The 56505-nt window shown below is 63.5% G+C and carries 55 protein-coding genes (1 of these 55 only partly in view); 28 read left to right on the top strand and 27 right to left on the bottom strand.

Annotated features, from left to right (window positions below):
• Positions 1-33: 33 nt before the first annotated feature.
• From trxA to CN311_RS11810, 12 genes are all read right to left on the bottom strand, one after another.
• Positions 34-357, bottom strand: coding sequence for a thioredoxin (gene trxA / locus CN311_RS11755; RefSeq protein ID WP_006325606.1), 324 nt, complete (start codon positions 355-357; stop codon positions 34-36).
• 73 nt (positions 358-430) lie between these two features.
• A complete protein-coding gene (gene addA / locus CN311_RS11760; RefSeq protein ID WP_097573880.1) occupies positions 431-3943 on the bottom strand; it encodes a double-strand break repair helicase AddA in 3513 nt (1170 codons plus the stop codon).
• The gene (addB, locus tag CN311_RS11765; RefSeq protein ID WP_097573882.1) at positions 3940-7062 is read right to left on the bottom strand and encodes a double-strand break repair protein AddB; all 3123 of its coding nucleotides are present in this window, start codon (positions 7060-7062) and stop codon (positions 3940-3942) included. The genes addA and addB overlap by 4 nt, the downstream gene beginning before the upstream one ends.
• Positions 7059-7784: a nucleotidyltransferase family protein gene (locus tag CN311_RS11770; protein ID WP_165779674.1), complete on the bottom strand. Its 726-nt coding sequence runs from the start codon at positions 7782-7784 to the stop codon at positions 7059-7061. The genes addB and CN311_RS11770 overlap by 4 nt, the downstream gene beginning before the upstream one ends.
• Positions 7785-7804: 20 nt before the next feature.
• The gene (gene tsaE, locus CN311_RS11775) at positions 7805-9316 is read right to left on the bottom strand and encodes a tRNA (adenosine(37)-N6)-threonylcarbamoyltransferase complex ATPase subunit type 1 TsaE (RefSeq protein ID WP_097573886.1); all 1512 of its coding nucleotides are present in this window, start codon (positions 9314-9316) and stop codon (positions 7805-7807) included.
• Positions 9317-9324: 8 nt separating this feature from the next.
• A complete protein-coding gene (locus CN311_RS11780) occupies positions 9325-11874 on the bottom strand; it encodes a sensor histidine kinase (RefSeq protein WP_097573888.1) in 2550 nt (849 codons plus the stop codon).
• A gap of 188 nt (positions 11875-12062) precedes the next feature.
• Complete coding sequence (gene ahcY, locus CN311_RS11785; protein ID WP_097573890.1) at positions 12063-13463, bottom strand: adenosylhomocysteinase; 1401 nt, start codon at positions 13461-13463, stop codon at positions 12063-12065.
• Positions 13464-13611: 148 nt separating this feature from the next.
• Positions 13612-13908: an HPr family phosphocarrier protein gene (locus tag CN311_RS11790; protein ID WP_097573892.1), complete on the bottom strand. Its 297-nt coding sequence runs from the start codon at positions 13906-13908 to the stop codon at positions 13612-13614.
• A complete protein-coding gene (locus CN311_RS11795; RefSeq protein WP_097573894.1) occupies positions 13905-14306 on the bottom strand; it encodes a PTS sugar transporter subunit IIA in 402 nt (133 codons plus the stop codon). Before CN311_RS11795 ends, CN311_RS11790 begins: the two co-directional genes overlap by 4 nt.
• Positions 14307-14470: 164 nt before the next feature.
• On the bottom strand, positions 14471-14932 hold the full coding sequence (locus tag CN311_RS11800; RefSeq protein ID WP_097573949.1) for an HPr kinase/phosphorylase: 462 nt from the start codon (positions 14930-14932) through the stop codon (positions 14471-14473).
• 41 nt (positions 14933-14973) lie between these two features.
• Positions 14974-16758: a sensor histidine kinase gene (locus CN311_RS11805; protein ID WP_097573896.1), complete on the bottom strand. Its 1785-nt coding sequence runs from the start codon at positions 16756-16758 to the stop codon at positions 14974-14976.
• A gap of 141 nt (positions 16759-16899) precedes the next feature.
• Positions 16900-17601 (bottom strand): response regulator transcription factor, encoded by a 702-nt coding sequence (locus CN311_RS11810; RefSeq protein WP_081609615.1) that lies wholly within the window; start codon positions 17599-17601, stop codon positions 16900-16902.
• 320 nt (positions 17602-17921) lie between these two features.
• On the opposite strand from CN311_RS11810, the gene CN311_RS11815 reads away from it, so the two are divergent.
• The 4 genes from CN311_RS11815 to CN311_RS11830 all read left to right on the top strand — a co-directional run bounded on the left by CN311_RS11815 (position 17922) and on the right by CN311_RS11830 (position 21399).
• Positions 17922-19532, top strand: a complete 1611-nt coding sequence (locus CN311_RS11815) for a phosphoenolpyruvate carboxykinase (protein ID WP_097573898.1) — start codon at positions 17922-17924, stop codon at positions 19530-19532.
• 131 nt (positions 19533-19663) lie between these two features.
• Positions 19664-20098 (top strand): alternative ribosome rescue aminoacyl-tRNA hydrolase ArfB, encoded by a 435-nt coding sequence (gene arfB, locus CN311_RS11820; RefSeq protein WP_097573900.1) that lies wholly within the window; start codon positions 19664-19666, stop codon positions 20096-20098.
• Positions 20099-20205: 107 nt separating this feature from the next.
• Positions 20206-20679 (top strand): peptidoglycan-binding protein LysM, encoded by a 474-nt coding sequence (gene lysM / locus CN311_RS11825; protein ID WP_097573901.1) that lies wholly within the window; start codon positions 20206-20208, stop codon positions 20677-20679.
• A gap of 102 nt (positions 20680-20781) precedes the next feature.
• The gene (locus CN311_RS11830; protein WP_097573950.1) at positions 20782-21399 is read left to right on the top strand and encodes an alpha-ketoglutarate-dependent dioxygenase AlkB family protein; all 618 of its coding nucleotides are present in this window, start codon (positions 20782-20784) and stop codon (positions 21397-21399) included.
• On the opposite strand, the gene CN311_RS11835 is transcribed toward CN311_RS11830, so the two are convergent.
• The 10 genes from CN311_RS11835 to hisB all read right to left on the bottom strand — a co-directional run bounded on the left by CN311_RS11835 (position 21396) and on the right by hisB (position 27699).
• The gene (locus CN311_RS11835; protein WP_165779675.1) at positions 21396-21833 is read right to left on the bottom strand and encodes a GtrA family protein; all 438 of its coding nucleotides are present in this window, start codon (positions 21831-21833) and stop codon (positions 21396-21398) included. The two genes, CN311_RS11830 and CN311_RS11835, sit on opposite strands and share 4 nt — an antisense overlap.
• A gap of 81 nt (positions 21834-21914) precedes the next feature.
• Positions 21915-22874, bottom strand: coding sequence for a type I pantothenate kinase (gene coaA, locus CN311_RS11840; RefSeq protein WP_097573903.1), 960 nt, complete (start codon positions 22872-22874; stop codon positions 21915-21917).
• A gap of 24 nt (positions 22875-22898) precedes the next feature.
• Positions 22899-23225: a phosphoribosyl-ATP diphosphatase gene (locus CN311_RS11845; protein WP_097573951.1), complete on the bottom strand. Its 327-nt coding sequence runs from the start codon at positions 23223-23225 to the stop codon at positions 22899-22901.
• Between the two features lie 71 nt (positions 23226-23296).
• Positions 23297-24091: an imidazole glycerol phosphate synthase subunit HisF gene (gene hisF / locus CN311_RS11850; protein WP_165779676.1), complete on the bottom strand. Its 795-nt coding sequence runs from the start codon at positions 24089-24091 to the stop codon at positions 23297-23299.
• Positions 24088-24924: an arginase family protein gene (locus CN311_RS11855; protein WP_097573905.1), complete on the bottom strand. Its 837-nt coding sequence runs from the start codon at positions 24922-24924 to the stop codon at positions 24088-24090. Before CN311_RS11855 ends, hisF begins: the two co-directional genes overlap by 4 nt.
• Positions 24921-25670 (bottom strand): 1-(5-phosphoribosyl)-5-[(5-phosphoribosylamino)methylideneamino]imidazole-4-carboxamide isomerase, encoded by a 750-nt coding sequence (hisA, locus tag CN311_RS11860; protein WP_097573906.1) that lies wholly within the window; start codon positions 25668-25670, stop codon positions 24921-24923. Before hisA ends, CN311_RS11855 begins: the two co-directional genes overlap by 4 nt.
• 2 nt (positions 25671-25672) lie before the next feature.
• Positions 25673-25963: a DUF1330 domain-containing protein gene (locus CN311_RS11865; protein WP_097573907.1), complete on the bottom strand. Its 291-nt coding sequence runs from the start codon at positions 25961-25963 to the stop codon at positions 25673-25675.
• 6 nt (positions 25964-25969) lie between these two features.
• Positions 25970-26620, bottom strand: a complete 651-nt coding sequence (gene hisH / locus CN311_RS11870) for an imidazole glycerol phosphate synthase subunit HisH (RefSeq protein WP_097573908.1) — start codon at positions 26618-26620, stop codon at positions 25970-25972.
• 1 nt (position 26621) lies between these two features.
• Positions 26622-27095 carry a DUF2628 domain-containing protein gene (locus CN311_RS11875; RefSeq protein WP_097573909.1) on the bottom strand — a complete coding sequence of 158 codons (474 nt, stop codon included), beginning with the start codon at positions 27093-27095 and terminating at the stop codon, positions 26622-26624.
• A gap of 4 nt (positions 27096-27099) precedes the next feature.
• The gene (hisB, locus tag CN311_RS11880) at positions 27100-27699 is read right to left on the bottom strand and encodes an imidazoleglycerol-phosphate dehydratase HisB (RefSeq protein WP_097573952.1); all 600 of its coding nucleotides are present in this window, start codon (positions 27697-27699) and stop codon (positions 27100-27102) included.
• A 223-nt stretch (positions 27700-27922) separates the two neighbouring features.
• Between hisB and hslV the strand changes: the two genes are divergently transcribed.
• The 6 genes from hslV (at position 27923) to CN311_RS11910 (ending at position 32917) form a co-directional block, all read left to right on the top strand.
• The gene (gene hslV, locus CN311_RS11885) at positions 27923-28474 is read left to right on the top strand and encodes an ATP-dependent protease subunit HslV (protein WP_097573910.1); all 552 of its coding nucleotides are present in this window, start codon (positions 27923-27925) and stop codon (positions 28472-28474) included.
• A complete protein-coding gene (locus tag CN311_RS11890) occupies positions 28464-29000 on the top strand; it encodes a GNAT family N-acetyltransferase (protein ID WP_097573911.1) in 537 nt (178 codons plus the stop codon). The genes hslV and CN311_RS11890 overlap by 11 nt, the downstream gene beginning before the upstream one ends.
• A 4-nt stretch (positions 29001-29004) precedes the next feature.
• Positions 29005-29604, top strand: coding sequence for a DUF2585 domain-containing protein (locus CN311_RS11895; protein WP_097573912.1), 600 nt, complete (start codon positions 29005-29007; stop codon positions 29602-29604).
• Between the two features lie 5 nt (positions 29605-29609).
• The gene (gene hslU, locus CN311_RS11900) at positions 29610-30923 is read left to right on the top strand and encodes an ATP-dependent protease ATPase subunit HslU (protein ID WP_097573913.1); all 1314 of its coding nucleotides are present in this window, start codon (positions 29610-29612) and stop codon (positions 30921-30923) included.
• 321 nt (positions 30924-31244) lie between these two features.
• On the top strand, positions 31245-32204 hold the full coding sequence (locus CN311_RS11905; protein ID WP_097573914.1) for a DUF1402 family protein: 960 nt from the start codon (positions 31245-31247) through the stop codon (positions 32202-32204).
• Positions 32205-32482: 278 nt separating this feature from the next.
• Positions 32483-32917, top strand: coding sequence for an FKBP-type peptidyl-prolyl cis-trans isomerase (locus CN311_RS11910; protein ID WP_097573915.1), 435 nt, complete (start codon positions 32483-32485; stop codon positions 32915-32917).
• A 42-nt stretch (positions 32918-32959) separates the two neighbouring features.
• Here the strand turns inward: CN311_RS11910 and CN311_RS11915 are convergent, their stop codons facing one another.
• The 3 genes from CN311_RS11915 to CN311_RS11925 are packed head-to-tail and all read right to left on the bottom strand — an operon-like array spanning position 32960 to position 35663.
• Positions 32960-34195, bottom strand: coding sequence for an NAD(P)/FAD-dependent oxidoreductase (locus tag CN311_RS11915; protein ID WP_165779670.1), 1236 nt, complete (start codon positions 34193-34195; stop codon positions 32960-32962).
• Positions 34195-34509 (bottom strand): Rieske (2Fe-2S) protein, encoded by a 315-nt coding sequence (locus tag CN311_RS11920; protein ID WP_097573916.1) that lies wholly within the window; start codon positions 34507-34509, stop codon positions 34195-34197. The genes CN311_RS11915 and CN311_RS11920 overlap by 1 nt, the downstream gene beginning before the upstream one ends.
• Before the next feature lie 50 nt (positions 34510-34559).
• Positions 34560-35663, bottom strand: coding sequence for a fatty acid desaturase family protein (locus tag CN311_RS11925; protein WP_097573917.1), 1104 nt, complete (start codon positions 35661-35663; stop codon positions 34560-34562).
• A 171-nt stretch (positions 35664-35834) separates the two neighbouring features.
• Here CN311_RS11925 and CN311_RS11930 point away from each other — a divergent pair, with 171 nt between their 5' ends.
• From CN311_RS11930 to CN311_RS11970, 9 genes are all read left to right on the top strand, one after another.
• On the top strand, positions 35835-36866 hold the full coding sequence (locus CN311_RS11930; RefSeq protein ID WP_097573918.1) for a LacI family DNA-binding transcriptional regulator: 1032 nt from the start codon (positions 35835-35837) through the stop codon (positions 36864-36866).
• Between the two features lie 359 nt (positions 36867-37225).
• Positions 37226-38167, top strand: a complete 942-nt coding sequence (locus CN311_RS11935; protein WP_097573919.1) for a sugar ABC transporter substrate-binding protein — start codon at positions 37226-37228, stop codon at positions 38165-38167.
• Positions 38168-38355: 188 nt separating this feature from the next.
• On the top strand, positions 38356-39432 hold the full coding sequence (locus tag CN311_RS11940) for an ABC transporter permease (RefSeq protein WP_097573920.1): 1077 nt from the start codon (positions 38356-38358) through the stop codon (positions 39430-39432).
• Positions 39433-39434: 2 nt separating this feature from the next.
• A complete protein-coding gene (locus tag CN311_RS11945; RefSeq protein ID WP_097573921.1) occupies positions 39435-40205 on the top strand; it encodes an ATP-binding cassette domain-containing protein in 771 nt (256 codons plus the stop codon).
• 109 nt (positions 40206-40314) lie between these two features.
• The gene (gene iolG / locus CN311_RS11950; protein WP_097573922.1) at positions 40315-41316 is read left to right on the top strand and encodes an inositol 2-dehydrogenase; all 1002 of its coding nucleotides are present in this window, start codon (positions 40315-40317) and stop codon (positions 41314-41316) included.
• 26 nt (positions 41317-41342) lie between these two features.
• Positions 41343-42137, top strand: a complete 795-nt coding sequence (locus tag CN311_RS11955) for an SDR family oxidoreductase (protein ID WP_097573923.1) — start codon at positions 41343-41345, stop codon at positions 42135-42137.
• Positions 42138-42268: 131 nt separating this feature from the next.
• Positions 42269-42553, top strand: a complete 285-nt coding sequence (locus tag CN311_RS11960; RefSeq protein WP_425351068.1) for a type II toxin-antitoxin system Phd/YefM family antitoxin — start codon at positions 42269-42271, stop codon at positions 42551-42553.
• Positions 42550-42972 carry a type II toxin-antitoxin system VapC family toxin gene (locus CN311_RS11965; protein ID WP_097573924.1) on the top strand — a complete coding sequence of 141 codons (423 nt, stop codon included), beginning with the start codon at positions 42550-42552 and terminating at the stop codon, positions 42970-42972. Before CN311_RS11960 ends, CN311_RS11965 begins: the two co-directional genes overlap by 4 nt.
• Before the next feature lie 378 nt (positions 42973-43350).
• Positions 43351-44442 (top strand): 3-deoxy-7-phosphoheptulonate synthase, encoded by a 1092-nt coding sequence (locus tag CN311_RS11970; protein ID WP_097573925.1) that lies wholly within the window; start codon positions 43351-43353, stop codon positions 44440-44442.
• A gap of 9 nt (positions 44443-44451) precedes the next feature.
• Here the strand turns inward: CN311_RS11970 and CN311_RS11975 are convergent, their stop codons facing one another.
• Positions 44452-45561, bottom strand: coding sequence for a Gfo/Idh/MocA family protein (locus CN311_RS11975; protein WP_097573955.1), 1110 nt, complete (start codon positions 45559-45561; stop codon positions 44452-44454).
• Positions 45562-45719: 158 nt separating this feature from the next.
• Here CN311_RS11975 and CN311_RS11980 point away from each other — a divergent pair, with 158 nt between their 5' ends.
• Positions 45720-46565 (top strand): MurR/RpiR family transcriptional regulator, encoded by an 846-nt coding sequence (locus CN311_RS11980; RefSeq protein ID WP_165779671.1) that lies wholly within the window; start codon positions 45720-45722, stop codon positions 46563-46565.
• Here CN311_RS11980 and CN311_RS11985 read toward each other — a convergent pair.
• Positions 46562-47452, bottom strand: a complete 891-nt coding sequence (locus CN311_RS11985; protein WP_097573956.1) for an AraC family transcriptional regulator — start codon at positions 47450-47452, stop codon at positions 46562-46564. The two genes, CN311_RS11980 and CN311_RS11985, sit on opposite strands and share 4 nt — an antisense overlap.
• A 138-nt stretch (positions 47453-47590) precedes the next feature.
• On the opposite strand from CN311_RS11985, the gene CN311_RS11990 reads away from it, so the two are divergent.
• From CN311_RS11990 to CN311_RS12025, 8 genes are all read left to right on the top strand, one after another.
• Entirely contained in the window at positions 47591-48319 is a 729-nt protein-coding gene (locus CN311_RS11990; protein ID WP_097573927.1) for an SDR family oxidoreductase, read from the top strand.
• A gap of 233 nt (positions 48320-48552) precedes the next feature.
• Positions 48553-50487 (top strand): bifunctional 5-dehydro-2-deoxygluconokinase/5-dehydro-2-deoxyphosphogluconate aldolase, encoded by a 1935-nt coding sequence (locus CN311_RS11995; RefSeq protein ID WP_097573928.1) that lies wholly within the window; start codon positions 48553-48555, stop codon positions 50485-50487.
• A gap of 35 nt (positions 50488-50522) precedes the next feature.
• Positions 50523-52367 (top strand): 3D-(3,5/4)-trihydroxycyclohexane-1,2-dione acylhydrolase (decyclizing), encoded by a 1845-nt coding sequence (iolD, locus tag CN311_RS12000; protein ID WP_097573929.1) that lies wholly within the window; start codon positions 50523-50525, stop codon positions 52365-52367.
• A 42-nt stretch (positions 52368-52409) separates the two neighbouring features.
• On the top strand, positions 52410-53333 hold the full coding sequence (gene iolE / locus CN311_RS12005) for a myo-inosose-2 dehydratase (RefSeq protein ID WP_097573930.1): 924 nt from the start codon (positions 52410-52412) through the stop codon (positions 53331-53333).
• 137 nt (positions 53334-53470) lie between these two features.
• Positions 53471-53689 (top strand): hypothetical protein, encoded by a 219-nt coding sequence (locus tag CN311_RS12010; RefSeq protein WP_097573931.1) that lies wholly within the window; start codon positions 53471-53473, stop codon positions 53687-53689.
• 4 nt (positions 53690-53693) lie between these two features.
• Positions 53694-54506: a 5-deoxy-glucuronate isomerase gene (iolB, locus tag CN311_RS12015; RefSeq protein WP_097573932.1), complete on the top strand. Its 813-nt coding sequence runs from the start codon at positions 53694-53696 to the stop codon at positions 54504-54506.
• Positions 54507-54658: 152 nt separating this feature from the next.
• Positions 54659-55366: a DUF1045 domain-containing protein gene (locus CN311_RS12020; RefSeq protein ID WP_097573933.1), complete on the top strand. Its 708-nt coding sequence runs from the start codon at positions 54659-54661 to the stop codon at positions 55364-55366.
• Positions 55367-55382: 16 nt separating this feature from the next.
• Positions 55383-56505 carry the 5' portion of an alpha-D-ribose 1-methylphosphonate 5-triphosphate diphosphatase gene (locus CN311_RS12025; RefSeq protein WP_097573934.1) on the top strand. The gene runs 17 nt beyond the window's last position, so only the first 1123 of its 1140 coding nucleotides appear in the window; the start codon lies at positions 55383-55385; the stop codon falls past the right edge of the window.

The following is a 56505-nucleotide window of genomic DNA, read 5'->3' on the forward strand; positions in this document are numbered from 1 at the left end:
GACCGGGCTTCGTCAGTCCGAATTTCAGGACGATCAGGCGAGATTGCCGTTGATCCAGTGCGACAACGCCGTCTTGGGCGCAGCGCCAACCTTCACATCGGCCCTTTCGCCACCCTTGAAGATCATCAGCGTCGGGATCGAGCGGACGCCAAACTGTGCGGCGAGCTCCGGATTCTCGTCGATGTTGAGCTTGGCGATCTTGACCTTGCCGCCGAGTTCGTTGGCGATCTCCTCAAGCGCCGGCGCGATCATCTTGCAGGGGCCGCACCACTCCGCCCAGAAATCAACCACGACCGGCTCCTTGGCGTTAAGCACATCGGCCTGGAAATTGCTCTTGTCGACCTTGACGGTGGCCATGCGGGAATCCTTTCGATTTTTTCGTCGTACCAAATGTGGTGGTGATCGCGCGCTTGTTCAAGCAGGTGTTGTGTCACGCTGCCGTGAGTCGGGCAAGGGCATCGTCCATGACCGCACCTGGCAGCTCGATCAGCCGCGGCGCCTCGGTGAACAGCAGCGCGGCAGCGACCTCACGTCCCGGGTAAAGCGGCTGCAGCAAGGCGCGATAAAGCGCAAGCTGGAGTACATAGGCCGGTGGAATTTCGGCAATCGTCTCCGGCGCCGGCCGATTGGTCTTGTAGTCGACGATCGACACTTTGCCCGGCATGACCGCCAGCCGATCGATCTTGCCCGAGATGGAGCGCAACCGGCCCTTCACCTCAAGGCTGCCCATGACCGCGACCTCCGCGCGTGAGGACGGCGAGAACAGCGCTCCGAAGCGGGCATCGGCAAGGATCGCAGTCACCGAGGCCAAAGCCTTGTCGCGCTCGGTATCAGGCCACCCGGCGCCGGCGCGTTCGAGATAGCGCGTCGCCGCATCCCGGCGTTCGGACTCGGCGATGCCGGGCAGCATCTGCAGCAATTTATGCAGCGCCAGTCCCCGCATCACGGCAAAGCCGGGCTCCGCCTCGACATCCAGAACCGGCGAGCCCGTGTCGATCAGCGCTTCCTTCGTCTCGTCGATCAAGGCCGAGGCGCCGGAGGGCGACAATGGCCGCGGCAGGTCTTCATAGGGCGGCAAGGGCTGGAACAGCGTCTTCGGCAAAGGCCCGAATTGCTGCGTCTGTTGCGCCTCCTCGGCTGCCGCGTGTGCGACTGGCGGCAATTTTGTCACGTGAAAGCGGTGCACGGCCTCACCGGTGGCCGGGTGCTGCCGCTGCGTGCTTTCCGGCGCCCCGACCAGCGCGCGGCTGACGATCGAATGCCAGGTGCCGGTGCTCGGCGCCCGCTTGCCGTGGTAGCCGCAGACGATCAGCCGGTCCTCTGCTCGCGTCATGCCGACATAGAGAAGCCTGCGGTATTCGTCGTCGGCGAGTTCGCGGGCGCGGACGGAAGCTGCCCGCGAAAAACCATTGGCGACTTCGCTGGCCGAGCGCCAGAGATAGCCCTTGCCGTCCCAGTTTGCGCCCGAGCCGTCGAACGGCATCAGCCGCGGCAGATGCTGGTCACTGAAGGGGGCCGAGCCGCCATCGACCAGGAACACGACCGGCGCCTCCAGGCCCTTGGCGGCGTGTACGGTCATGACGCGGACCTCGTCGCGCGTCTGGTCCATCTCGCGCTTGATCTCGGGACCGGCGTTCTCCAGCGTCGACAGGAAGGATTCCAGCCCCGGCAGGCCGGTCCGCTCCTCTGCCAGGCAGAAATTCAGGAACTCGTCGAGTATGTCGCCGGCTTCCGGCCCGAGCCGTGCGATCATCTTCCTGCGCAGACCGTTGCGTGCGAGAACGGCGGCATAGAATTCGAACACCGGCTTGAACGCCGCCTCGTTGGACCATGTGTCGAGTTGGGCAATGATGGTGGCGAGGGCAGCCCCGTCACCGGCATGCTCTTTGAGCGAAGCGATCAACGGGAGACCGGGCAGCCGCTCGCCCGCTAGCTTGAAAAGCATCTCTTCCGAAACGTCGAAGATCGGACTGCGCAGCACGGAGGCAAGCGACAGATCGTCCTGCGGCTGGATGAGAAAATGGCCAAGCGCGATCAGGTCCTTGACCGCGATATGGCCAGGCAGGCTGAGCCGATCGGCGCCGGCGACCGGGATGTCGCGGCGCTTCAATGCGCGCGTCAGCGCATGGACGAAGCGATCGCGTTTGCGCACCAGCACCAGGACGTCGCCGGGTCGAAGCTTCTTGCCGCGGCCTTCGACGATCTCGCCGCCGCCGATCCAGCCGGCAATGGTCACTGCTACGTTTTCGGCGACGCGCACCGCCGGCGCATGGGCGTGGTCGACGGCCTGCGTCCAGTCGTCGGGCTCGTCGACGGCTTCAGCACCGATCGACGGCCAGACCTCGACATAGCCCGGCGCGTCGGTGCGGATAGCCTGGTGGCGCAGCGGATCGGGATCGTGGCTGATGCCACGCCGCACGGCGGGATCGGCGAAGACGCGGTCGACCGCGGCAAGAACGTCGTCGCTCGAGCGGAAAGACCAGGTCAGCTTGAGATCGGCGAAGGCGGCATCGGCGTCGCGCACCTTGCCGGCAAACAGCAGCCTTGAGTCGGCGAAGGAATCGGGCGCCGCTCCCTGAAAGGAATAGATCGACTGCTTTTCGTCGCCCACGGCAAAGATGGTGCGGTGGAGCATGTCGCGCGCGCCCTGCCCGGCAAAGAATTCTTCGGCCAGCCGTCTCACCACATCCCATTGGTCGGGGCTGGTGTCCTGCGCCTCGTCGAGCAGGATGTGGTCGATGCCCTGGTCGAGCTTGTACTGCACCCAAGGGCCGGCGTCGGGCCGCGCCAGGAGATTGACCGTGCGGGTAATGAGGTCGTTGAAGTCGAGGAAACCGCGGGCACGCTTCAATTGCTCGTAGCGGGCGATCAGCCAGTCGGCGATGGTCAGGGCGGCGCTTGTGCCTTCCAGCATCCTGAACAGGGCCAGCCGGTCGGAGATTTCGAGGATGGCGTCGACTGCTGCCAGATAGCGTTCCGGCAGATCCGGCAAGCGGTCGAGCAGCGCTTTCTTGAATGTCTTTGCCGGCTCATAAGGAGCGCCATCCGCCCGCAGGAAGGCCTTGCCCAACAGTTGCAGCCGCCGGATCGGATCGTCTTCGGCAAAGGCAAGACGGGCATAGGGCAAGATGTTGTTCAGCACGATGCGGGCGTCGGCAGCTTCGGCAGCGCGGGTGAAGGTGACGAAATAGTCCGGCAGGAAACCCGGCAGCGGCCAGACGGACGCCGCGATATCCTCGGCGGTCTGGCCGGGGCGGAACCGGAACTCGTCGAACAGCGCCCGGAAGCCATCGCCGCCGGCCGTGCTGATGAAGGTGCGCAACCCGTCGCGCTTGCGCACGATCTCGGCAAGCAATGCGTCGAGCCCGGCCTCGCCGCCGCGCTCGAGCACGGCGGCGAAAGCCTCTGCCAACCCGGCGTCGCCCGCGGCCGTGCCCGAGATCATGTCGCGGCGCGCAGTGGCGAACAGCGAAGCCTCCATTTGGCTGTCGAGCATTTCGAAATGGGCCGGAATGTTGGCTTCCAGCGGGAATTGGTGCAGCACAGATTCGCAGAAGGCGTGGATCGTCTGGATCTTCAGCCCGCCCGGCGTTTCCAGCGCCTCGGCGAACAGCCGGCGCGCCCTGCGCATGGTATCGCCGTCGGGCCGGCTTCCGTCCAGCGCCTCTATCCTCGCCGCAAGCTCTGCATCGCCAAGCGCCGTCCATTCCGAGAGTGTCGAAAACACCCGGTTCGACATGTTGGCGGCGGCGGCGCGCGTGTAGGTCAGGCACAGGATCTTCGACGGATCGGTACCCCTAAGCAGAAGCCTGATGACGCGCTGGGCCAGCACATGGGTCTTGCCCGATCCGGCATTGGCCGACACCCAGGCGGAATTCCGCGGGTCGGAGGCCCTGGCCTGGCTCATGGCGGTGTCGGTCGGGATCGGATAGGCTTTCTTCACGCCTCCCCTCCGTCGTCGTCGGCATCACCACCGGCGGACCATTCGAGCACACGGGCGAGATGGTCGTAGTCGCCATCGGTCTCGCCCTCGCGAAACGGCAATGCGCGCGAGAGGTAACCGGTCGCCGGGTCGGCATAGTGGATCAGCAGCTTTTCCAGTCGCGCCCAGGCTTCCTCCGCGAGATCGGCGGCGGTTCTTGGCTTGCGGTTGTATTCGAGGATGGATTCCTCGAATACCTCGCCATTCGGCTTCAGCCTGATGAAGGCCAGCTGCGATGGCTCGCACGCACCCAGCCCCTTGAAGGCGCCGCGCCTCAGCAACGCGCCCTCCAGCGCCAATTGTGGCGACAGCAACGTGTGCGCCTGCGCCTTGGACGGCGAGGAGCCGGTCTTGTAGTCGAGAATGTCGGCCATGCCGCCGGCCAGCAGATCGACGCGATCGGCATAGCCGGACAACGTCACGCCGGATTGGCCGACGCCGGTTTTTTGGGCACGCTCCTCGGCATGCCGCCGGACCACGGCGTCGGCGCGGCCGCGCTCCCATTCGACGATGCCGCCGGCGAGCTTTTCGAAGCGCGGCCACCACACGGCCTCGACATCGGCGGGAAGGACGGCATCGGCAAAGCAGGCGCGGCCGGCGGCGATAAGGCCGGCCAGCGCCTCCGGCGCGCGCGGGTCGGCCACATCAGCCGAGAAAAGATGCAGGATGGCGTGGAACAGCGTGCCGCGCTCGGCGGCGCCCGGATCGCGGATGACCGGATCGAGCGGCATCAGGCCGAGGATCCTCCTGGCATAGATCGCGTAGGGGTCGCGACGCAGCGTTTCGATCTCGGTAACCGAGAAATGGGTTGGCCTGACAGCCAGCGGCGGCTTCGGCTGCGGTCGCGGCGCAAAATCCTGCTTCTCGCCAGCATCGAGCGCGCGCGCCCAGGCCAGCAATTCATCGCCGCGTCGGCTAAGCACCGTCGCATGGTCCTTGCCTATGAAGGTGAGGATGCGCTGCAGCCAGCGCGATGGCACCGCCGGCGCATCGCCGGAGCGGGCGGAGCGCGCCAGCACCACCTTCTTCGCGCCCATCGCCATCTGGAAATCATGAGCGGCAAGGCCGATGCGTCGTTCGGGCGGCTCGAGATCGATACCGCTCTTCATCAGCCGCGACATGAAGCGGTCGCTCTCCGGCTTGCGCGGCCACACGCCTTCGTTCAAGCCGCCAATGACCAGCGTGTCGACGCTCTGCAAGCGGGCTTCCAGCGCACCCCAGATGGCGATGTTCCGGTCGGTGCCTTGCGCCGGCTTGACCGTTTCGGGCGCGATCAGCGCCTCCATCACATCGGGCCATTCGGTCGCGGCGAAGGAAAACGGCACCGAGGCGGCGACCAGCCCGCGCAACAGCTCGGCGAGCTTTTCGCCGGCGTCGCCGGCATAAAGGCCGCTCAGACTGCCATCCACGGCACGGCCGAGATTTTCGAGCACGACGACGCTGGCTCTGCTCAGCGCGGCAAGATCGGTGTCGCCCTCGCCGCGAAGAGCGATCAGCGGCGCCAGCGCGGCGGCAAGGCGGACGAGCAATTCGCGGGCGGCCTCGATGCTGCGCACAGTCAGGCGCGAGAACCAGAAGGGCTGGCGCTTGTCGCCACTCAAGCCAGCAAGGCGAGCTTCGAAGAGTTCCGACAGCGACGCGATGTCGGGGCGACCGGTGCCGCCGCGCAGCGCCACGAGTTCGACGATCTCCGCGGCATGGCGTACGCTGGCGCGCTCCAAGCCAAGGCCAAGCAGAGGATGCTTGAGCAGCGACAGCAGCGCGACCGGATCGCCGGGGCGAAAGGCGGCCTGAAGCGCCAGCCTGAGCAGGCCGGCGGCCAGCGTGTTGGCGAGCGGCGTGCCGCCGGAATCGTCGGCGATGACGCCGAAGCGCAAGAGTTCGGCCGCAACACGCCGCGCCAGGGCACGGTCGCCGGTGACGAGCGCCGCGCGCCGGCCGGGCTCTTCGACGGCGCGTTTGAGTGCGACGGCGATCGCCACGGCCTCGTCGCGTTCGCTGGCGGCTTCAAGAAGCGTCACATCGGCAAAGGCCTCGGCGATCTCGCCTGGTGTAAAGCCGAGCCGCGTCTCGGCCCACAATTCGGTGGTTTCCGCCGGCCGCAGCGCCTCGCCGACAAGGGCCGCGCGTAGCGCCAGCGGCCTTTCGGCAATTGCGATCGCCTCGACATCGCCGCGCAGCACGCCGACCTTGCCGATCAGCCTGGCCAGGCCGTATTGCGGGTGGCCAAGCAGAGCCGGGCGGGCGCCAGGTGCGGCAATCGCCTGGAAGGACGGCTCGTCCAGCGTCGTGTCGAGGCCGGGCAGCACGACGGCGCCCCCGGGCAGGCCGGCGATCACGGCGAGCAATTCGGCCGTGGCCGGGATCGATCCGGTGGAGCCGGCGGCGATCACCGGCCCGGACGGCGGGTTGCGCTTCAGCCGCGCCGCTTCAAGTCTGATCAGCGCATTGCGATGCGCGGCGGGATTGGAGCGATTGCGCTCTTCCAGGATGTTCGGCCAGTTGTCGGTGACGATGCCGAGGAAATCGAGCGTCACTTGCCACCAGCCAGCCAGATTGCCGGTCACCAGATCGGCAAGCCTTGACCAGTCAGTGCCCTCCGTCTCGATCTCGTCCATCAGCCGGGCCAGATCGCGCGCCAGCCAGATGGCATCGGCGGCGGAGGCCGGCACGACGATTTCCTCGTCGAAAAGGGCCGCGACATGCGCCGGCAGGCGGCGTTTCCAGGCCCGCACCAGCGGCGCCAGCAGCAGCAGGCGCTCGATCGAGGCGATCGGCGGCGCCAGATCGAGAGCGGCCGCCGCTTCGGCCTCGAATGCAGCTTCGTCCTCGTCGAACTCGCCAAGCGGGCGAATCACCGGGAGGATCGCCGAGCGACGCCCGAGCACGTCGACGAAGACGCCGCGCAGCGCGCGCGCGGCTCGGCGGGTCGGCACATAGATGGTGACATCGGCCAGTGCCAGCGGATCGCCGTCGAAGCGGAAGCCCGCAATGAGCCGGCCTGACAGCAAGGCCTCGGCCAGCGTCGGCAGGAACGGCGCTCCGGGGGGGATCGAGAAAACGCGGCGGGAGCCGCTCATTTCAACTCAGTGAGGGCGCTGGCCGGATCGGCAAGCGCGCCGGCGACCGCCGCTTCGGCCAACGGAATGGCATCGGGCGTGCCAACGGTGATCCAATGGCCGTGCATGGTCATGCCGAACAGGCGGCCGGCAGCGATGGCGCTGTCGAAATAGGCGTTGAGCGAGTGCGGCCCGGCCGGCGCATCCCTGAAAAGCCTGGGATGGACGATGGCCGCACCGGCATAGATCAGGCCCGCCGCATCGCCCTTCGAACGCCGCAGGGCGCCGTCCGGCGCCATCAGGAAATCGGTGCCGCCGCTATGTCCGGTCGCTGACTTGATATCCGCGAGCATCAGCAGAATATCCATTTTCGCCGCATCCCATGCAAGGGCGAGGCGCGCGAGATTGGATGCGCCGGCGTCGACCCAGAAAGTGTCGGCGTTGACGATGTAGAAAGGCACCTTTCCCAGTTCGGGCAAGGCATGGACGATGCCGCCTGCGGAATCGAGCAGCCTTTCGCTTTCATCCGATATGACCACTTTTGGAGCAGCGCGCCCGGCGACATGCGAGACGATTTGCTCGGGGAAATAGTGGACATTGACCACGGCCTTGGTGACGCCTGCCTCGGCCAGGCTGTCGAGGCCCCGGTCGAGCAATGTCTTGCCTGATATCCTGACCAGCGGCTTCGGCATCGTATCGGTGATCGGCCGCATGCGCTTGCCAAGCCCGGCGGCGAGCACCATCGCGGTTTTAAGGTGCGCCGTCACAGCGGCCGTTCCTCCAGCAGGCCGTGCGCGACGTAAAAATCCCGCAGGCCCGCGAGCGCCGGATGCGCCAGCGCCCGCCGGAGATAATCGCGAATGCGCGGCAGGTGCTTGAGATAATAGGGCTTGTCGTCACGCTTTTCGAGCCGCACGAAAATGCCGAGGATCTTCGAATTGCGCTGCGCCGCCATGATGGCATAGGTCTCGACGAACGCCTCCTCGTCGAAGCCGCCAGCCGCGTGGCGCGCCGCGATGTAGGCATCGAGCGTCCGCTTCTCGATGTCGGGCGATACTGTGACGCGGGCATCCATCGCCAGCGAGGCGACGTCATAGGCGGACGGGCCGATCTGCGCGTCCTGGACATCGACAATGCCAAGGCGGTCATGGCCGGAACGATCGCCTCGCCAGATGATGTTGGGCGAATGGAAATCGCGCAGCATCAGCGTGTATTCCCGGCCTTTCAGCCGGTCGAGGACTGTATTCCATTCTTTTGTATAGCCGGCGCGCAAGGCGTCGCTGGCGGGGGCGCCTGATATCGCCGGCACATACCAGTCGACCAAAAGATCGGCCTCGATCAGCATGGCGTCGCGATCGAAGGGCGGCACATGATGGAAGATGCCGGGCGCGGCCTCCATGCGATCGGGCCAGGCCTTGCCATGCATCATGGCAAGCAGTTCGGCCGCGGCCGCATAGCGCTCGGCCAACGGCTCGCCATGGTCGCCGAGAAACCCTTGCGAACCCAGATGTTCGAGCAGCAGAAAGCCTTGCTCGAGCTCCTCGGCATGGATCTCCGGGACGCTGACGCCACCGGCCCGCAGAGCCCGGTCGATGGCGACGAAGGCCGTGACCGACTGCGCGGTGTGGGCGATCACCGCGTAGGGTTTGCCGTCACGCACCGGCGGCCCGAGCACCAGCCTGGGCGAGTTCATCAGGACACGTGGCGGCAGACCGGGCAGCGAGACGATCTCATAGGAGCGAGCCGAAGCGTCGCCGATGAAATATCGCCGTTGCGCTTCGCCCCAGCCGGCTCTTTCCAGAAAATCGCGCATGGCCAGCGATCGCGCGGCGCGCTCGAAGGCGGCGCCCTGCCCCGACAGTCTGGCCAGCCGCCCGTCGCCCCGATGGACCAGTTCGATCAGGACCGAAGTCCTTGGCAAATAGTCCTCTGCACGTTCCGGCCACTCGACCAGCGCAGCGCCTTGCGCCAAAGCCTCATCGAAGCCCAGTTCGTCGAGCTCGGACGCCGCCGACAGTCGATAGAGGTCGAAATGATGGACGGGAACGCGCGCCTCATAGCTCTGGACGAGCGTGAAGGTCGGGCTCGGCACATCGAGACGGGAATCGTCGGCCATCGCCCTGATCAGCGCCCGCGCCAAACTCGACTTTCCGGCACCGAGATCGCCTTTGAGCGCCAGCACGTCGCCGGGGCGCAGCGACATGGCCAGATCTTCGCCGAGCCTTGCGGTCGCGGCCTCGTCGGCGAGAAATCGCTCCAGCACCAGTCCCGCCATCGAGCGTGCTACTCGGCCGCGGCGCGGATGCCCGGCGTGTCGGGAAAGGCACAGATGACGGTAGTGCCCTTGTCCTTGCCGGTCTCGATACGGACGCTGCCGCCATGCAGTTCGACAAAACTCTTGACGATCGAGAGGCCGAGGCCGGCGCCGCGGCGCCGGCCGCCATTGGCGCGCGGTTCGAAACGGCGAAAGACCGAATCGAGCAGGTCCGGCGGCATGCCGGGGCCGTCGTCATGAACGGAAAATTCCACGCCTTCGGCAAGCTGGCGGCAGGCAAGCGTGATGGTGCTCGCCTCCGGCGCGTAATTGGCGGCGTTGCTCAACAGATTGTAGAGGATCTGGCGTATGCGTATCTCGTCGCCATGGAAGGTTTTTGGCGCGGCGGCGGCGTCAATCTTGAGCTTGATCGAATGCTCGTCCAGCCGGTCGGCGACCAGTTCGGCGGCGGCGGCGATGGTCCGATCGATGTGAACTTCGGAGATATCGAGTTGCATGATGCCGGCGTCCACCGTCGCCAGATCGAGGATGTCGTTGACGATGGTGAGGAGCACCGACGAGGACGAGCTGACATGCTCGACATATTCGCGTTGCTTCTGGCTCAACGGCCCGGTCGACGGCAATGAAAGAAGCTCGGTGAAGCCGATGATGTTGGTCAGCGGCGAGCGCAGTTCATAGGAAACGTGCTGCACGAACTCGTTCTTGAGCTGGTCGGATTTCTCCAGCGCCTCGTTCTTGTCCTTCAGCGCCCGCTCGACATTGACGCTGTCGGTGACGTCGACGAAGGTCATCATCACCTGCCCGTTGGGCAGCGGGATCATAGCATAGCGCAGCACGGTACCGTCGTTCAGCTCGGTCTGGCCATGGCGGTTGCGGCGCTCGTCGTCGAAGCCGGTGATGGCGGCAAGGAACCCGCCCCACGGACTGTCGGCGGCCCGTCGATCGCAGAAATCGCGGATCGCGGAGACGTGGACATTTGGCTTGGCGGTGTCGGCATCCAGCCGCCAAAGTGCCGCGAATGCCGGGTTGGACAGTCTGAGCCTGCCGTCCGGGCCGAACACGGCCACGCCTTCGGCGAGGTTGTCGAGGGTCTCGCCCTGGACCCGCACCGCCGTCTGGTAACGGCTTTCGAGATCCATCTTTTCGGTCAGGTTCTCGAATACCCAGGTGACGCCGCCCTTGGGCTGCGGATTGGCGACGACGCGGATGGTCTTGCCGTCGGGCAGATGCCACCAATGCTCCTGCGACTCGACTGCGCGATAGGCGCCGAGCAGGCTCTCCTTCCAGCGCCGCCATTCGGGCTGCTCGGCGATCTTGCCTTCGCTGCGCAGCCGGTCGAGGAACAAGGCGTTATCGGGAGCGCTGTGCAGGAAGCCGCTGTCGAGACCCCATAGCTTCTGGAACGCCTGGTTGAAGAACCGCAACTTCTCGTCGGTGTCGAAGATCGCCACGGCGGTGTTGAGCTGGTCGAGCGTGTCGGCGTGGCTCTGCACGGTCCGTTCATACTCGCCGCGGATGGCTTCGATGGCGCTGGTGTCGCAGGCAAGACCCGCCGAACCGTCCGCGCTGGCGAAGTCGGTCACAGCGAACATGCGCCGGTCGCCCTCGATCACGGTGGAAAGCGTCTGCTCAAAGACCGGACGCGACTTGTGCTGCGCGGCAATTGCATCGCGCGCCTGGCCGCCCAGGAATTCCTTGGCATCGCGAACGGCGACTTCGGCGTTCTGCGTCTCAACGGCCTCGGCATAGGCGCGGTTGACCCACTTCAGCCGTCCGTCGGTCGTGCGCAGCCATGCCGGCATGTTGAGCGCGTCGAGAAGCCCTATCATGGTGTCGTAGTCGGCAGCGAGGCGTTGGTTCTCGATCTTCAGCCTGGCCTCGCTGCGCTGCGTTTCCGAGAGCGAGACGAAGCGCACAAGCACATGTGCTGCGCTCTTGCGTCCATGCACCTCAAGCGGCGCGCCGACCAGAGATTCGATGACGAGATCGAAGGGCTTGGCCTTTTCACGCAACCCCGCCACGGCATGTTCGAGCGCTGCCGCCGAGCGCGGCATCAGCCAGCGGCCGAAGGCTAGGAATGCGGCCCGGTCTTCCGGAGCGCCGCTCTCGAGCGGCAATGTGCCGATGATTTCGGGTTTCTTGTTCTCCGAGGCCCATACGATCACGCGCTGGTCGCGCGTGTTGAGCAGCGCCTCGGAACGCTGCAGCGCCGCGTTGACGTCGGCGATACGGGTTCTGAGCTGGAGATTCTCCGCCGTGGTGCGGGCCCGCTCGCGAATCAGAACGATGGCCGACAGAAGCGCGGCGCCCATGACGCCGACGAACACGGCGAGTTGCATGACCTCGACCGTGCTGACCGTGCGCGCGCCGGCGGTTTCAGCATGCGCGGCAAAAGCAAACAGCGGTCCGGCAAGGGCGGAGGAAGAAAGCAGTTTCGCGACGCGGATGCCAGCGCGCCACAAGGGGCCGCCGCCTCCGGCAGCGGAGCCTGTGATATCCGAATCGTTACGGCCGCCGGAAACGGCCTGTCCCGCGCAAGGCGGGTAATCCCCCGGCATGTCTTGGTCCTCTTCGCCGCCTGAATGCAAGACCGCCCTGATGCGTGCGTCGGGCCCTCGTCCCCGGACCGCGAATCAGCACCATAGCGCTTGCGCGAATCGGCGTGAAGAATCAAACCGCGCAAAAAATAAGCCGGACGAAAAGTCAATCGCCCGGCTTCAATATCTAGTGGTAATTTGCGCTGTGGTTAATAGCGGTAGTGTTCCGGCTTGAACGGTCCCTGCGGGGTGACGCCGATATAGGCGGCCTGCTCGCCCGACAGTTCGGTGAGGCGGGCGCCGAGTTTGTCGAGATGCAGACGCGCGACCTTCTCGTCGAGATGCTTGGGCAGGACATAGACCTGGTTCTCGTACTGGCCGGGCTTGGTGTAGAGCTCGATCTGCGCCAACACCTGGTTGGTGAAGGACGCCGACATGACGAAGCTCGGATGGCCGGTGGCGTTGCCGAGGTTGAGCAGGCGGCCTTCCGACAAGAGGATCATCCGCTTGCCGTCCGGGAAGGTGATCAAGTCGACCTGCGGCTTGATGTTGGTCCACTTCAGATTGCGCAGCGAAGCCACCTGGATCTCGTTGTCGAAGTGACCGATGTTGCCGACGATCACCATATCCTTGAACGACCGCATGTGGTCGAGGGTGACGACGTCCTTGTTGCCGGTGGTGGTGATGACGATGTCGGCGGTCGGAGCCGCATCTTCAAGCGTAACGACTTCGAAACCGTCCATCGCCGCCTGCAATGCGCAGATCGGGTCAACTTCGGTGACCTTGACGCGGGCGCCGGCGCCCTTCAGCGAAGCCGAGGAGCCCTTGCCGACGTCGCCATAGCCGCAGACAACCGCAACCTTGCCGGCCATCATCGTGTCGGTGCCGCGGCGAATGCCATCGACCAGCGATTCCTTGCAGCCATATTTGTTGTCGAATTTCGACTTGGTCACGGAATCATTGACGTTGATGGCCGGGAACGGCAGCAAGCCCTTCTTCTGCAGCTGGTAGAGCCGGTTGACGCCGGTCGTCGTCTCTTCGGTGACGCCGCGGATCGCTTCCTTCTGCTTGGTGAAGAAGCCGGGCGAGGCCTTCATGCGCTTCTTGATCTGCGCAAACAGGATCTCTTCTTCCTCGCTGCCCGCATTGGACAGCACGTCCTCGCCGGCCTCGGCACGGGCGCCGATCAGGATGTACATGGTGGCGTCACCGCCATCGTCCAGGATCATGTTGGAGGTGCCGCCATCGGCCCACTGGAAAATCTTGTCGGTGTAGACCCAATAGTCTTCAAGCGTCTCACCCTTGACGGCGAAGACCGGAATGCCGGCTTCGGCAATGGCCGCTGCGGCGTGGTCCTGGGTCGAGAAGATGTTGCAGGAGGCCCAGCGAATATCGGCGCCGAGCGCCTTCAGCGTTTCGATCAGCACCGCCGTCTGGATGGTCATATGCAGCGAGCCGGTGATGCGCGCGCCCTTGAGCGGCTTGCCCTTGCCGAACTCCTCGCGGCAGGCCATCAGACCCGGCATTTCGGTTTCGGCGATCTCGATTTCCTTGCGGCCCCAGCCGGCAAGCGAAATGTCGGCGACCACATAGTCCTTGCTACCCGTCATGGCAGTGCTCCGATCAAGAATTGTTTTACGGACGCGCCCGCGCCAGAAGGCGTCGAAGGGCGCGAAGTGCCGGTCTGACTAGCAGATCGCCGATCGCACGACAATGGGATATAAAGAAATCTTTATCCGTGCATGTCTCATGGCAATGTCAGGCTTCCTCGCCAAAGCGGGATGCGACCAGCTGCTCCAGCGCGTCGATGACCTCCGCGGCCTGCGGACCGCTGGCGGTGACGCGGATCGAGAAACCGGGGCTCGCCGCCAGCATCATGAGGCCCATGATCGAGGTGCCGCCGACCTTGACGCCGTCCTTCTCGACATGGACCGTGGCATTGAAGCCGCTGGCAACCTGGACGAACTTCGCCGAGGCGCGGGCGTGCAGGCCGCGCTGGTTGACGATCGGAAAGTCGCGGACGATCTCTACTTTTTCGGACGACAGCGCGTTCATTTGCCGCTCAGGAGCTGGCTGGCGACATTGATGTATTTGCGGCCCGCGGCCTGCGCCTCATCGAGCGCGGCCGCCATGTTGTCGCCCTTGCGAATGCTGGACAGCTTGATCAGCATCGGCAGGTTCATTCCGGCAATGACCTCGGTGCGGCCGGACTCCATCACCGAAATGGCAAGATTGGAGGGTGTGCCGCCGAACATGTCGGTCAAAACAATGACGCCCGCTCCGGTGTCGACGCGGGCAACGGCATCGACGATGTCGCGGCGGCGCTGCTCCATATCGTCTTCGGCGCCGATCGCGACGGTCTCGAAATTGTCTTGTGGCCCGACGACATGTTCCACGGCATGGCGGAACTCGGCGGCCAGTTGACCGTGCGTTACAAGCACGAGTCCGATCATGCGTTGGTGGCTCCCGTCATCGCCGCTTCACAGGCGCATTTTATGTTCGCCGGCCATTCCAGGCGGCGGGAGCGCTATCTTGTCGACGCGAGGCGCGTTGACAAGCCCAAAATTGCGCCGGCCCGAGCCATTTTGACGCATTGCAGCAAAAAATTGAAACCGGATCATAAAAAAGGCGCGATGGAGAGCCGCGCCATCACCGCCGGCAAGGCCGCTGGGACATTGCACTCGGCAAGATCGATGCGCGGCACCGGACAGCCCGCCACGGGCTCGCTGATTTCCTCCTGGAAACGGGCCATTTCTGCCTTCGGCACCAGCCGGACATGCAGGTCGATCACGCCGGCCGGCTCGAATGGCAGCGGGCGCGGCATGAACCCAGGCACTTCGGCGAGACCGGAGATGGTCGCCGGCACGCGACAGACCAGCCGCCCGGCATGAGCCACGGCGAGCAGCCTGTCGTCGCCGATCAGCCGCGAAAACAGCCCGCGCGCGCGGCAATGATCGAGCAGCGTCAGCGCCAGCGTCGTCTTGCCGGCGCCGGACGGTCCGGTGATGAGGACGCCGCGCTCGCCGATCAACAGCGCCGTGCCGTGAATGTTTTCAGCGTTCACAACGGCATCAGGCATGATCTTGTCCGAAAACCGGTTCCCACTTTTCGGGATCATGCTTAACCTTCGGCCGGCAGCGTGACGACGAAGCGCGCGCCCTTGATTTCGCCGGGCTTGGTGCCCGCGATGTTCTCGGCCGTCAGCGTGCCGCCATGAGCTTCGACGATCTGGCGGCTGATCGACAGGCCAAGGCCTGAATTCTGGCCGAACGCCTCGCCGGCCGGCCGGTCTGTGTAGAAGCGCTCGAAGATGCGCTCGATATTGTCGGCCCGGATGCCGGGACCATTGTCGTCGATGGTGACGATGTTGACCTTGCCGGCGCGCTCCAGCGAAATGGCGATGTGGCCGCGTTCCTCGGGAACGAAAGAGCGGGCATTCTCGATCAGATTGGTGATGACCTGGCCGATCCGCAGATCATGGCCGGTGACGAAGTAGCCCTTGACGCCCTGCGGCAGCTTGGCGACCTTGAGCTCGATCTCGACGGACTTCTTGTTGCGCGTGGTTTCGCGCGAGACGGCGACGAGGTCGGTGATGAATTTCTTCAGATCGACCGTTCCCGCATCTTCCCGCGCGAGCTCGGCGTCAAGGCGGGAGGCATCGGAAATATCGGTGATGAGACGATCCAGGCGGCGCACATCATGCTGGATGATCTCCATCAGCCGGCCGCGCGAATTGTCGTTCTTGGCCAGCGGCAAGGTTTCCACCGCGCTGCGCAGCGAGGTGAGCGGGTTCTTCAGCTCATGCGAGACGTCGGCCGCGAAACTCTCAATCGCCTCGATACGGGCATAGAGCGCGTTGGTCATATCGCGCACGGCGATCGACAGATTGCCGATCTCGTCCTGGCGGTCGGAGAAGTCCGGGATTTCCTCGCGGTTCTTGACGCCGCGCCGCACCCTGACCGCCGCCGCCGACAGCCGGCGCAGCGGGTTGGCGATGGTCGAGGCCAGAAGCATCGACAGGATGGCGGTAACCAGCGCCGCAATGCCGAAGACGCGCAGGATCGCCTTGCGCTCGGCCGCGACGATCTTGTCAATGTCGCCGCCCTCGGTCGACAGCAACAGCACGCCAAGCACGGCGCGGAAGCGCTGGATCGGCACGGCGACCGAGACGATCTGCTCGCCCTGTTCGGAAATCCGCACAATGGTCGACGGGCTGCCGGTGAGCGCCTTGACCACCTCCGGAAAAGCCGCGCCATTACCGCCTGGCTGCTCGTGGTAGACCGGCAATGCGGTGTTGCGGAAGAAGTCGAAGACGAATTTCTGGATTCGCTCGACAAGGTCGGGCTCCTCCTCCTCGACCGGCGGCAGGTCGTAGCGAAGGATCTGGCCACGCGAATAGAGATGGCGGGAATCGAGCAACAGATTGGCATCGCGGTCGTAGATGCGGGCACGCGTGCGCGTCGGCGAGATCAATCGCCTGAGCACGGGTGCGACGCGCTCCGGATTGATGGGAAAATCCAGATTGTCGAGCTGGTCGGAGCCGGGGCCAAGGCTTTCGCCGGCTTGCAGTTCGAGCAGCTTTTCCGGGTCGATGCTGATCGAATCGGTCTCGACCGTGGCCGAGGCGGCGATCGCGCCGGCGATGATCTCGCCCTGCGTCATCAGGCTCTCGACCCGGGCATCGATCAGCCCGTCGCGGAAGGTATTGAGGTAGAGAATGCCAGTGACCAGCACGGCCAGGCCGGCGAGGTTGAGAAAGAGGATGCGCCGCGTCAGGCTGGAAAAGATATGGTGGCCAAGGAATCGGCGCAACGGCACCGTGATTCTCGACAGGAACGCTGGCAGAATCCGCGACGGGCGCCTGGCAGCGCCCGCCCGTCTCATTCGCTCTGCTTCCACTGCCATCGAATAGCAGCTCCTGCTTAGTAATCAGTGAGTAGTGAGTAGTGAATAGAGAAAGGTTGGCAGAGATCGCGGCGATGCATGAGTGGCCGCTCGCACCATTCAAAACTGACTGCCGGTTATTCCCTACTGCCTACCGCCTATTCACGCTTCGCGGAACCGGTATCCGACTCCGTAAAGGGTTTCGATCATCTCGAAGTCGTCATCGACGGCCTTGAATTTCTTGCGCAGCCGCTTGATGTGGCTGTCGATGGTGCGGTCGTCGACATAGACCTGCTCATCATAGGCCGAATCCATCAGCGCATCACGGCTTTTTACCACGCCAGGACGCTGAGCCAGCGAATGCAGGATTAGGAATTCGGTGACGGTCAGCGTCACCGGCTCGCCCTTCCAGGTGCAGGTGTGGCGCTCCTGGTCCATGACAAGCTGGCCGCGCTCGAGCGAGCGAGCTTGCTGGTTGGGCGTCTTGGCCGCCGCCTCGCGGGCGCTGGCCCGGCGCAGCACGGCGCGGACCCGCTCGACCAGAAGACGCTGCGAGAAGGGTTTGCGGATGAAGTCGTCGGCGCCCATCTTGAGGCCGAAAAGCTCGTCGATCTCGTCGTCCTTGGAGGTCAGGAAGATCACCGGCAGGTCGGATTTCTGACGCATCCGGCGCAAGAGTTCCATGCCGTCCATGCGTGGCATCTTGATGTCGAGGATGGCAAGATTCGGCGGACGCGCCGCCAGGCCTTCCAGCGCCGACGCCCCATCCGTGTAGGTCTCGACGCGATATCCCTCCGACTCAAGGGCGATCGACACCGACGTCAGAATGTTGCGGTCGTCGTCGACAAGCGCGATTGTTGCCATTTCTAGCGGCTCCCTCATGAGCTGTCCCTTCTTTGGTAGAGAAGGGGCTTTTGCAGGACAAATTAGGTACAAAATGTGGCATAGGCTTCGCTCGCTGTCACCCGCGGCCACAAGCGCACCTCGACATGGATTGGACGAACAAGGGTCGCCAATCCTTTGGGCAACCGCCTAACTTTTTGCACATATAAACGATTTAAACAACTTTCAAATTTTTTAAATCGATTAATGATTTGATATCATTCGGTTTTTCTGGTTCTGACCGTTTTGGGTGCCAGAAATTCGCCGGTCAGGATGCGGCAAAATCGAAGAAGGAACACTTGATGTCGGAAGCCGGCAAACGCAATTCCGCATACGCGATCGATCGGATCGGCCTGGGGAACGCAGGCGTGGTGCGCTACAATTTCGAGGCGCCCGCGCTTTATGAGGAAGCAATCCGCCGTGGCGAGGCCCGGCTCACCGCGCATGGCGCGCTCGTCGCCGAGACCGGGCAGCACACCGGCCGCTCGCCCAAGGACAAATTCATCGTGCGCGATGGCGCAACCGAGCCGCATGTGTGGTGGGACAACAACAAGGCGATCTCGCCGGCCCAGTTCGACACGCTGCTTGCCGATTTCCGTGCGCATGCGGCGGACAAGGACCTTTATGTGCAGGATCTGGTCGGCGGCGCCGACGAGGATCTGAAACTGCCGACCAGGGTTATTACGGAGCTTGCCTGGCACTCGCTATTCATCCGCAACCTTTTGATCCGCCCGGAGACCGCCGCGCTCGAGCATTTCGTGCCCGACATGACGATCATCGACCTGCCGTCGTTCCGCGCCGACCCGACCCGCCACGGCACCCGTACCGAAACGGTGATCGCCGTCGACTTCTCGCGCATGATCGTGCTGATCGGCGGCACCTCCTATGCTGGCGAAATGAAGAAGTCGGTGTTCACCGTGCTCAACTATCTGTTGCCGGCGAAAGGCGTCATGCCGATGCATTGCTCGGCCAATGAAGGCGCCGACGGCAACGCAGCCGTTTTTTTCGGCCTGTCGGGAACCGGCAAGACGACGCTGTCGGCCGACCCCTCGCGTGTGCTGATCGGCGACGACGAGCACGGCTGGGGTCCGCACGGCATCTTCAATTTCGAAGGCGGCTGCTATGCCAAGACGATAAAGCTTTCGGCGGAAGCCGAGCCGGAAATCTTCGCCACCACCCAGCGCTTCGGCACCGTGCTTGAGAATGTCGTGCTCGACGCGGCCCGCGTGCCGGATTTCGACGACGGCAGGCTGACCGAGAATACGCGCTGCGCCTATCCGCTCGACTTCATCGCCAATGCCAGCAGGACGGGGCGCGCCAACCACCCGAAGAACATCATCATGCTGACCGCCGACGCGTTCGGCGTGATGCCGCCGATCGCGCGGCTGACGCCGGCGCAGGCGATGTATCATTTCCTCTCCGGCTATACCGCCAAGGTGGCGGGAACCGAAAAGGGGGTGACCGAGCCCGAAGCGACATTTTCGACCTGTTTCGGCGCACCGTTCATGCCGCGCCATCCGTCGGAATATGGCAATCTGCTGCGCGAGCTGATCGCCCGCCACGGCGTCGACTGCTGGCTGGTCAACACCGGCTGGACCGGCGGCGCCTACGGCACCGGCAAGCGGATGCCGATCAAGGCAACGCGGGCGCTGCTTGCCGCGGCCCTCAACGGCTCGCTGAAGACGGCCGATTTCCGCACCGACGCCAACTTTGGCTTCGAAGTGCCAGTGGCGGTCGCCGGCGTGGATCCCGCCATCCTCGATCCGAGATCGACCTGGACCGATACGTCGGCCTATGATCGACAGGCGACCAGGCTGGTCGGCATGTTCGCGGTTAATTTCGAAAAATTCGAAACCCATGTCGACGCCACGGTGCTGGGCGCCGCACCTCGCCTGCAGGAAGCCGCCGAGTAAAGCTCTTCGGACAGGCTGAACGCATTGCAAAGACCCGATGCGGGATCGGGAAGGTCCGACCCGGGGATCGGGAAGGTCCGACCCGGGGATCGGGCCTTTTCTTTTTTCACTCGTCGCGCCATGACTGCGGCATGAACGACGACAAGATCATCATTGCCGACGATGCGGTGATCCATCCGGGCGATCTGCACGAGGACTTTATCCGTTCGTCCGGCCCGGGCGGCCAGAACGTCAACAAGGTGGCGACGGCGGTGCAGTTGCGCTTCGATGCGGCCAATGCATCGGGCCTGTCGGAACGCGTGCGCGCGCGGACCATAAAGCTTGCCGGTCAGCGCGCCACCAAGGACGGCGTCATCGTCATCGAGGCCGGGCGGTTTCGCACGCAGGAGCAGAACCGGGCCGATGCACGGTCGAGGCTGACGGCGCTTGTGGCCAAGGCCGCCGAGCCGCCGCCGCCGCCGCGCAAGAAGACGAAGCCGTCGAAAGGCGCGGTCGAACGCCGCCTTAAGACGAAAGCCGGACGGTCGACAGTGAAAAAACTGCGCGGTCGTATCGCCGACGATTAGGATGCACAAGGCAGGTTTCAGCGACATCAATTGCGCGGTCGAAACAGCTTCCAATTCAAGGTTGCAGATGGCAAGTTCGATGTCGGCCACAGCAAGGGAGACTACAGATGGGCATGTTTGATTTCGTCAAGGGCGTCGGCAAGAAGCTCGGCTTCGGCGGCGATGAGGCTGAGCCGACCGCCGATACGCTCAAGAAGGAACTCGATTCGCACGATCTCGGCACCGACAATGTGGAAGTCGTCGTCAAGGGCGACACGGCCGTGCTGAAGGGCGTGGTCAAGGACCAGTCGATCTTCGAAAAGGCGGTCATCGCCGTTGGCAACACGCTCGGCGTGTCCAAGGTGCAGGCCGACGAATTGCAGGTTGCCACCCCGGAAGCCGGCGCGCCCGCGACGCCGGCCAAGGAGCCGACCTTTTATACGGTCAAGAAAGGCGACAACCTCTGGAAGATCGCCGAAAAGAGCTACGGCAAGGGCAAGGGCGCGAAGAACAACATCATCTTCGAGGCCAACAAGCCGATGCTGACCCATCCCGACAAGATCTATCCGGGGCAGGTCCTGCGGATACCCGATCTCGTCTAGGACCGAAAGTGGATCGCAACTCAAGAACGGCGGCTTTCGGGTCGCCGTTTTGGTTTGTTGGTGGCATTGTCGCCGGATGAAGCTGATGAAGCGCCCAGGCTGATGCTCGTTTTACCCAAAGGCGTACGCCATATGCCCGGCTACCTGTCCCGCGCCGCGCAGGAAGCGCTGGTCGAGGAGGTGAGACGGGTCGTGCAGAAAGCGCCCCTGTTCGTGCCGGCGATGCCGCGCACCGGCAAGGAGATGAGCGTGCGCATGACCAATTGCGGCCCGCTCGGCTGGGTCACCGACAAGGAGCGCGGCTATCGCTACCAGCCGACGCACCCGGTGACCGGAGCGCCCTGGCCGCCGATCCCGGAGGCGCTGCTGGAACTGTGGCGCGAGGTGTCCGCCTATCCGTATCCACCTGAGGCTTGCCTGGTCAATTTCTACGCGCAGGACGCCAAGATGGGTCTTCACCAGGACCGCGACGAGACCGATTTCTCGGCGCCGGTCGTCTCCGTCTCGCTCGGCGACGATTGCCTGTTTCGGGTTGGCCAGAACACGCGTGAGGGCGGCACGAAGTCGTTCAGGCTGAAGAGTGGCGATGTCGTCGTGCTTGGCGGCGAAGGCCGCCTCAGCTTTCACGGCGTCGACCGCATCTATCCGTCGACCTCTGCATTGCTCAGGAATGGCGGGCGGATCAATCTGACGCTGCGGCGGGTGACGCTGCCTGTCTAGCCGTGGGAACGGCCGGAAAAGATCCAGCGGTCGAGAACGACAAAGTTGACCACCGGAATGAGAACGCAAGTGAGCAGGATCGGAACCCAGACGGGCAGGCCGAAGCGCCCGACGAGAAGCGCTGGCAGGAGATAGGCAACGGCAAGGCCGCAGCCGGTCAGCACAGCGAAACGCGGCGCCTCGAAGCGATGCGAACCGGCCGACATGAAGGTGAAGAACTTGTGGCCGAGATAGGAGAAGATCGCCGCGACCGCATAGGCAGCGAGCGAGGCCAAAGCCGGCGACAGATATCCTGACCCGGCACTGGTAAAGAGGCTGGCACAAATTGCGTAGACGACCGTGGCCGCAAGTCCGACCGAAGCGAATTTCAGCAACCGTCGCGGCGCAAATGTGGTGCGCGACGTGGAAATGTCAGGCAGGCGCGTTGCAGGCATATCGATCACAGACCGCTTCCGGCCCCACTGGAATTTGCCCGACGCTAGTCAGGATAGGCTAAGGCGCCGTTAACTACGCCGCTACAGCTTCCTCAGCGCCACTTCCTCGACCAGGTGGTTGGCGCCCTTGCGCAGGATGAGATCGGCGCGGGCCCTGGTCGGCAGGATGTTCTCGCGCAAATTCTTCAGGTTGATGTTGGCCCACAGGCCTTCGGCGATGGCGCGGGCCGCTCCTTGCGAAAGCTGCGAATAGCGGTGGAAGAAGGAGTCCGGGTTGCGGAAAGCGGTCTCGCGCAGCCGCATGAAGCGGGCGATGTACCACTGATGGATCAGCTCTTCTTCGGCATCGATGTAGATGGCGAAATCGAAGAAATCCGACAGGAACGGCACGATCTTGCCGTCTTTCGGCAGCTTGCCCGGCTGCAGGACGTTGATACCCTCGAAGATCAATATGTCCGGCCGGTCGATGGTTTGGAACTCGCCGGGAATGACGTCGTAGGTCAGGTGCGAATAGACGGGTGCGCGGACATTGCGCTGCGCCGACTTTATCCCCGACAGGAACCGCAGCAGCGCGCCGACATCATAGCTGTCGGGAAAGCCCTTGCGTTCCATCAGATTGTCGCGGCGCAGGATTTCGTTCGGCAAAAGGAAGCCGTCGGTGGTGACAAGATCGACCTTGGGGCTCGAGGGCCAGCGCGCCAGCAATTCCTTGAGCACGCGCGCCGTGGTCGACTTGCCGACAGCGACGGAGCCGGCAATGCCGATGATGAAGGGCGTCTTGACGATATCCTGCGCGTTGAAGAAGGCCTGCCGTTGCCTGAACAGCAACTGGCTGGCCTCGACATGCGCAGACAAGAGCCGCGACAGCGAAAGATAGATGCGCTTGACCTCCTGGAGGTCGACCGGGTCGTTGAGCGAGCGCAGGCGGTTGATTTCATCTTCGCTGAGCGTCAGCGGCGTGTCGGCGCGGAACTGCGACCATTGCTCGGCCGAGAAGAAACGATAGGGCGAATACTTCTCGGTGGGAGCGAGCTGGTCCATCGAGTCTCCTGCCCTCCGCAGCGATCAGCCCCGGTCCTGCCGGGACGCCTTTTCGGCGATGCCCGAACGCCCGGTGCGGGTCTCGAGCTCCTTGAGCACGTCGCTTAGCGGAACCCCTGCGATGCCGAGAACGACGAGCCAATGATATATAAGATCCGCACTTTCCGAAACGAGAGCTTTTTTGTCGTCGCCGACGGCTGCGATCACCGTTTCGACCGCCTCTTCGCCGAGCTTCTGCGCGGCCTTGTCGATGCCTTTGGCAAACAGTTTCGCGGTCCATGACTCCGGGTCGCCGGAATGGGCGCGTTGATTGATGATCTTTTCCAGCTCGGCGAGCGAAAATTGAGCCATGGCAGTCATCTATCTGCTTGTTTAAGCATAATCTTTTCCGAAAACCGGTTTCCACTTTTCGGGATCATGCCTTAAGCCCGATGAGCCGGCGAGTCCAGTCGCATCGGCAGCCCGGCACGGGCCATATGCGCCTTGGCTTCGGCGATGGAATAGGTGCCGAAATGGAAGATCGATGCCGCCAGCACAGCACCCGCATGGCCGTCGCGAATGCCCTCGACCAGATGATCGAGCGTGCCGACGCCACCGGAAGCGATAACCGGCGCGCGCACCGCGTCGGCCACCGCGCGGGTCAGGGCAATGTCGTAGCCGGCCTTGGTGCCGTCGCGATCCATCGACGTCAAAAGAATCTCGCCGGCGCCGCGCTCGACCATCCGCCGGGCGAAATCGACCGCGTCGATGCCGGTCTTTTCGCGGCCGCCATGGGTGAAGATTTCCCAGCGGTCGGCCTCGCCCTTGCCGGAGACCTTCTTGGCGTCGATGGCGACGACGATGCACTGGTTGCCGAACTTGTCGGCCGCCTCGGTGACGAAATCCGGGTTCTTCACCGCCGCCGTGTTGATCGACACCTTGTCGGCGCCGGCCAGCAGCAACTTCCTGATGTCGGCGACCTGGCGAACGCCGCCGCCGACCGTCAGCGGCATGAAGCATTGCTCGGCCGTGCGGGCAACGACATCGAAGATGGTTTCGCGATTGTCGGATGAAGCGGTGATGTCGAGAAAGCAGAGTTCGTCGGCGCCGGCGGCATCATAGGCCTTGGCCGCCTCGACCGGATCACCGGCATCGACCAGGTCGACGAAATTGACGCCCTTGACGACGCGGCCGTTTTTGACGTCGAGACAGGGAATGACGCGGGCCTTCAGCATCAGCTTCTCTCCACCGTGGCGAGCAGATCGGTGAGCAATTGGCCGACCAGTGGCGGCACGTCGCCCCGTGCGTCAAATGCCGGGTCGTAGGCCGAAATGGTGATGCCGACGACGGGCAACAACCGGGCCAAATCGCAGACCGCCTGGCGCAACTCCGCAGGGGCGGGCCCGCCCGGATGCGCATAACGGTTCGCCTGCAATTCCTCGGGGTCGTGAACATCCAGATCGAGATGCAGATGCGTGCGCTTCGCACCAGCGGCAATCAGCCGTTCAGCGGCCTTGGCTACACCAGGGCATTCCGTTCGAATGACAGGCAGCGTCGCCAGCAGTTCAGTTTCCGCGGGATCGAGATCGCGGGCATCGACGAGCACGCAGCACGAAGGGTCGATCGCATGGAAGCCAGGAATGGCCGATGCCATTGGCCGCCAGCAAAGCCCCAGCACTGTGGCCAGCGCCATGCCGTCGAGAAAGCCGTATATCGATGTTTCGGGCGTGTTGAGGTCGCCATGCTGGTCGGCCCAGACGATCGCATCGGCGTCCTCGCCGGCGACCGCACCAGCGCTGGTCAGGCAGTTGCCTGCAAGAACGATGGGAACCCGGCCATTGTCACGGGCCGCCTGAACTTCGGCTGCGACGGCATTGCAGACCGCGAAGCCCGTTGCAATTTCGCGCTCCTGCGCGTCGCCGACCTTGCCGATATCCTTGACGGCAATGTCGTGCCCGGCCAGCGTCATGGCTTCGACCAGCCCGCCTGATATCAGCGCATCTGGCCCCTGGCCGCAGCCGCCGTGAAAGTGGCCGCTGTCATAAGGTGCGAGGATGATCGAGAGTTTCATCGCGCCCTCGCCTTCTCCGCTCCAGACGCCAGGATCGCCAGCGCCTCGGCCGGGTCGATGCGGCCGTCATAGAGCGCGCGGCCCGAGATCGCGCCTTCGAGTTTGCATGCATCGGGCATGGTCATGCGTACGATGTCGGCGATCGAGGCGAGACCTCCCGAGGCGATCACCGGGATCGACACCGCCTCGGCGAGATCGATGGTGGCGTCCCAGTTGATACCGGTCAGCACCCCGTCGCGGTCGATGTCGGTGTAGATGATGGCGGCGACGCCCGCGCCCTCGAATTTTTTTGCCAGTTCAATGACGCCGAGGCTCGATGCCTCGGCCCAGCCCTCGACCGCCACCTTGCCGCCCTTGGCGTCGATGCCGACGGCGATCTTTCCCGGAAAGGCCTTGCAGGCCTGCCTGACGAGATCGGGATCACGCACCGCGACGGTGCCAAGGATGACCCGGGCAAGCCCGCGGTCGAGCCAGTCCTCGATCTGCGCAATCGTGCGGATGCCGCCGCCGAGCTGAACCGGGTTCTTCGTGGCCTTGAGGATGGAACCGACTGCCGCGCTGTTAACGCTCTGGCCCTTGAAGGCGCCATTGAGGTCGACGACGTGCAGCCATTTGAAGCCTTGTTCCTCAAAGGCTTTGGCCTGGGCTCCGGGGTCGTCATTGTAGATCGTCGCGGTCGCCATATCGCCGTGCTTCAGGCGCACGCATTTGCCGTCCTTGAGGTCGATGGCCGGGAACAGGATCACTTTCAGGCGCCCTCGACGATCGCGAAATGGCCGGTGGAAGATGCAACGCGGTTTTGCAGCGCCGTCTGGTAGGCCGGAGACCGGTAACAGCTCAGCGCCGTCTCATAGGAGTCGAACTCGACCACGACATGCCGGTCGAAGTCCGATCCCTCGGGGTTCGTGACCTGTCCGCCGCGCACGAGATAGCGGCCGCCGAAGCGCGAGACGGCATCGCCAATGGCGTCGCGATAGCGCTGGTAGCCCTCCGGATTGGTCACCGTCAGCATCACCAGCCAATAGCCCTTCTTGCTCATGATCCCTCAAGGCCTCCAGCGCAGGAAATTGGTGATCAGCGCCAGGCCAAGCGCCTGGCTCTTTTCGGGATGGAATTGCGTCCCCACAATATTGTCGCGGGCAACAGCGGCCGTCACCGGGCCGCCATAGTCGGCGATGGCCAGCGCTTCGTCCGGCTTCGTCGCATCGAGATGATAGGAATGGACGAAATAGGCGTGCAATCCCTTGGCTCCGGTGGCAATGCCGGAAAACAGCGGATGCTTGCGCTTGAGGTCGATCGTGTTCCAGCCGATCTGCGGAATCTTGAGCGCGGGATCGGAAGGCGTGATTTCCTTGACGTCGCCGGCGATCCAGCCGAAGCCTTTTGTCACAGTCTTTTCCAGACCACGCTCCGACATCAGTTGCATGCCGACACAGATGCCGAGAAACGGCCGTCCCCTGGCGATCGCGACCTCTTCCACCGCATCCCACATGCCCTCTACGGCGCGTAAGCCCGCCGCGCAATCGGCATAGGCGCCGACGCCGGGCAGGACGATGCGGTCGGCGGTGCGGACGCGTTCGGCATCCGCGGTCAGGTCGATGGTCGCGGCAATGCCGGCTTCGTGCGCGGCGCGCTCGAAGGCCTTGGTGGCCGAGCGCAGATTGCCCGAACCGTAGTCGATGATGGCAACCCGCATGTCAGGGCTTTCCCGGAATATGGGTCAATCCCAGCGTCATGCCCATCTGCGCCGGTCGGGCAAGGGCGGCGTCCGGCACGATGCGCGGCATAGGCGCCTGTTCGTCCGCATGCGCCTCGGCTTCCAGTGCATAGCGCGTGTCGGCATCGTCGAGCCTGTCGGCCTCGACGACGCCCCATTCATGCCAGCCACGGCGGCGCAGTGCTGCAATCCGCAAGGCCGCGCCCTCCAGCCCGACATAGAGCGATACGAGCAGCGACAGCAGCGAGCCGGGCAGCCCGAGGCTCAGTTTTTCGGCAAGCATCGAAAGTGCCGCCATGGCGACAAAGGCCAGAGCCGCTTCCATCCACAAGCGATGCCAAAGCAGCCACAGCGGCGGCACCAGGAAGCCGAGCCAGGAAAAGCCGTCGCGGACAAAGGCCGTATCGGCCTTATCACTGCTGCCCGGCGGCTCCATCACGACATAGATGGCCATCAGCCTACCCCTTCAGCGACCCCTTGGTGGAAGGAACCGCGTTCGGCTGGCGCGGGTCGGGTTCAAGGGCTGCCCGCAACACGCGGGCCACCGCCTTGAAGCAGGTTTCGGCGATATGGTGGTTGTTGGCGCCATAGTGGTTGGTGACATGCAGCGTGATGCCGGCATTCTGCGCCAGGGCCTGGAAGAACTCGCGCACCAATTCGGTGTCGAACGTGCCGATCTTCGGCGACGAGAAGGAGACGTTCCAGACCAGGAAAGGGCGGCCGGAGACATCGATCGCCGCCCTGGTCAGCGTCTCGTCCATGGCGAGATCGATCGAGGCATAGCGCATGATGCCGCGCCGCTCGGCCAGCGCCTTGGCCAGCGCCTGACCGAGCGCAATGCCGGTGTCCTCGACCGTGTGGTGATCATCGATATGCAGGTCGCCCTTGGCCTTGACCGACATGTCGATCAGCGAGTGGCGCGACAACTGGTCGAGCATATGGTCGAAGAAGCCGACGCCTGTCGCGATATCGGACTTGCCAGAGCCGTCGACATGGACCGATACGGAAATATCGGTTTCCCTGGTCTTTCGGCTTATGTCGGCGGAACGCTGCGCCATGATCTTGTCCTTGTCCCAGGTTTGCACGCTTTGGCGCTCACCCGCTTGAAAACGAAAGCCTTCTAGCAGCATGATCCGGCGATTGCCAGTTGCCATGCGAGGCGGTATGCGCCCTGCGGATGGCCGGTTTGCAATCGTTCACCCCATGCATACATATGGCCGATCAAAGTCACTCGTACCGCGCCAATCGCCTTTGATGGGATGGCACGAATCGGAGCAACAAATGTCGAATGAACTGACCATGCACGCCACGACCATCGTGACGGTGCGCAAGGGCAGCAAGGTGGTCATCGCCGGCGACGGCCAGGTCAGCCTTGGCCAGACCATCATGAAGGGCAATGCCAAAAAGGTGCGCCGCATCGGCAAGGGCGGCAATGTCATTGCCGGTTTCGCCGGCGCCACAGCGGATGCCTTCACCCTTCTGGAGCGGCTGGAAGCCAAGCTCGAACAATATCCGGACCAGTTGACGCGCGCCTGCGTCGAACTCGCCAAGGACTGGCGCACCGACCGCTATCTGCGCCGGCTGGAAGCGATGATGTTGGTTGCCGACAAGTCGGTTTCGCTGGCGCTGACCGGCACCGGCGACGTGCTGGAACCCGAATTTGGCGTCATGGCCATCGGTTCGGGCGGCAATTATGCGCTGGCCGCAGCGCGCGCGCTGATGGACAGCGATAAGGACGCCGAGGAGATCGCCCGCAAGGCGATGCAGATCGCGTCCGATATCTGCGTCTACACCAATAACAATTTTGTCATCGAAACGCTCGATGCCGCCTGAGCGGGTCAAACAGGAAGATAGATACCAATTTCGGCCGGTGACCGAAAAGGACCTGCCGATGATCGCCGGCTGGCTGGCCGAGCCGCATGTCGCGGAATGGTGGGGCGACCCGGAAAAAGAGATCGCCGATATCCGCGAGCATATCGATTCGATTTCCGTCGAACCGTTGATCATCGAACTCGACGGCCGGCCGATCGGCTATCTGCAGAGCTACGATCCGCATCTGGAAGACGGCCATCCCTATCGCGACCAGCCGTTCGGGACGCTCGGCATCGACCTGTCGATCGGCAGGCCGGAGCTGGTCGGGTGCGGCCATGGCTCGGCCATTGTGCGGCAATTCGTGCAGGAGCTCTTCGAGGAGGGTGCGCCGCGTGTCATCATCGACCCGCATCCTGCCAACGGGCGGGCCATCCGCGCCTATGAAAAGGCCGGATTCCGGGCTATCGATCGCAGGCAATCGGAATATGGCGACGCCCTCTTGATGGCGGTCGGCGCTGACCTGGACGACGCCGAAGAGGGGCAATAGCAGCATGGGCACATCCGACGCCGACAAGACCCTGTCGGCCTATGAAGACAGTTGGCGGATGGGGCTTCTGCTCGTGCTGGCCCTGGTCATCTTCCAGGCCGGTGTCCTCTACGGCATGGGCCATCCGCCGATCTGCACCTGCGGCTATGTGAAACTCTGGCATGGGGTGGTGCAGAGTTCGGAGAATTCCCAGCATATTTCCGACTGGTACACGCCCTCCCACATCATTCACGGCTTCCTGTTCTATGCGCTGGCGCAATTCCTGTTCCCGCGTTCGCCGATCGGGCTCCGGCTGGCCTTCGCTGTGGCCATAGAGGGCGGCTGGGAGCTGCTCGAGAACAGCCCCTTCATCATCGAGCGCTATCGCGCCGGCACGATTTCGCTCGATTATTATGGCGACAGCATCATCAATTCGGTCTCGGACACGCTGGCCATGGCGCTGGGATTTGTGATGGCGCGAAGGCTTCCTATATGGGTGATCGTCAGCCTCGCCCTGATCTTCGAACTGGGCACCGGCTACTTTATCCGGGACAATCTGACGCTCAACGTGATCATGCTGCTGCATCCGTTCGAGTCCATCCGGCAGTGGCAAAGTGGAATTTGAGTGACATGAGCACATTTTCTCCCCGCGAAATCGTTTCGGAGCTCGACCGCTTCATCATCGGCCAGAAGGACGCCAAGCGCGCCGTGGCCATCGCCCTGCGCAACCGCTGGCGCCGCCAGCAGCTCGAAGGCCAGATGCGCGAAGAGGTGATGCCGAAGAACATCCTGATGATCGGCCCGACCGGCGTCGGCAAGACCGAGATTTCGCGCCGCCTGGCACGGCTTGCCGGTGCGCCCTTCGTCAAGGTCGAGGCGACCAAGTTCACCGAGGTCGGCTATGTCGGCCGCGACGTCGAGCAGATCATCCGCGACCTGGTCGAGATCGCCATCGGCCTGGTGCGCGAGAAGATGCGCGAGGACGTCAAGGCGCGCGCGCATGTCAACGCCGAGGAACGGGTGCTGGAAGCGCTTGTCGGCAAGACGGCGAGCCCGGCGACGCGCGATAGCTTCCGCAAGAAGCTGCGCGACGGCGAACTCGACGACAAGGAGATCGAGATCGAGGTGGCCGATACCGGCAATGGCGGCATGCCCGGCTTCGAGATTCCCGGCATGCCGGGGGCCAATATCGGCGTGCTCAACATCAACGACATGCTGTCAAAGGCGATGGGCGGCCAGAAGACCAAGACGCGCAAGACGACGGTGAAGGAGTCCTACGCGCTGCTGGTCGGCGACGAGTCCGACAAGCTGCTCGACCAGGACGAAGTGGTGCGCCGGGCGCTCGAATCGACCGAAAACGACGGCATCGTCTTCCTCGACGAGATCGACAAGATCGCCTCGCGCGAAGGCGGCATCGGCGCCGGTGTGTCGCGCGAAGGCGTGCAGCGCGATCTGCTGCCGCTGGTCGAGGGCACCACGGTGGCGACCAAATACGGCCCGGTGAAGACAGATCACATCCTGTTCATTGCATCGGGTGCGTTCCATGTCGCCAAGCCGTCGGACCTGTTGCCGGAATTGCAAGGCCGCCTGCCGATCCGTGTCGAACTCAGGGCGCTGGAGAAGGACGATTTCGTACGGATCCTGACCGAGACAGAGGCCAGCCTGATCAAGCAGTATATCGCGCTGATGAGGACCGAGGGTGTCGATCTCGTCTTCACTGACGACGCCATCGATTCGCTTGCCGGCATCGCCGTCGATCTCAACGCCAGTGTCGAGAATATCGGCGCCAGACGCCTGCAGACGGTGATGGAAAGGGTGCTGGACGAGATTTCCTACGATGCGCCGGACCGCAACGGCACAGCCGTCACCATCGACGCCGCCTATGTTGAAAAGCATGTCGGCGACTTGTCCAGAAACACAGATTTGTCGCGATTCATCCTGTAAAGGAAGGGCGCCGGTCGGGTTCGCAAGCCGAAGATTCAAGATCTTAGAGCGTACTTTGTGCGTCCGAATGGACGCACGTCGCTCTAATGTGTGGCCAAATGGAAGCATCTGGCCACCTTCCGCCTTGGAGGACGACGGGGCTCTCGACTCAAACCACAGCTTTACCTAGTTTGCCCGGCGACTACGGCGCTGCGTCGATTGGACGAACGAAGGACGCTGTAGCACATGATTTGGCGCATGATCCCCAGCGAAATCGATTCTGATAGTCGCTGACGCGGAACCTTCGGTTCGGGGTCATGCGCTGTTACAGGGCGGCGGCGCATGAAAAAACTGATCCTCGTCATTCTCGGGCTGACGCTCGCGGCAGCCATGTTCGGCGCGCAAGCGGCCGCCTTGGTGCCGCCAGGAAACCGCAACGCCGAGCAGCCCGACATACCGGGTGCCTCCAGCCGGCGCACCCAGGCCACCAACACCACCTTCCAGGCAAAGTACCGCAAGGTCTATGCGCTGCTCCAGAACGATGCCGGGCTTCGCGGCAAGATCCGCCAGGCAGCGGCGGCCTATGGCATCGATCCCCTGCACATCGTCGGCGCCATCGTCGGCGAGCACACCTACAATGTCGACGCCTACGACCGGCTGCAGACCTATTACGTCAAGGCGATCTCCTATCTGTCGAGCAAATTGTCCTTCGCCTATGATGGCGAGGACATCACCGATTTCGTGCAACGGCCGCAATTCCAGAAATGCGCCGGCAAATCGGACAGCTACGATCTGTGGGAGTGCCGCGAGCAGGTGTGGAACCGCTCGTTTCGCGGCAAGAGCGTCGGCGGGACAAGCTTTCCCAACGATCGTTTCGGCGCGACATTCTTCCAACCCTACTATGCCGGCCAGACCTTCGGCCTTGGCCAGCTCAACCCGCTGACCGCGCTGCAGATGAGCGATCTCGTGCACCAGGTTTCCGGCCTGCCGAGGCTCGACGTCGGCGATCCGAACGCGGTCTACAAGACCATCATGGATCCCGATCTCACCCTGCCCTACGTCGCGGCGACGATCAGGAAATCGATCGATGCCTACAATGACATTGCCGGCTTCGACATATCGGGCAATCCCGGCATTACGGCGACGCTCTACAATGTCGGCAATCCCGAGCAGCGCGCCTATGCGCTGAAGGCCGAGAACGACAAGCGCCGCGCCGCCGGCGAACCGGAAAAGCTGCCGGAGGAAAATTACTACGGCTGGCTGGTCAACGACAAGCTGCCGGAACTCAAGGCGCTGTTTTAGAGCCTGCCCATCCCGATTGAATCGGGATGGGGCACTATCTCTTTGAGCACGATCTTTTCCGAAAACCGGATTCCACTTTTCGGGATCATGCTCCAGCGCCGTCGGCTTCCGCCGATCTCAGGCACCGGACCTCGACATTATCGGCAGCCCCGGCACTTTACATCGGCAGCCGCGCGCCTAGTTCTAGGGTTTCGCACCGCGCACCTTTGCGTGGATGGTCGAAACGGGGCCGTGAACTCTGGGCCGGTCCCCTCAAAAACTCCCAAAGGATGGCTGTTATGACACAAGCCAAGAATGGCGACACCGTGCGCATCAATTATACCGGACGCTTGGCCGACGGCACTCAATTCGATTCTTCCGGTAATGAACCGCTGCAGTTCACACTGGGTGAGGGCGAGGTGATCCCCGGTCTCGAAACCCATGTCGATGGCATGGAGGTCGGTACGAAAAGCACCGTCACCGTTCCCGCCGACGCCGCCTATGGCCCCCATCGTCCCGAAGCGGTCATAACCATCGACCGCGCCAGCGTGCCGGAAAACATCAACGTTGATGTCGGCACCCGATTGCAGGCCCGCACCCGTGAAGGGCGTCCCATGCCAGTAACAGTCGTCGGCGTGGACGATGCCAGGGTCAAGCTCGACGGCAATCACCCGTTGGCCGGAAAAGACCTGGTGTTCGACGTTGAACTGGTCGAGATCGTTCAAGCGGCGTAGTTCCGGCGTTGCCACCGGTGTCGGATTGAAAACCGCGCCGGCTCACGCCGCCAGCAGCGACTTCAGCTTGACCGTTTGCGAACCGAGCGCCTCAGGCGCCGGCTTTGCCCGCCTGGCGATCAGCATTTCGGCCAGCCTGATATCGCGGGCGACGGCATTGCCCGGGCCGATGCCGCTCGCCGCGACAAGCCTTCCATCCTGCGCCAAATGGAACAGGATGAAGGCGCCGTCGTCGAGATCGCGCCGCACGGTGGAGCGGCCTTCGTCTGAAAGCCCCGATATCTGCAGGGTCAGGCCATACTGATCCGACCAGAACCACGGCACCGCCACATGGGTCTCGCCGGCGCCCAGCAAGTTTCTCGCCGCCAGCGCGCCCTGTTCCTGCGCGTTGCGCCAAGCCTCCAGCCGCACACGCCGGCCGCCATAGACGGCAAGCGGAAACGAGCAGCAATCGCCAGCTGCAAAGATGTCGGGATCGCTGGTGCGCAATTCGGCATCGACCGCGATGCCATTATCGATCGCCAGCCCTGCTTCGGCTGCAAGTGCTGTCACCGGCACGGCTCCGATGCCGATCACCGCGAGATCGGCAACGATGACGCGCCCGCCGACGAGCGCAATGCGCACCCCGGCGCCATTGTCGGCGATTGTCGCGATGCCTTCGCCGCACAGGATATTCACGCCTTCGGCTTCATGCGCCGGATGGATGATCTCGGCGATCTCGGCCGGCACGCCGCGCATCAGGATGCGCGGCTGTGCCTCGATGACGGTGACCGAGGCCCCCGATCTACGCGCCGCCGCGGCGAGTTCGAGACCTATGAAGCCGCCACCGACAATGGCGATGCGGTTTCCGGCCTTGAGATGAGCGCGAATGGCCAGCGCGTCATTGAAGGTACGGAGATAGACGCAGCGCGGCCCGAGGCCGGGCATCGGCAGTCTGCGCGGGGTCGAACCGGTCGCCAGCAGCAGCTTGTTGTAAGGAAGGGTCGATCCGTCCGACAGGCGCACGCTGCGTGCGGCGCGGTCGATCGCCACGGCCTGGATCGAATGGATATGCCGGATCGAGCGCTCGGCCAGCACCTCGTCGCTGACGATCGCCTTGATCGCGAGCGCATCGCCGGCCATCGCCTCCTTGGACAGCGGCGGCCGCTCATAGGGCAGATGCGGCTCGTCGCCGACCAGCGTCACCGGGTCTTCAAAGCCAAGATCGCGCAACGCGAGTGCCGCCCGTCCACCGCATTCGCCGGCGCCGATGATGACCATTCCCGCCTGCATGACCATCACCCGAGTTGAACGAGGATTTTGCCGGCATCGACCTTGACCGGATAGGTACTGAGATTGACGCAAACCGGCGCACCCCTGGCCTGGCCGGTCTTGTAGTTGAAGCGGCCATTGTGCTTGGGGCACTCGATGATGTCGTCCATGACCAGCCCATCGGCCAGATGCACCTTCTCATGCGAGCAAAGACCGTCCGTCGCGAAATATTCGTCGTCGGGACTGCGATAGATGGCGAAGGTGCGGCCGCCATGGTCGAACCGCATCACATCCTCTTCGTCGATGTCTCCGGCCTTGCAGGCCTCGATCCAGTCGCTCATCGATCCTCCCGGCAGATTTTGGTCAGTTACTTGCGCCTACAGGGCTCATATCATTCCGCCGCCGCGGCGAGAGCGTCGTTGTGGAATTCCTCGCGGTAGGGCTTGGCCGTCGGCGGCAGTTCGCGCCTGATAAAATAGTCTTCATTGCGCAACTGGCGCAGGAAGGCGGGCACCATCTCGCGGTAGCCGGCCAGGATCGATCGCGTCGGCGCCGGCAGGTCATGCTTGATCATCTCATGCAGCCTGGGCAGCGCGTGATAGGGCACCATCGGGAACATGTGGTGCTCCACATGGTAGTTCATGTTCCAGTAAATGAACCGGCTGATTGGATTCATCAGCACGGTACGGCTGTTGAGACGATGGTCGACGACATTCTCGGCGAGGCCGCCATGCTGCAACAGGCCGGTCGTGACATGGTGCCAGGCGCCGTAAAGCCTGGGCAACCCGACCAGCATCAGGGGCAAGAACGAACCCATGTAAAATGCCAGCGCGATAGTCGCGGCATAGATCGCCGTCCAGATGCGGGCAATGCGGATCGCCTTCGGCTGCTCCTGCTCGGGGATGAAGGTCTTCTCGGCCGGGCTGATGATGCCGGCCGCGTTGCGCAGCATGTCGCTGATCGCATGCCAGGCATCGAGAATGCCGAAGAAGTTGAGCACAACGCGCAGCAGGTCCGGCGGGCGCATCACCGCGATTTCCGGGTCACGGCCGACGATGATCGTATTGGTGTGATGGCGGGCATGGCTCCAGCGCCAGGTGACCGGGTTGCGCATGATCATGAAGCAGGCGATCTGGTAGACCGCGTCATTCATCCACTGGGTCCGGAAAGCGGTGCCGTGGCCGCATTCGTGCCAGCGCGAGTCGGTCGATGAGCCGTAGAGCACGCCATAGACGAAGAAGAACGGCACGCACCACCACGTGCCCCAGAACCAGACGCCGCCGGCGCCGCTCAGGATCAGCGCGGCGAGCCAGATGATGGTGTCGCGGATCGCCGGCCCGTCGGAGCGCTGCATCAGCTCCTTCATCTGCTTGCGCGGGATCTCGGTATGATACCACTCGGCCGCCGCCAGCCCGCTCTCGACGGCGAGCTTGGCGTCGCGGCCGATCAGGCTGTAGTCGCGCCGGGACGGTGCTGCGTCCGACGTTGCGTCCATGAGAGTGCCTCCACCAGCGCCCTGCGATCGGCCCGGCCATTGACCTGGCCGCGATCGCAGGCGTCGCAGCCTAGACATAACGCCAAGCCATGATAGGCTCAATATCACAAAGATAGTTTCTATCATTTCACATCAATGATATAGGCTGATTTGGCAAGCGGAGAGACAGCCATGGCAAAACGGCCGACCATCACCGACCTGGCGCGCAGCTCCGGCGTCAGCGTCGCCACCGTCGACCGGGTGCTGAATAACCGCCTGCCGGTGCGCGAGGAAACCGCGCGCCGTGTCTACGAGGCCGCCACCAGCATCGGCTATCACGCCGCCGGGCTGATCAAGCAGCGCATGCGCCAGGAACTGCCGGAATACCGGCTCGGTTTTCTGCTGCTGAGGGGCAATGATGTTTTCTACAGCGACTTCGCGCGGGAACTCGAACTGGCGGTGTCGCAATCGCAGCGCTTCCGCGGCGTCGCAACCATCGACTTCGCCAGTTCGCTGGCGCCCGAAGAGATCGCCGCCCAGCTGCGCAAGCTGGCGGCGAAATCCAGGGCCGTTGCGCTTGTCGGCCCGGACCATCCGACGTTGACGGCGGCCGTGGAGGCGCTGAAAGCAAGAGGCCAACCGGTCTTCTCGCTGCTGTCCGATTTTGCCGCCGGCGTCCGCGAAGGCTATGTCGGCCTCGACAACCGCAAGGTCGGTCGCACCGCGGCCTGGATGATAGCCAGGGCGGCAAGGAAACCCGGCAAGGTCGCCCTTTTTGTCGGCAGCCATCGCTTCCATGGCCATGAACTGCGCGAGATCGGCTTTCGCTCCTTCTTCCGCGAGCATGCGCCGGAATTCGTTGTGCTGGAGACGCTGGTCAACCTGGAAGCCAACCAGGTGACGCATGACGCGATGATCGATCTTCTGGCGCGGTACCCGGATCTTGCCGGCTGCTACGTCGCCGGCGGCGGCATGGAAGGCGCGGTCTCGGCGCTCAGGGCAGCGAGGCCTGTCAATATGCCGGTGGTCGTCTGCAATGAAATCAACGCCGAGTCGCGCGCGGCGCTCGCCGACAACATCCTGACCATGGTGATCTCGACGCCGCTTGCAGCGCTGTGCCGCGAGCTTGTCGGGCTGATGGCTCATGCCATCGAGGCGGGTGCCGCCAATGCGCCCGGCCAGACCTTCCTGCCCTTCGACATCTATCTGCCGGAAAACATCTAGGTCAGACAGAACATCCGGTTCAGAAAGGCGACGCGACGCATCGACGATGATGTGAACCATCAACCTGATGGAAACTTGCATAGGTCTGTCGATGCGAAAGCCCCACCCTCTGAAAAATCCGGCATCCCGCTTCGGAATCTCCTTGACGCCCTCACGCAGAATGGAATAAATATTTCACCAACTGGGTATTTTGGTTCTTTCGTTCCGGAGCATCTGTTTCAAACAGAGGGCTTGGCGCCCCAGCCAACGCGAAAGACGCCATCCGGAGCAGAGGCGAAAGCGGGAGAGATTCCCCGGGAGAGCGGGGATTCCGGGTAGATCGGTGCAGCCGGACACCAATTCTGTGGAGGAGAGATAAAATGAAAAAATTGCTTTTGGGCGTCGCCATCGCGGCGCTGATGAGTTCATCCGCCCTCGCCGCCAAGGTCGGCGTGTCGATGGCCAAGTTCGACGACAATTTTCTCACCGTGCTGCGCAACGGCATGATCGAGCAGGCCAAGGCCATGGACGGCGTGGAATTGCAGGTCGAGGACGCGCAGAACGATGTCGCCAAGCAGCTCGACCAGATCAAGAATTTTGTCGCCTCGGGCGTCGACGCAATCATCGTCAATCCGGTCGACACTTCGGCCACCCAGGCGATGTCGGATGCGGCGGCCGCAGCCAAGGTTCCGCTTGTCTATGTCAACCGCGAGCCGGTCAATGTCGACACACTGCCGGACAGCCAGGCTTTCGTCGCCTCGAACGAGGCCGATTCCGGTACGCTTGAGACCAAGGAAGTCTGCCGCCTGTTCACGGAAGCCGGCAAGAAGGAAGCCAATGTCTATGTGATCATGGGCGAGCTTTCGAACCAGGCCGCGGTGATGCGCACCAAGGACATTGACGACGTGATCGCCACGCCCGAATGCAGCTTCATCAAGATTATCGACAAGCAGACGTCAAACTGGAACCGCGACGAAGCCCAGAACCTGATGACCAACTGGCTGTCGACCGGCAAGCCGTTCGACGGTGTGATCGCCAACAATGACGAGAGCGCCATCGGCGCCATCCAAGCGATGAAAGCCGGCAATATCGACATGAAATCGGTTGTCGTCGGCGGCGTCGATGCCACCCAGGACGCGCTTGCGGCGATGCAGGCAGGCGACCTGGATGTAACCGTGTTCCAGGACGCGGCCGGCCAGGGCGCGGGCGCCCTGGATGCCGCGCTGAAGCTCTCCAAGGGCGAGAAGGTCGAAAAGAAGGTCTACGTTCCCTTCCAGCTGGTTACGCCGGCCAACATCGACAAGTTCCTGAAGAAGAACTGAGGCAAGGCTTCGATACGGGGCGGCGCGACCACCAGAAGAACAGCGCCGCTCCCATCTTCCTGCCGCCTCGGTGCGGGAAGATGAATACGATTAGAGCGATAAAGTAAGCTCTGAACTTGAGACCACGCATCGTGCTTTGCGAAAATCGGTTCCGATTTTCGGGCCGATGCGGCCGGAGGAAAACGACCTTGGCACAGACATCTCATGGCGTCGGCGGGCTCACCTATGATGCGAAGCAGCGCGCGTGGCCTGCCGAATTCAACGTCTTCCTGGCGCTCGTCATCCTCGTCGGCGCCTTCGAACTGATCGGCCGCGTCTTTCTTGGCGACAGCTTCCTGTTCAACACCCGCGACAATGTCGATGCGATCTTCAACGAAGCGCGCCTGCAGATCATCATCCTGCAAGTGTCGATCGTCGGCATCATCGCCATCGGCGTGACGCAGGTGATCATCACCGGCGGCATCGATCTGTCCTCGGGTTCTATCGTCGGCGCAACCGCGATGATCGCCATGAGCTTTGCCCAGGTGGCGACGGTCAACGGCAACCCGAACCCCAAGGCGATGTTCCTGGCGCAGGGCTGGACCGACCTGCCTGTCATCGTGCCGCTGATCGTTGCGATCGGCTGCGGCCTGCTGGCCGGCCTGGTCAACGGCCTGTTGATCGCCTATACGCGCATTCCTCCCTTCATCGCCACGCTCGGCATGATGGTGACGGCCCGCGGCATCGCCAAATGGTGGTCCAAGGGGCAGCCGATCTCGTTTCCGACCGACAGTTTCGCGGCCATCGGCAAGGGCCTGATGCCGGTCGTCATCTTCATCTCGCTGGCGATATTGTTCCAGCTGATCCTGAGCTACACCAAATACGGCAAGCACTGTTACGCCATCGGCTCCAATGAGGACGCCGCGCGCATGTCGGGCATCAATGTCCAGAATCACAAGATCCTCGTCTACGCCATCGCCGGCATCCTCGCCTCGCTGGCCGCCGTGGTGCTGTGCTCCAAGAACCTCACCGCCCAGGCCGGCATGGGCGTGATGTACGAACTCGATGCGATCGCCATGGCGGTGATCGGCGGCGTCTCGCTGTCGGGCGGCCGCGGCTCGATCATCGGCACGGTGATCGGCTCGCTGATCTTCGGCGTCATCATCTCCGGCTTCACCTTCCTGCGCCTCGACGCCTACTATCAGGAGATGGTCAAGGGCGTGATCATCGTCGGCGCAGTCGTTCTCGATCAATGGCGTCAACGCCGGCGGGCGATAGGAGCTTGACCATGTCGGACATTGTTCTCAAGACCGAAAACCTGACCAAGCACTATGGCGGCGTGCATGCGCTGGAAGGCGCTGACTTCGAGCTGCGCAAGGGCGAGCATGTCGCGATCATGGGCGACAATGGGGCCGGCAAATCGACCTTCGTGCGCCAGATCACCGGCGTCGAACAGCGCACCGACGGCAAGGTCTGGTTCGACGGCAAGGAAGTGAACTTCGCCGGCCCGATCGAGGCGCGCGAGGCGGGCATCGAGACCGTGTTCCAGAACCTGGCGCTGGCCGACGATCTCGACGTGCCGTCGAACCTGTTCCTCGGCCGCGAAAAAGTGCTGTTCAACCTCGGACCGTTTTCGATCCTCGACCGCAAATATATGCGCAAGGCGACCGAGGCGGCGCTGGTCCGCACCGCCGTCAAGATCCCCAACCTCAACAACACCATCCGCCACATGTCGGGCGGCCAGCGCCAGTGCGTGGCGATTGCCCGGACCGCGACCTTCGCGTCCAAGCTGATCATCATGGATGAGCCGACGGCCGCACTCGGCGTGCAGGAGACGGCGCAGGTCGAAAACATCATCCGCACGCTGAAGGCCAATGGAGAGCCGCTGATCCTCATCAGCCACAATATGCGTCAGGTGTTCGACCTTTGCGATCGCATCGTCGTCTTCCGCCGCGGCCGCATCGTCGCCAATCTGCGCAAGCAGGACACGGACGGGAACGACATCGTCTCCTACATCACCGGCTCCAAGACCGGGGAGGCGGAACTCGCTGCAGCCTAGTCGGAAGCTGAGCGCCGGATAACCGGCCGCTCGTGACCTGCTGTAACCACAAATCGTCCCGCCCGACCGGCGCGGACATCGTTCGAACCATCCTTAAGGAAAATACCAGATGACTCTCCGCTTCGCTCTCCTCGGCGCCGGCCGTATCGGCAAGGTCCACGCCCGTGCTGTCGGCTCCAATCCGCAGGCCAAACTGGTCGCGGTGGCGGACGCCTTCGAGAAGGCGGCGACCGATCTGGCATCGGCCTATGGCGCCGAAGTGCGCAGCATCGAGGCCATCGAAAAAGCAGAAGATATCGACGCGGTCGTCATCTGCACGCCGACCGACACGCATGCCGATTTGATCGAGCGTTTCGCCAAGGCCGGCAAGGCGATCTTCTGTGAAAAGCCGATCCATCTGGACGTGAAGCGCGTGGAACAATGCCTGGCCGTGGTCGACAAGGCCAAGGCCACCTTGATGGTCGGCTTCAACCGCCGCTTCGACCCGCATTTCGCCGCCGTGCGCAAGGCGATCGACGATGGCGCCATCGGCACGGTCGAGATGGTGACCATTACCTCGCGCGATCCCGGCCCGCCGCCGCTCGACTATATCGGCCGCTCGGGCGGCATCTTCCGCGACATGACCATTCATGATTTCGACATGGCGCGCTTCCTGCTCGGCGAGGAGCCGGTGGCGGTGAGCGCCCATGCCTCGGTGCTGGTCGACAAGAAGATCGGCGAGGCCGGCGATTTCGACAGTGTCAGCGTCATCCTCGAGACTGCCTCCGGCAAGCAGTGCATCATCTCCAACTCGCGCCGCGCCACCTATGGCTATGACCAGCGCATCGAGGTGCATGGCTCGAAGGGCATGGTCGCGGCCGAGAACCAACGGCCGGTGTCGATCGAACTCGCCAACGACAAGGGCTATACACGCCCGCCGCTGCACGACTTCTTCATGACCCGCTACATCGACGCCTATGCCAATGAGATCGCCGCCTTCATCGCGGCTGTGACATCGGGCAAGAAGGCGGCGCCGAGCGGCAAGGATGGGCTTGTTGCCCTGGAGCTGGCCGACGCGGCATTGAAGTCGGCGAAGACGGGCAAGACCGTCCGCCTCGACAAGGCAAGCTGAAAAAAGAGCGGACAAGGAGCAGAGCCATGAGCGATTCATCTGGTCGCAATTCTGAAACACGCGCCATCGTCACCGGCGGCGCGCAAGGCATCGGCTTTGCCGTCGCCGCGGCATTGGCCGACGAGGGCTGCCGCGCGCTGGCCCTGATCGGCCGCTCGCAGGAGAAGGGCGACAAGGCCGTCGCCACCCTCAAGAAAGCCGGCGTCGACGCCATTTTCATTAGTGCCGATGTCGCCAAAGTGGCCGACTGCAAGCGCGCGGTCGAAACGGCGATCAGCCATTTCGACACGGTCAATGCGCTGGTCAATGCGGCGGCTACCTCGGCGCGCGGGTCGCTGGTCGAGACCAGCGAGGAGCTTTTCGACACGATCTTCGCGACCAATGTGCGCGGCCCTTTCTTCCTGATGCAGGGCGTGGTGGCGCACCTGCTCGCCCGCAAGGCACCCGGCTCGATCGTCAATGTGCTGTCGATGTCGGCGCATTGCGGCCAGTCGTTCCTGACGCCCTATTCGACCAGCAAGGGCGCGCTGATGACGCTGACCAAGAATGTCGCCAATGCCTATCGTGGCAATCGCATCCGCTGCAACGCCGTGCTGCCGGGTTGGATGGACACCGAGGGCGAGGCGATCGTGCAGAAGAAATGGCACGCGGCACCCGACGACTGGCTGGAAAAGGCCGAGGCCGCGCAGCCGATGGGCCAATTGGTGAAACCGGATCAGCTTGCCCGGCTGATCAGCTATATGGTCAGCCCGCAGTCAGGGGTGATGACGGGATCGCTGGTCGACTACGACCAGAACATCGCCGGATCGTCGCCGGAATAAGATCGGCCGAGAATATCAGCGCCGGCGCCATTGGTTTCCGGACCAAGCTCACCAAGACACCCGGGCTCTGAAGCCCCTCTCCGTCCCTGTTGCCGCCACATCGCCATTCCCATATAGTCAAGATAGTCAGAATGGTCATGGAGGCTGAAATGCAGTCTGCGCCTAAAGAGGGTACCAACTGGACGGTCGCCGGGGCAAAAGCCCGGCTCTCGGAGGTTATCGAGCGCGCGCAGTCTTCGCCGCAGACGATCACCAGAAACGGCAAACCAAGCGTGGTTGTCGTCTCGGCCGAGGAATGGCAGCGGAAAACCGCACGCAAGGGTACGCTTGCTGAGTTCCTGATGGAGTCGCCGATGCGCGGCGCCGAACTCAACCTTGAGCGTCAGCGCGACGAACCGCGTGATCTGCCGCTGTGAGGCTCCTGCTCGATACGAATGTCCTGTCCGAGGTGACGAGGCCGGCGCCGGACGCACGCGTTCTGAACTGGCTGGATGGGCTTGATGAGGACCGCTCATTCATCAGCGTCGTGTCGATCGCCGAGATCCGGCGCGGGGTCGCCCTCATGGATGAGGGCCGGAAACGCGAGGCACTGGCCGAATGGCTCGCTCAGGATCTGCCGCAGCGCTTCGAGCAGAGGGTTCTTCTGGTGGACGAACCGGTGGCCTTGGCTTGGGGCGACTTGATGGGCCTTGCGAAGCGCCGCGGTCGCGGTCTGTCGTCGATGGACGGCCTGATTGCAGCCACGGCGATTGCGCGGGAGCTCACCCTGGCAACGCGTAACACGAGGGATTTCGAAGGCTTTGGAATTGAGCTCTTCGATCCCTGGACTGCGTGAACCGCTCGGCGCTGCATGCCTTAGCGATTAGCCGAAACGCCCATCACTTCGTCATCCACGGGCGGAGCAAGGAGCGTAGCGACGCAGCGCAGACCCGAGGATGACGAACGACACATCACCCCCGTGACAAACACCCCAGCATCAACTATATGACCACTCATGATCAACCTGACCGCCACGTATTGGTACTTTAGGAGCTCGCTGGCGGCGGGAGGATTGCGCTCGATCTGAAGATTGCAGCATCAAAATCCGACAGCCGCCAGACCTGGCGGCTTTTTTGTTTGAGCCGGCAGGTCTCCTAAACATAGTTTTACGCAATTCCGGACGGAAAACCGCTACGCACTTTTCCTGGAATTGCTCTAACAGGAGCAGAAAGCCGTGTTGACCACCACAGATGATCTTCGGGTCAAGGAAATCCGAGAACTGAGTACGCCGGACCAGGTGATGCGGGAGATACCGCGCACGCTGACGGCGACGCGCACCGTAACCGCCTCGCGTAACGCCATCCATTCCATCCTGACCGGCGCCGACGACCGGCTGGTGGTCATCGTCGGCCCCTGTTCGATCCACGACCCGGTCGCCGCCGTCGACTACGCCAGCCGGCTGGCGGCACTGCGCGAGAGCCTTGCGGACCGGCTGGAGATCGTGATGCGCGTCTATTTCGAGAAGCCGCGCACGACGGTCGGCTGGAAGGGCCTGATCAACGATCCCGACCTCGACGGCAGCTTCAACATCGACAAGGGGCTGCGCATGGCGCGCAACGTGCTCTCGGCGGTCAACAATCTCGGCCTGCCGGCGGCGACCGAATTCCTCGACATGACCACGCCGCAATACATCGCCGACCTCGTCGCCTGGGGCGCGATCGGTGCGCGCACGACCGAGAGCCAGATCCATCGCGAGCTCGCCTCCGGCCTGTCCTGCCCGGTCGGCTTCAAGAACGGCACCGACGGCAATGTGCGGATCGCCGCCGAGGCGGTGAAGTCCGCTGCCCAGCCGCATCATTTCATGGCGGTGACCAAGGGCGGGCGCAGCGCGATTGCGACAACCACCGGCAACGAGGACTGCCACGTTATCCTGCGCGGCGGCATCCAGCCCAATTATGACGCGACCAGCATCGCCGCGGCCAGCGCGGATCTCGGGCGAACCGGCATCGCGCCGCGGCTGATGATCGATGTCAGCCACGCCAACTCCGCCAAGAAGCCGGAAAACCAGCCGAAGGTGGCCGCCGACGTGGCCGGCCAGGTGGCAGTGGGCGAGGAACGCATCATCGGCGTCATGATCGAGAGCCACCTCGTCGCTGGCCGCCAGGATGTCGTGCCCGGCAAGCCGCTCGTCTACGGCCAGAGCATCACCGATGGCTGCATCGACTGGGCAACCACCGAGACAGTCCTGCATGGCCTTGCCGAGGCGGTCGAACAGCGCCGGTCGGCGCGGAAAGCCATGGCCGCCAGCCGTCCAGGAGCGGCCTGATGCGGAAGATTACCGCACATCCACCCAGCGCTTTTCCTCGAACGAGCGCGCCATCGCATGCACGGTGCGCTCAATCTCCAGGCCGTCGTCGAAATCGATGATGCGCGCCGGCTTGCCGGCCAGCCTGGTCAGCAATTCGCGGCATTCGATCATCTTGAGATCGTTGAAGCCGAGACCGTGGCCGGGCGCCGGCAAGAAGGCGTCGTAGGGCTTGTGATGCGGCGCCACCAGGATGGTGCGGTAGCCCTGCTCGGTCGGGCGGTCCGATGTTAGATAGAGCTGGAATTCGTTCATTCGCTCCTGGTCGTAGAGGATCGAGCCCTTCGAGCCGAAGATCTGGATGGCGATGCGGCCCTTGCGGCCCCAGGCCGAACGGTTGACCAGCAGCGTGCCGGCGACGCCGTTTTCGAGATGCATGAGCACGCTGGCGATGTCGTAGGTCTCGACCGCGCGGCGGCCGCCGGAAGCGACCAGGCGGTCGGCATAGGGCTTGGTCATGTCGCACATGACGCGGGCGACGCGACCGAACAGCACCGAGACCAGCGACAGCGGATGCACGGCGAAATCGTCGAGCGCGCCGTAGCCGGACGCTGCCTCATGCTTCCAGAAGAACAGCGCCTCCGGGTCGGCCATGAAATCCTCGTCCATCTCGATGCGCAGCAGGTTGACGTCGCCGATGATCTTCTCGTCGAGCAGTGCGCCGATATGACGGATGGCTGGGTTCTGGATGTAATTGTAGCCGAGCGCTGCCACCTTGCCGGACTTTTTCGCCGCAGCCGCCATGGCTTGCGCTTCGGCGAAGCTGGGGGCCATCGGCTTTTCGCACCACAGATGCTTGCCGGCTTGGAGGATGGCGATGGCCATTTCCGGATGGAACTGGTTTGGCGTGGTCAACGAGACGATGTCGACCTCGGGGTCGTTGACGACGGCGCGCCAGTCGCCGGAGCCCTTGGCGAAGCCGAATTCGCCCGCCTTGCGTTTGGCAAGCTCGTCATTGATCTCGCCGAGATGGACCAGCCTCGGCTTGGCCACGTCGGGAAAGACGGCGCCGACGGCGTTCCAGGCGATGGCATGGCACTTGCCCATGAAGCCCGTGCCGATGAGGCCCACTCCGACCATTTCCGTCATCTCCATATGCAAGGAAAAACTGATGTGGATGAATTAATCCATTTTCCTCGCAAATGGAACGTGTGGCTCATTTTTTATGGTCTTCTTGCACAAGCCCGCTATGATGAGGCAGGAGAGGGAATACCGACATGGCCTTAGGCGGAGCGACGATGGACGAACGGGTGCCCCGCGATTTCGAGACGCTGCGCGCGACAATCCTGGAGCGGCGCCAGAGCCTGCCCAAGCGTATCGCACAGATCGCCGCTTATGCGCTCGATAACCCCGACGACATCGCCTTCGGCACCGCGGCCAGCATCGCCGCTTCGGCGGGTGTCCAGCCCTCGACGCTGATCCGCTTTGCCCAGCAGCTTGGCTTCGACGGCTTTACCAGCCTGCAGCAGGTGTTTCGCGAGCGCCTGCGCGAGCGCAATTCCTCCTATGACGAAAGACTTGCGGCACTGCGCGCCAAGGCCGAGGAAGGCGCCGGCCATCGGGCGATCCTCGATGGTTTCGTCGCCGCCGCCAGCACCTCGCTCAGCGACATTTCGCGCACGCTGAACGAAGAGCATTTCGAAGAGGCGATCGCCCTTTTGGCAAAGGCCGAGACCATCTATGTGCTGGCCAAGCGCCGCTCCTATCCGGTCGCCTCCTACATCGCCTATGCGCTTGGCAAGCTCAAAATCCGCAACCAGTTGATCGAGTCGGCCGCTGGCCTGAACGCCGAGATGATCGGCTTTGCCACGCCTGCGGATGCCGTCATCGCCATCAGTTTTTCGCCCTATGCGCCGGCGACCATCGAGGAGACGCGCACCATCTCGGATCAGGGCGTGCCGATCGTGGCCATCACCGACAGCTCGTTCTCGCCGCTCGCCCAATTCGCCAAGGTGTGGTTCGAGGTCGCCGAGGCCGATTTCGGCGGCTTCCGCTCGCTGTCGGCGACGATGGCGCTGGCCATGGCGCTGACCGTCGCCGTGGGCGAGAAGCGGCGCGACACGGGCAAGAAACGCAAGGTCTAGATGACCTCCACGGCCGCTTCGCTTCCCGCCACAAGCCGTGCCGCGTCACGGGCCGGTGGCGACCCGAATTGACGGGCATACTCCCGGCTGAACTGTGAAGCGCTCTCATAGCCGACGGCGAAGGCGACCTGTGCCACGTTGCCAGGCTGGGCGACCAGCAGATGGCGGGCCTCCAGCAGCCGGATCTGTTTTTGAAACTGGATCGGGCTCATGGCCGTCGCCGCCTTGAAGTGGCGGTAGAATGCAGCGTTGCTCATATGGGCAATTTCGGCCAGATCCGCGACGCGGATTGGCTGATGGCAATGCGTCCGGATCCAGGCGATCGCCTGTCCTATCCGCGCCAGATGGCCATCGGCGCGCGCAAGCTGACGAAGCTTGCCGCCTTGCGGGCCCTGCAGCAGCCGAAACAACATCTCGCGTTGGAGCATATCCGCCAGCACAGGAATCTCGGTCGGCCGGTCAAGCAGCCGCATCATTCGACGCAACGCGTCGAGCAGCTCGTCATTGACGGGAGACGTGGAGAACCCGTCGCCGCCAAGGGCCGGCTCGTGCTCGACAAGGAGTGTTGCGACAGCCTGCAGGTCAAGGGTGAAGCCGATGGCCAGATAGGGACGCGCGGCGCTCGCTTCGACTATCTGGCTGATGGAGGGCGTGTCGACGGTATAGATGAAATAGCTGGCGCAGTCATAACGAAGTGTCCGGTCGCCGATCAGAACCGTCTTCGCGCCCTGCAGGACGAATAAGATGCCCGCCCCCCACACGCCCGGCAATGGCGCCGTGGTGACTTCGCTGCGGCCGATCGAAACGCGAGGGATTGCCGATAGGGTTCGTCGTCCGCGCGCATGGCGGCTGGCGATATCGATCAGCTCCCGTAGCACTTCGCTCATTGCGCCAGCATCGCGCATCCACATGGCTCGCGCAACCCGCGTGAGAGGATTAGGCAAGAGCGGGAGAGGTTTCGGCGCGCGGCGCCCGCTACATCGCGCCATTTGTGGATCTCCCACAAGGAACATGGAGACACCGATATGACGACGTCGAAGAGCGCGCTGGTGACCGGCGCCAACAAGGGCATAGGCCGCGAAATCGCCCGGCGGCTGGCAACAATGGGCTTCAAGGTCTGGCTCGGCGCCAGGGATGCCGAACGCGGCGTGGCGGCGGCGCAAGCCTTGCGCGCCGAAGGCCTCGATGTTCAATGGCTGGAGCTGGACGTTACACAGGACGAAAGCGTGGCTTCTGCCGCTAAAGCTGTCAGTACGGAAAGCCCTCGCCTCGACGTGCTGGTCAATAATGCCGGTGTCGCCATCAACTACGACCCGCCGCCGAGCCAGCAGCGTGTGGCCGACATCCAAGCGACTTATGACGTCAACGTCTTCGGCCCGATCCGCGTGACCCAGACCTTCCTGCCGCTGCTGCTTGCAGCGCCTGCTGCCCGCATCGTCATGGTGAGCAGTTCCACCGGGTCCATCGGCCGGGCGCTCGATCCCGCCACCGCGAACCACGCGGTCAATCTGATGGGTTACGGCAGCTCCAAGACGGCCTTGAACGCCATCACCGTGGCCTTCGCCCGGGAACTCGCGCCCCGAGGCATCAAGGTCAATGCCGCGGCGCCCGGCTACACCGCCACCGATCTCAACGGGTTTAAAGGCCACCGCACGGTACAGCAGGCGGCCGAGATCGTCATTCACCTAGCGACCCTGGGCGCTGACGGTCCGACCGCCGGCTATTTCAATGACGATGGCCCGCTTCCCTGGTGAATCGGCTCCCCGTGGGTCATAGCAACCTGGGCGCACGGCTGGAGGCAGATCCATCCCCCGTGCGCCTTTGCATCGGCACTTTTCAGCAAAGGAATGCTCGTTCCATATTGACTATAGATTGGAATTATTATTTCATATTGTCGGCGCCACGCTGCCGCTCGCGCGTGTTACCCAAAACAACGTGTTGCCAAGACAACAAGCCGGCAAGACAACAAGGCCGACGGGAGGTACGAATGGGCGAAGCTGTGGACGCGAAACATGCGCCGCTCGACATTATCACCATCGGCCGCGCCTCGGTCGACCTCTATGGCCAGCAGATCGGCTCGCGCCTGGAGGACATCACCTCCTTTGCCAAGTCGGTCGGCGGCTGTCCGGCCAACATTTCGGTCGGGACAGCGCGGCTCGGCCTGCGCTCGGCGCTGCTCACCCGCGTCGGCGACGAGCAGATGGGCCGCTTCATCCGCGAGCAGCTGAAGCGCGAAGGTGTATCCGTCGATGGCCTCAAGACCGATCCCGACCGGCTGACCGCGCTGGTGCTGTTGTCGGTCGAGGAAGAAGGCGTCTCGCCGATGATCTTCTATCGCACCGACTGCGCCGACATGGCGCTTTCGGAGGACGATATCGACGAGGCGTTCATCGCCTCGGCGCGTGCCATTGTCGTCACCGGGACGCATTTCTCCCGCCCCAACAGCGATGCTGCGCAGCGCAAGGCGATCCGCATCATGAAGGCCAGGGGTGGCAAGGTGGTGTTCGACATCGACTACCGCCCCAACCTGTGGGGGCTCGCCGGCCACGCCGAAGGGTTCGAGCGCTATGTCAAATCGGACCGGGTCTCGGCGCAACTGAAGACGGTGCTGCCCGACTGCGACCTCATCGTCGGCACCGAAGAGGAGATCATGATCGCTTCGGGCGCCGACGATTGCCTGAGCGCGCTGAAGACCATCCGCTCGATGTCATCGGCGACCATTGTGCTGAAGCGCGGTGCCATGGGCTGCATCGTCTATGACGGGCCGATCAGCGACGATCTCGAGGACGGCGTTGTCGGCAAGGGCTTTCCGATCGAGGTTTACAATGTGCTCGGCGCCGGCGATGCCTTCATGTCGGGCTTTCTGCGCGGCTGGCTCGGTGGCGAAAGCCTTGCCACGGCGGCGACCTGGGCCAATGCCTGCGGCGCCTTTGCCGTGTCGCGGCTGCTCTGCGCGCCGGAATATCCGACCTTCGAGGAACTGCAGTTCTTCCTGAAAAACGGCAGCAAGCATCTGGCGCTGCGCAAGGACGAGGCGATCAACCATATCCATTGGGCGACGACGCGCCGGCGCGACATTCCTGCACTGATGGCGCTGGCCTGCGACCACCGCGTGCAGCTCGAGGACGTCGCCGCCAAGGCCGGCGCCGATGCCTCGCGCATCCCCGCCTTCAAGGTGCTGACGGTCAAGGCAGCGGCAAAGGTCGCCGCCGGCCGTGCCGGCTATGGCATGCTGCTCGACGAGAAATACGGCCGCGACGCGATGTTCGAATTCGCCCGCCATTCCTTTGCCTGGCTTGGCCGGCCGGTAGAACTGCCGGGATCGCGGCCGCTGCGCTTCGAATTCTCTCAGGACATCGGCTCGCAACTCACCGAATGGCCGGTCGACCATTGCATCAAATGCCTGTGCTTCTATCATCCCGACGACCCGCCGGCGCTGAAGGAAGAGCAGCAACAGAAGCTGCGCTCGCTGTTCGAGGCCGCGCGGAAGGTGGGTAGAGAACTTCTCATCGAAATCATCGCCGGCAAGCATGGCAAGCTCGACGACACGACAATCCCGCGCGCGCTGGAGGAACTCTATGGGCTCGGCATCAAGCCCGACTGGTGGAAGCTCGAACCGCAGGCCTCGGCAAACGCCTGGGCCAGGATCGAAGCGGTGATCCTGAAGCACGACCCATGGTGCCGCGGCGTCGTGCTGCTCGGGCTGGAGGCGCCGCAGGACGAGCTGGAAGCGGCCTTTGCCGCCACCGCCAAGGCGCCCATTGTCCGGGGTTTTGCCGTTGGTCGCACCATTTTCATCAACGCCGCCGAACAATGGCTTGCCGGCAGGATGTCCGATGATGAAGCGGTGGCCGACATGGCGTTTCGCTTCGAGAAACTGACCGACGCCTGGCTTGCCGCGCGTGGCCGCAAAGCAGCATAAGAAGGCGCGGCATAAGGACTGCGGAGGAAAACAGCATGACCAAGACAATCCGCCTGACGATGGCGCAGGCGCTGACCCGTTTCCTGTCCCGCCAGATGACCGAGATCGACGGCAAGAGGATGCCGATCTTCGGCGGTGTCTGGGCGATTTTCGGCCATGGCAATGTCGCCGGCATCGGCGAGGCGCTCTACCAGGTCCGCGAAGAACTGCCGACCTTCCGCGCCCATAATGAGCAGGCGATGGCGCATGCGGCGATCGCCTATGCCAAGGCCAATTTCCGCCGCCGCTTCATGGCGGCGACCAGTTCGATCGGCCCCGGTGCGCTCAACATGGTGACGGCGGCGGCACTTGCGCATGTAAACAGGTTGCCCGTCCTGTTTCTACCCGGTGACGTCTTTGCCAACCGCTTGCCCGATCCGGTGCTGCAGCAAGCCGAGGATTTTTCCGACGGCACGGCGACGGTCAATGACTGCTTCAGGCCGGTGTCGCGCTATTTCGACCGCATCACCAGGCCGGAGCAGATTATGCCTGCCCTCAACCGCGCCATGCAGGTGCTGACCGATCCTGCGGAGTGCGGCCCGGTGACGCTGTCGCTTTGCCAGGACGTGCAGGCCGAGGCCTATGAGTATCCCGAAAGCTTCTTTGCCGAACGGGTCTGGCATCAGCGCCGGCCGCGCCCGGACCGTGGCGAATTGGCCGCCGCGGTGGCGGCGCTGAAGGGCGCGAAAAAGCCATTGGTGATCGCCGGCGGCGGCGTGCTCTATTCGCAGGCTTCCGGCGAACTGGCCAAGCTCGTGCAAGGCGCCGGCATTCCGGTCTGCGAGACGCAAGGCGGCAAATCCTCGCTGCCGGACGATCATCCGCTCAACATGGCGGCGGTCGGCGTCACCGGCACCTCGGCAGCCAACCGGCTGGCGGAGGAGGCCGACTTGGTGCTTGCCGTCGGCACCAGGCTGCAGGATTTCACCACCGGCTCCTGGGCGCTGTTCAAGAATTCCGGCAAGACCATCATCGGCCTCAACGCCCAGGTCTTCGACGCCGGCAAGCACTGGGCGCTGCCGATGGTCGCCGACGCGGCCGAAGGGCTCGCCGAACTCGGCGCGGCGCTGAAGGGCTGGAAGGCGCCCGCCGCGTGGACCGACAATGCGATGAAGGGCAAGACGGCATGGCAGGCCGACGCCGGCAAGGTGACGGCCTCGATCAATGCCGCCTATCCCTCGGACGCGCAGGTGATCGGCGCCGTGCAGCGCGCCATGGGTTCAGGCGTGATCTTGCTCCATGCCGCCGGCGGGCTGCCCGGCGAGTTGCACAAGCTCTGGCAGGCGGGCGCGCCCGGCTCCTACCATGCCGAGTACGGCTTCTCGACCATGGGCTATGAAATAGCCGGCGGGCTCGGCGTCAAGATGGCGAAGCCCGACGAGGAGGTCGTCGTGATGATCGGCGACGGCTCCTATCTGATGCTCAATTCCGAGATCGCGACGTCGGTGATGCTCGGTCTCAAGCTCACCATCGTGCTGCTCGACAACAGGGGCTATGGCTGCATCAACCGGCTGCAGATGGCGACCGGCGGCGCCAACTTCAACAATCTCCTGAAGGACGCCCGCCACGAAGTGATGCCCGATATCGACTTTGCCGCGCATGCGGCAAGCCTTGGCGCCATCGCCGAGAAAGTGCCGTCGATCGCCGGGCTGGAAACGGCGCTGGCAAAGGCGAAAGACAACAGCAGGACGACGGTGCTGGTCATCGACACCGACCCGCTGGTGTCGACCGATGCCGGCGGCCATTGGTGGGATGTCGCCGTGCCGGAAGTCTCGGTGCGGCCGCAGGTCAACGCCGCGCGCAAGAAATACGAGGAAGCCTTGGGCGACCGGCAGGGTTGAGCTCAGGTCCGTCCTGCAACGACTAGACATTGGAGTGCCGACTTGAAAGCCAAACTGGGCATGTCCCCCATCGCGTGGTGGAACGACGACCTTGCGGAATTGAGCGACGACGTGTCGTTGGAGGAATGTCTGCGCCAATCGCGCTCGGCGGGCTTCACCGGCATGGAGATGGGCCGCCGCTTCCCCAACGATCCCAAAGTCATGCTGCCGATTCTGAGGGAGGCCGACGTCACACTTTGCGGCGGCTGGTTCTCCGGCACGCTGGTCGATGAGGAGATGGCCAGGAACAAGGATCGCATCCAGCCGATGATCGATCTGTTCAAGGCGGTCAACGCGCCTTGTATCGTCTATGGCGAGGTTGGCCGCTCGATCCAGGGCGACCGTTCGAAGCCGCTGGCCACCAAGCCGAAACTCACCAGTGACGAGATGAAGGCCTATGCCCGGCGCCTGACCGAATTCGGCGAGTGGTGCGCCGAGCAAGGCATGCCGCTCTCCTACCACCATCACATGGCGGCAGTGGTCGAGACCGAGCCGGAGCTCGATGCCTTCATGCGCCATTCGGGCGAAGGCATTCCGTTGCTGCTCGATGCCGGCCACCTGGCCTTTGCCGGCGGCGATGTGCTGCGCGCCATCGACAATCACCACCGGCGCATCAACCATGTCCATGTCAAGGATGTGCGCATGGGCGTGATCGACGGGCTCGACCGCACCAGGCAATCCTTCCTCGACGCGGTGTCGCTGGGCGCCTTCACCGTGCCGGGCGACGGCTCGCTGGATTTCGGCGCCATCGTGCAAAGGTTGGCGGATCATGGCTACGAAGGCTGGTTCGTGGTCGAGGCCGAGCAGGACCCGAAGAAGAATCCACCGCTCAGGATGGCTGAAGTCGGCTACAAGGAATTGATGCGGGTGATGACGGCCGCAGGCTACACGGTCGAAACACAGGGCTTCCCCAATACGTCGGCCTGAAAATCGGAATCGATTTTCCAGCCGACGTATTGCTTCAAGATGTTAGAGCGTACTTTGTGCGTCCAAATGGACGCACGTCGCTCTAATGCCTGATTGCGGTGGTTCTCGGTGAAGCAGGCTTGCTGTAGGTTGATCCGATGAAGGATTCAGAGCACCCATTCTTTCGGCCTTTGTGGCGGCGCGTCGCCATCGTCGCGGTCTGCCTGATCTGGGCGGTGATCGAATTCGCCTCCGGCACGCCATTCTGGGGCGTGATCGCGCTCGGCTTTGCCGGCTACGCCGTCTGGCAGTTCTTCTACCTCTACAAGCCGGCGGACGAGGACAAGCCTCCGGCTGAAGCCGACCCGAAGGAATGACCCGATGTCGAAACTGCTGGTAAAGGCCAACAAGGGCCATGGCCGTGTCGCCCATGTCACGCCAAAAAGCGCCGGCTGGACCTATGTCGGTTTCGACCTGCATCGACTGAAGCCCGGCGAGACGGCGTCCGGGCAAACCGTCGACCGCGAAGTCTGCCTGGTGTTCGTCACCGGCAAGGGCCAGGCCAGCGCTGGCGGCAAGGATCTCGGCCTGCTCGGCCAGCGCATGTCCCCCTTCGAAGGCAAGCCGTGGTCGGTCTACGTGCCGCAGGGTTCGGACTGGTCGGTAACCGCCGACACCGATCTTGAACTGGCCGTCTGCTCGGGGCCAGGACTTGGCGGCGGCCTGCCTGTCCGTGTCATCGCGCCGGACGATCTTGGCCAGGAAGTGCGCGGCAAGGGCACCAACACGCGCTTCGTCACCAACATCCTGCCGGAGGGCAAGCCGGCCGACTCGCTGCTGGTCGTCGAGGTCATTACCCCGGGCGGTCATACGTCGAGCTATCCGCCGCACAAGCATGACCGGGACAATCTGCCTGATGAATCCTATCTTGAGGAGACCTACTACCACCGGCTCAACCCGCCGCAGGGCTTTGCCTTCCAGCGCGTCTATACCGATGCCGACAAGAATGGCGCTCGCGCGCTGGACGAGGCGATGGCGATCGAGGATGGCGATGTCGTGCTGGTGCCTGAGGGCTACCATCCCTGTGCCGCCTGCCACGGCTATGACCTCTATTATCTCAACGTCATGGCCGGGCCGAAGCGGACGTGGAAATTCCACAACGCGCCGGAGCACGAATGGCTGATGAAGGCCTGATCGATCGTTCCCACCACTGCATTGATTGGTCCAGAACGAAAAAAACGTCGGCTAATGATCCGACCCGGTCGGTTTGCCATCGAAAATGCCGCAAAGCTTCGTCAATTCGTCATGCAAATCGCCTATGGCAGCGGTGCTGACGAGGATTTTCGATGCGCTACGCGATCTATTTCACCCCAAGGCAGGACGAGAAGCTGGCGCGAATCGCCGCCAACTGGCTCGGTCGTGACCCTTTCGGCGCCGCGACCCGGCCGGTCGAGGCGGTGGGCGATTTGTCGGCGGCGGAAGTCGCATTTCACACCGCTTCGGCACGCCGCTACGGTTTTCACGCGACGCTGAAGGCGCCTTTCCGGCTGGCTGCGAGCGAGACGGAAACCTCGCTACGCGCCGCACTCGACAGCTTTGCCGAAGCAACGCCCGTGGTGATGATCCCTCGCCTTGTCGTCAGCCAGATCGACGGCTTCTTCGCGCTGGTGCCGGAAGCGCCGCTGCCGGCGCTCAATCGCTTCGCCGGCGATGTCGTGCTCGCCTTCGACCGCTTTCGCGCACCGCTGACCGAGACCGAAATCGAACGGCGCAGCCCCGATTCGCTGAAGCCGGACGAGTTCCGCAACCTCTGCCAGTGGGGCTACCCCTATGTCTTCGAGACGTTTCGCTTCCACATGACGCTGTCTGGCCGCGCCGGGCCACAGGAAAGCCTTCGTCTTCGCGCAGCAATCGAGAGCCTGTTTGCCGAGGTCCTGCTGCGGCCGGTGCCGGTGGACGCGTTGACGCTGTTTGTCGAAACCGAACCCGGCGCCCCGTTCATGGTGCTTTCCCACCACGCGCTCGGGCGTCGCCCGGCCAGAAAAACTGCTTGAGATAGGACTGCCTGAAATGACCGCCGAGACCGTTCTTACCAACGCCCGCATCGTGCTTGCCGACGAGATCGTCGAGGGCTCGCTGGTGCTGCGCGACGGCCTGATCGCCGCCATAGATCCGGGCGCCGCCCGCTCAGGCGAGGATATGGGTGGCGACTACATCATTCCGGGACTGGTCGAACTGCACACCGACCATCTGGAAGGCCATTACGCGCCGCGGCCGAAAGTGCGCTGGAACCCGATCGCCGCCGTGCTCGCCCACGATGCGCAGGTGGCGACCGCCGGCATCACCACGGTGCTCGACGCCCTTCGCGTCGGCATGGACGAGGATGCCGACCTGAACGCAGACGACATCCGCAAGCTGGCCGACGCGATCGAGGACAGCGTCGCACAGGACCGGCTCAGAGCCGACCATTTCATCCATCTGCGCTGCGAGGTTTCGGCGCCGGATTGCCTGAGGGCCTTCGCCAATTTCGAGCGCGACGAAAGGGTCAGGATGGCATCTTTGATGGATCATGCGCCGGGCCAGCGCCAGTTCGTCGATCTCGACACCTACGCCTATTACTACCAGCGCAAGCTGAAGCTGACGGACAGCGACTTCCAGAAATTCTGCGAGAAGCGGATGGCGGAATCGGCGATGAACTCCGGCCCGAACCGCGTCTTCATCGCCGCCTCCTGCCATGAGCGCGGCATCGTGCTGGCCAGCCATGACGACGCCACGACAGGCCATGTCGATGAGGCGATCGAGCAAGGCGTGCGCGTCGCCGAATTCCCGACCACCGAGGAAGCGGCAAGGGCCTCCAAGCAGGCCGGGCTTGGCGTGCTGATGGGTGCGCCGAACGTCATGCGCGGCGCCTCGCATTCGGGCAATGTCTCGGCCCGCACGCTGGCCGGCGACGGGCTGCTCGACATATTGTCGTCCGATTACATTCCCTTCAGCCTGATCCAGTCGGCCTTCTTCCTCGGCGATGTGGTCGAAGGCATTTCACTGCCGCAGGCAGTGGCGATGGTGTCGAAGAACCCGGCCGAGGCGGTCGGCCTCAGCGATCGCGGCGTGATCGAGCAGGACCGGCGCGCCGACCTCGTTCGCGTACGCGTCGATGACCATGTGCCTGTCGTGCGCACCGTCTGGCGGCAGG

The organism is Mesorhizobium sanjuanii, assembly GCF_002529485.1.
In the GTDB taxonomy this organism is placed as follows: Bacteria; Pseudomonadota; Alphaproteobacteria; order Rhizobiales; family Rhizobiaceae; genus Mesorhizobium; species Mesorhizobium sanjuanii.

Bases quoted from the DNA above. Each gene is read 5' to 3' on its own strand.
- CN311_RS11920 (WP_097573916.1), bottom strand. From the start codon at position 34,509: ATGAGCGACTGGATCGAGGCCTGCAAGGCCGGAGACATCGACGAAGAG.
- CN311_RS11955 (WP_097573923.1), top strand. From the start codon at position 41,343: ATGAGCGATTCATCTGGTCGCAATTCTGAAACACGCGCCATCGTCACC.
- tsaE (WP_097573886.1), bottom strand. From the start codon at position 9,316: ATGGCGGGACTGGTGCTGGAGCGATTTCTCGCCGACGAGGCCGCGACC.
- CN311_RS11945 (WP_097573921.1), top strand. From the start codon at position 39,435: ATGTCGGACATTGTTCTCAAGACCGAAAACCTGACCAAGCACTATGGC.
- hisH (WP_097573908.1), bottom strand. From the start codon at position 26,620: ATGCGGGTTGCCATCATCGACTACGGTTCGGGCAATCTGCGCTCGGCC.
- ahcY (WP_097573890.1), bottom strand. From the start codon at position 13,463: ATGACGGGTAGCAAGGACTATGTGGTCGCCGACATTTCGCTTGCCGGC.
- addB (WP_097573882.1), bottom strand. From the start codon at position 7,062: ATGAGCGGCTCCCGCCGCGTTTTCTCGATCCCCCCCGGAGCGCCGTTC.
- hslU (WP_097573913.1), top strand. From the start codon at position 29,610: ATGAGCACATTTTCTCCCCGCGAAATCGTTTCGGAGCTCGACCGCTTC.
- CN311_RS11795 (WP_097573894.1), bottom strand. From the start codon at position 14,306: ATGATCGGACTCGTGCTTGTAACGCACGGTCAACTGGCCGCCGAGTTC.
- trxA (WP_006325606.1), bottom strand. From the start codon at position 357: ATGGCCACCGTCAAGGTCGACAAGAGCAATTTCCAGGCCGATGTGCTT.
- CN311_RS11895 (WP_097573912.1), top strand. From the start codon at position 29,005: ATGGGCACATCCGACGCCGACAAGACCCTGTCGGCCTATGAAGACAGT.
- lysM (WP_097573901.1), top strand. From the start codon at position 20,206: ATGGGCATGTTTGATTTCGTCAAGGGCGTCGGCAAGAAGCTCGGCTTC.
- CN311_RS11975 (WP_097573955.1), bottom strand. From the start codon at position 45,561: ATGGTCGGAGTGGGCCTCATCGGCACGGGCTTCATGGGCAAGTGCCAT.
- CN311_RS11855 (WP_097573905.1), bottom strand. From the start codon at position 24,924: ATGAAACTCTCGATCATCCTCGCACCTTATGACAGCGGCCACTTTCAC.
- CN311_RS11845 (WP_097573951.1), bottom strand. From the start codon at position 23,225: ATGGCTCAATTTTCGCTCGCCGAGCTGGAAAAGATCATCAATCAACGC.
- CN311_RS11810 (WP_081609615.1), bottom strand. From the start codon at position 17,601: ATGGCAACAATCGCGCTTGTCGACGACGACCGCAACATTCTGACGTCG.
- coaA (WP_097573903.1), bottom strand. From the start codon at position 22,874: ATGGACCAGCTCGCTCCCACCGAGAAGTATTCGCCCTATCGTTTCTTC.
- CN311_RS11805 (WP_097573896.1), bottom strand. From the start codon at position 16,758: ATGGCAGTGGAAGCAGAGCGAATGAGACGGGCGGGCGCTGCCAGGCGC.
- arfB (WP_097573900.1), top strand. From the start codon at position 19,664: ATGAACGACGACAAGATCATCATTGCCGACGATGCGGTGATCCATCCG.
- CN311_RS11815 (WP_097573898.1), top strand. From the start codon at position 17,922: ATGTCGGAAGCCGGCAAACGCAATTCCGCATACGCGATCGATCGGATC.
- iolG (WP_097573922.1), top strand. From the start codon at position 40,315: ATGACTCTCCGCTTCGCTCTCCTCGGCGCCGGCCGTATCGGCAAGGTC.
- CN311_RS11890 (WP_097573911.1), top strand. From the start codon at position 28,464: ATGCCGCCTGAGCGGGTCAAACAGGAAGATAGATACCAATTTCGGCCG.
- CN311_RS11780 (WP_097573888.1), bottom strand. From the start codon at position 11,874: ATGCCGGGGGATTACCCGCCTTGCGCGGGACAGGCCGTTTCCGGCGGC.
- CN311_RS11910 (WP_097573915.1), top strand. From the start codon at position 32,483: ATGACACAAGCCAAGAATGGCGACACCGTGCGCATCAATTATACCGGA.
- CN311_RS11995 (WP_097573928.1), top strand. From the start codon at position 48,553: ATGGGCGAAGCTGTGGACGCGAAACATGCGCCGCTCGACATTATCACC.
- CN311_RS11935 (WP_097573919.1), top strand. From the start codon at position 37,226: ATGAAAAAATTGCTTTTGGGCGTCGCCATCGCGGCGCTGATGAGTTCA.
- CN311_RS11980 (WP_165779671.1), top strand. From the start codon at position 45,720: ATGGACGAACGGGTGCCCCGCGATTTCGAGACGCTGCGCGCGACAATC.
- CN311_RS11930 (WP_097573918.1), top strand. From the start codon at position 35,835: ATGGCAAAACGGCCGACCATCACCGACCTGGCGCGCAGCTCCGGCGTC.
- CN311_RS11835 (WP_165779675.1), bottom strand. From the start codon at position 21,833: ATGCCTGCAACGCGCCTGCCTGACATTTCCACGTCGCGCACCACATTT.
- CN311_RS11985 (WP_097573956.1), bottom strand. From the start codon at position 47,452: ATGAGCGAAGTGCTACGGGAGCTGATCGATATCGCCAGCCGCCATGCG.
- CN311_RS11905 (WP_097573914.1), top strand. From the start codon at position 31,245: ATGAAAAAACTGATCCTCGTCATTCTCGGGCTGACGCTCGCGGCAGCC.
- iolD (WP_097573929.1), top strand. From the start codon at position 50,523: ATGACCAAGACAATCCGCCTGACGATGGCGCAGGCGCTGACCCGTTTC.
- CN311_RS11925 (WP_097573917.1), bottom strand. From the start codon at position 35,663: ATGGACGCAACGTCGGACGCAGCACCGTCCCGGCGCGACTACAGCCTG.
- CN311_RS11770 (WP_165779674.1), bottom strand. From the start codon at position 7,784: ATGGTGCTCGCCGCCGGGCTTGGCAAGCGCATGCGGCCGATCACCGAT.
- CN311_RS11830 (WP_097573950.1), top strand. From the start codon at position 20,782: ATGCTCGTTTTACCCAAAGGCGTACGCCATATGCCCGGCTACCTGTCC.
- CN311_RS11990 (WP_097573927.1), top strand. From the start codon at position 47,591: ATGACGACGTCGAAGAGCGCGCTGGTGACCGGCGCCAACAAGGGCATA.
- iolB (WP_097573932.1), top strand. From the start codon at position 53,694: ATGTCGAAACTGCTGGTAAAGGCCAACAAGGGCCATGGCCGTGTCGCC.
- CN311_RS11800 (WP_097573949.1), bottom strand. From the start codon at position 14,932: ATGCCTGATGCCGTTGTGAACGCTGAAAACATTCACGGCACGGCGCTG.
- CN311_RS11875 (WP_097573909.1), bottom strand. From the start codon at position 27,095: ATGGCCATCTATGTCGTGATGGAGCCGCCGGGCAGCAGTGATAAGGCC.
- CN311_RS11960 (WP_425351068.1), top strand. From the start codon at position 42,269: ATGGTCATGGAGGCTGAAATGCAGTCTGCGCCTAAAGAGGGTACCAAC.
- CN311_RS11790 (WP_097573892.1), bottom strand. From the start codon at position 13,908: ATGAACGCGCTGTCGTCCGAAAAAGTAGAGATCGTCCGCGACTTTCCG.
- hslV (WP_097573910.1), top strand. From the start codon at position 27,923: ATGTCGAATGAACTGACCATGCACGCCACGACCATCGTGACGGTGCGC.
- CN311_RS12010 (WP_097573931.1), top strand. From the start codon at position 53,471: ATGAAGGATTCAGAGCACCCATTCTTTCGGCCTTTGTGGCGGCGCGTC.
- CN311_RS12020 (WP_097573933.1), top strand. From the start codon at position 54,659: ATGCGCTACGCGATCTATTTCACCCCAAGGCAGGACGAGAAGCTGGCG.
- CN311_RS11915 (WP_165779670.1), bottom strand. From the start codon at position 34,195: ATGGTCATGCAGGCGGGAATGGTCATCATCGGCGCCGGCGAATGCGGT.
- CN311_RS11865 (WP_097573907.1), bottom strand. From the start codon at position 25,963: ATGAGCAAGAAGGGCTATTGGCTGGTGATGCTGACGGTGACCAATCCG.
- hisB (WP_097573952.1), bottom strand. From the start codon at position 27,699: ATGGCGCAGCGTTCCGCCGACATAAGCCGAAAGACCAGGGAAACCGAT.